The sequence below is a fragment of the Duganella aquatilis genome, from assembly GCF_009674565.1.
In the GTDB taxonomy this organism is placed as follows: domain Bacteria; phylum Pseudomonadota; class Gammaproteobacteria; order Burkholderiales; family Burkholderiaceae_D; genus Rugamonas; species Rugamonas aquatilis.
The window spans coordinates 57,672-112,977 of record NZ_WKJL01000018.1; the positions used below are offsets into that span (position 1 = coordinate 57,672).

Annotated in this window: 53 protein-coding genes and 6 tRNA genes (2 of these 59 only partly in view); 35 read left to right on the top strand and 24 right to left on the bottom strand. The window is 63.6% G+C overall.

The window, feature by feature from the left end; all coding sequences use genetic code 11:
• The 9 genes from ftsH to GJ698_RS21460 all read left to right on the top strand — a co-directional run.
• Positions 1-254: the final stretch of an ATP-dependent zinc metalloprotease FtsH gene (ftsH, locus tag GJ698_RS21420; RefSeq protein ID WP_371865405.1), read on the top strand. Its footprint begins 1,630 nt before the window's first position; the window shows 254 of its 1,884 coding nt (coding positions 1,631-1,884); its start codon lies off the left edge, out of view; the stop codon is at positions 252-254.
• Positions 255-329: 75 nt separating this feature from the next.
• Positions 330-1,169 carry a dihydropteroate synthase gene (gene folP / locus GJ698_RS21425; protein ID WP_154359896.1) on the top strand — a complete coding sequence of 280 codons (840 nt, stop codon included), beginning with the start codon at positions 330-332 and terminating at the stop codon, positions 1,167-1,169.
• Between the two features lie 26 nt (positions 1,170-1,195).
• Complete coding sequence (gene glmM, locus GJ698_RS21430) at positions 1,196-2,545, top strand: phosphoglucosamine mutase (RefSeq protein ID WP_154359897.1); 1,350 nt, start codon at positions 1,196-1,198, stop codon at positions 2,543-2,545.
• A 60-nt stretch (positions 2,546-2,605) separates the two neighbouring features.
• Positions 2,606-2,682, top strand: a tRNA-Pro gene (locus GJ698_RS21435).
• Between the two features lie 70 nt (positions 2,683-2,752).
• Positions 2,753-2,829, top strand: a tRNA-Arg gene (locus GJ698_RS21440).
• Between the two features lie 151 nt (positions 2,830-2,980).
• Positions 2,981-3,190 (top strand): hypothetical protein, encoded by a 210-nt coding sequence (locus tag GJ698_RS21445; RefSeq protein ID WP_154359898.1) that lies wholly within the window; start codon positions 2,981-2,983, stop codon positions 3,188-3,190.
• A 217-nt stretch (positions 3,191-3,407) separates the two neighbouring features.
• A complete protein-coding gene (locus tag GJ698_RS21450; protein ID WP_154359899.1) occupies positions 3,408-5,045 on the top strand; it encodes a methyl-accepting chemotaxis protein in 1,638 nt (545 codons plus the stop codon).
• Positions 5,046-5,168: 123 nt separating this feature from the next.
• The gene (locus GJ698_RS21455; protein ID WP_154359900.1) at positions 5,169-5,594 is read left to right on the top strand and encodes a YeeE/YedE family protein; all 426 of its coding nucleotides are present in this window, start codon (positions 5,169-5,171) and stop codon (positions 5,592-5,594) included.
• Entirely contained in the window at positions 5,594-6,007 is a 414-nt protein-coding gene (locus GJ698_RS21460; RefSeq protein ID WP_154359962.1) for a DUF6691 family protein, read from the top strand. Before GJ698_RS21455 ends, GJ698_RS21460 begins: the two co-directional genes overlap by 1 nt.
• A gap of 102 nt (positions 6,008-6,109) precedes the next feature.
• Here GJ698_RS21460 and GJ698_RS21465 read toward each other — a convergent pair whose 3' ends face one another.
• Complete coding sequence (locus tag GJ698_RS21465) at positions 6,110-7,009, bottom strand: LysR family transcriptional regulator (protein WP_154359901.1); 900 nt, start codon at positions 7,007-7,009, stop codon at positions 6,110-6,112.
• 97 nt (positions 7,010-7,106) lie between these two features.
• On the opposite strand from GJ698_RS21465, the gene GJ698_RS21470 reads away from it, so the two are divergent.
• Positions 7,107-7,952 (top strand): type 1 glutamine amidotransferase domain-containing protein, encoded by an 846-nt coding sequence (locus tag GJ698_RS21470; protein ID WP_154359902.1) that lies wholly within the window; start codon positions 7,107-7,109, stop codon positions 7,950-7,952.
• On the opposite strand, the gene GJ698_RS21475 is transcribed toward GJ698_RS21470, so the two are convergent.
• Positions 7,953-8,402 carry a GNAT family N-acetyltransferase gene (locus GJ698_RS21475; protein ID WP_154359903.1) on the bottom strand — a complete coding sequence of 150 codons (450 nt, stop codon included), beginning with the start codon at positions 8,400-8,402 and terminating at the stop codon, positions 7,953-7,955.
• Positions 8,403-8,509: 107 nt separating this feature from the next.
• Between GJ698_RS21475 and GJ698_RS21480 the strand changes: the two genes are divergently transcribed.
• Positions 8,510-9,133 carry a flavin reductase family protein gene (locus GJ698_RS21480; protein ID WP_154359904.1) on the top strand — a complete coding sequence of 208 codons (624 nt, stop codon included), beginning with the start codon at positions 8,510-8,512 and terminating at the stop codon, positions 9,131-9,133.
• Positions 9,134-9,139: 6 nt separating this feature from the next.
• Here the strand turns inward: GJ698_RS21480 and GJ698_RS21485 are convergent, their stop codons facing one another.
• On the bottom strand, positions 9,140-10,165 hold the full coding sequence (locus GJ698_RS21485; protein ID WP_371865407.1) for a type II asparaginase: 1,026 nt from the start codon (positions 10,163-10,165) through the stop codon (positions 9,140-9,142).
• A gap of 168 nt (positions 10,166-10,333) precedes the next feature.
• Here GJ698_RS21485 and GJ698_RS21490 point away from each other — a divergent pair, with 168 nt between their 5' ends.
• Together GJ698_RS21490 and GJ698_RS21495 are read left to right on the top strand one after the other, a co-directional pair.
• Positions 10,334-10,663, top strand: a complete 330-nt coding sequence (locus GJ698_RS21490) for a hypothetical protein (RefSeq protein ID WP_154359906.1) — start codon at positions 10,334-10,336, stop codon at positions 10,661-10,663.
• A gap of 83 nt (positions 10,664-10,746) precedes the next feature.
• Entirely contained in the window at positions 10,747-12,447 is a 1,701-nt protein-coding gene (locus GJ698_RS21495; RefSeq protein ID WP_154359907.1) for an FAD-dependent oxidoreductase, read from the top strand.
• Here GJ698_RS21495 and GJ698_RS21500 read toward each other — a convergent pair.
• Positions 12,444-13,469: a hypothetical protein gene (locus tag GJ698_RS21500; RefSeq protein ID WP_229260108.1), complete on the bottom strand. Its 1,026-nt coding sequence runs from the start codon at positions 13,467-13,469 to the stop codon at positions 12,444-12,446. The genes GJ698_RS21495 and GJ698_RS21500 overlap by 4 nt on opposite strands.
• A 43-nt stretch (positions 13,470-13,512) precedes the next feature.
• On the opposite strand from GJ698_RS21500, the gene GJ698_RS21505 reads away from it, so the two are divergent.
• Entirely contained in the window at positions 13,513-13,980 is a 468-nt protein-coding gene (locus tag GJ698_RS21505) for a hypothetical protein (protein ID WP_166454922.1), read from the top strand.
• Here the strand turns inward: GJ698_RS21505 and GJ698_RS21510 are convergent, their stop codons facing one another.
• The 3 genes from GJ698_RS21510 to GJ698_RS21520 are packed head-to-tail and all read right to left on the bottom strand — an operon-like array spanning position 13,981 to position 18,080.
• A complete protein-coding gene (locus GJ698_RS21510; RefSeq protein WP_154359910.1) occupies positions 13,981-16,104 on the bottom strand; it encodes a TonB-dependent receptor plug domain-containing protein in 2,124 nt (707 codons plus the stop codon).
• A 3-nt stretch (positions 16,105-16,107) separates the two neighbouring features.
• On the bottom strand, positions 16,108-17,700 hold the full coding sequence (locus tag GJ698_RS21515; RefSeq protein ID WP_154359911.1) for a M23/M56 family metallopeptidase: 1,593 nt from the start codon (positions 17,698-17,700) through the stop codon (positions 16,108-16,110).
• A complete protein-coding gene (locus GJ698_RS21520; RefSeq protein WP_208023861.1) occupies positions 17,700-18,080 on the bottom strand; it encodes a BlaI/MecI/CopY family transcriptional regulator in 381 nt (126 codons plus the stop codon). The genes GJ698_RS21515 and GJ698_RS21520 overlap by 1 nt, the downstream gene beginning before the upstream one ends.
• 295 nt (positions 18,081-18,375) lie before the next feature.
• Here GJ698_RS21520 and trhA point away from each other — a divergent pair, with 295 nt between their 5' ends.
• The 8 genes from trhA (at position 18,376) to GJ698_RS21555 (ending at position 23,485) form a co-directional block, all read left to right on the top strand.
• Positions 18,376-18,993 carry a PAQR family membrane homeostasis protein TrhA gene (gene trhA / locus GJ698_RS21525; RefSeq protein ID WP_154359913.1) on the top strand — a complete coding sequence of 206 codons (618 nt, stop codon included), beginning with the start codon at positions 18,376-18,378 and terminating at the stop codon, positions 18,991-18,993.
• A 13-nt stretch (positions 18,994-19,006) separates the two neighbouring features.
• On the top strand, positions 19,007-19,888 hold the full coding sequence (locus tag GJ698_RS21530) for a LysR substrate-binding domain-containing protein (protein WP_371865406.1): 882 nt from the start codon (positions 19,007-19,009) through the stop codon (positions 19,886-19,888).
• Positions 19,889-20,055: 167 nt separating this feature from the next.
• The gene (locus tag GJ698_RS30530) at positions 20,056-20,214 is read left to right on the top strand and encodes a hypothetical protein (RefSeq protein WP_166454923.1); all 159 of its coding nucleotides are present in this window, start codon (positions 20,056-20,058) and stop codon (positions 20,212-20,214) included.
• Between the two features lie 140 nt (positions 20,215-20,354).
• Positions 20,355-20,735, top strand: a complete 381-nt coding sequence (locus tag GJ698_RS21535) for a LiaF transmembrane domain-containing protein (protein ID WP_154359915.1) — start codon at positions 20,355-20,357, stop codon at positions 20,733-20,735.
• Positions 20,732-21,445, top strand: a complete 714-nt coding sequence (locus tag GJ698_RS21540; RefSeq protein ID WP_229260109.1) for a LiaI-LiaF-like domain-containing protein — start codon at positions 20,732-20,734, stop codon at positions 21,443-21,445. The genes GJ698_RS21535 and GJ698_RS21540 overlap by 4 nt, the downstream gene beginning before the upstream one ends.
• Positions 21,445-22,524: a sensor histidine kinase gene (locus GJ698_RS21545; RefSeq protein WP_154359916.1), complete on the top strand. Its 1,080-nt coding sequence runs from the start codon at positions 21,445-21,447 to the stop codon at positions 22,522-22,524. The genes GJ698_RS21540 and GJ698_RS21545 overlap by 1 nt, the downstream gene beginning before the upstream one ends.
• Before the next feature lie 4 nt (positions 22,525-22,528).
• Positions 22,529-23,260 carry a LytR/AlgR family response regulator transcription factor gene (locus GJ698_RS21550; protein ID WP_154359917.1) on the top strand — a complete coding sequence of 244 codons (732 nt, stop codon included), beginning with the start codon at positions 22,529-22,531 and terminating at the stop codon, positions 23,258-23,260.
• 30 nt (positions 23,261-23,290) lie between these two features.
• Complete coding sequence (locus GJ698_RS21555) at positions 23,291-23,485, top strand: hypothetical protein (RefSeq protein WP_154359918.1); 195 nt, start codon at positions 23,291-23,293, stop codon at positions 23,483-23,485.
• Positions 23,486-23,510: 25 nt separating this feature from the next.
• Here the strand turns inward: GJ698_RS21555 and GJ698_RS21560 are convergent, their stop codons facing one another.
• From GJ698_RS21560 to GJ698_RS21595, 8 genes are all read right to left on the bottom strand, one after another.
• The gene (locus GJ698_RS21560; RefSeq protein ID WP_154359919.1) at positions 23,511-23,969 is read right to left on the bottom strand and encodes a nuclear transport factor 2 family protein; all 459 of its coding nucleotides are present in this window, start codon (positions 23,967-23,969) and stop codon (positions 23,511-23,513) included.
• 50 nt (positions 23,970-24,019) lie between these two features.
• Positions 24,020-26,368: an ATP-dependent DNA helicase gene (locus tag GJ698_RS21565; RefSeq protein ID WP_154359920.1), complete on the bottom strand. Its 2,349-nt coding sequence runs from the start codon at positions 26,366-26,368 to the stop codon at positions 24,020-24,022.
• Positions 26,365-28,005, bottom strand: coding sequence for a VRR-NUC domain-containing protein (locus GJ698_RS21570; protein WP_154359921.1), 1,641 nt, complete (start codon positions 28,003-28,005; stop codon positions 26,365-26,367). Before GJ698_RS21570 ends, GJ698_RS21565 begins: the two co-directional genes overlap by 4 nt.
• A gap of 173 nt (positions 28,006-28,178) precedes the next feature.
• Positions 28,179-28,712: a phasin family protein gene (locus GJ698_RS21575; RefSeq protein ID WP_154359922.1), complete on the bottom strand. Its 534-nt coding sequence runs from the start codon at positions 28,710-28,712 to the stop codon at positions 28,179-28,181.
• 65 nt (positions 28,713-28,777) lie between these two features.
• Positions 28,778-28,981, bottom strand: a complete 204-nt coding sequence (locus GJ698_RS21580) for a hypothetical protein (protein WP_154359923.1) — start codon at positions 28,979-28,981, stop codon at positions 28,778-28,780.
• A 3-nt stretch (positions 28,982-28,984) separates the two neighbouring features.
• On the bottom strand, positions 28,985-30,055 hold the full coding sequence (locus GJ698_RS21585; protein WP_229260110.1) for a GGDEF domain-containing protein: 1,071 nt from the start codon (positions 30,053-30,055) through the stop codon (positions 28,985-28,987).
• 183 nt (positions 30,056-30,238) lie between these two features.
• A complete protein-coding gene (locus GJ698_RS21590; RefSeq protein WP_154359925.1) occupies positions 30,239-32,443 on the bottom strand; it encodes an ATP-binding protein in 2,205 nt (734 codons plus the stop codon).
• 72 nt (positions 32,444-32,515) lie between these two features.
• Positions 32,516-32,926 (bottom strand): winged helix-turn-helix transcriptional regulator, encoded by a 411-nt coding sequence (locus GJ698_RS21595; RefSeq protein ID WP_154359926.1) that lies wholly within the window; start codon positions 32,924-32,926, stop codon positions 32,516-32,518.
• 95 nt (positions 32,927-33,021) lie between these two features.
• Here GJ698_RS21595 and GJ698_RS21600 point away from each other — a divergent pair, with 95 nt between their 5' ends.
• Entirely contained in the window at positions 33,022-33,870 is an 849-nt protein-coding gene (locus GJ698_RS21600; protein WP_154359927.1) for an SDR family oxidoreductase, read from the top strand.
• A gap of 53 nt (positions 33,871-33,923) precedes the next feature.
• On the opposite strand, the gene GJ698_RS21605 is transcribed toward GJ698_RS21600, so the two are convergent.
• Both GJ698_RS21605 and GJ698_RS21610 read right to left on the bottom strand, forming a co-directional pair.
• Positions 33,924-34,008, bottom strand: a tRNA-Leu gene (locus GJ698_RS21605).
• 27 nt (positions 34,009-34,035) lie between these two features.
• A tRNA-Leu gene (locus GJ698_RS21610) sits at positions 34,036-34,120 on the bottom strand.
• 176 nt (positions 34,121-34,296) lie between these two features.
• Between GJ698_RS21610 and GJ698_RS21615 the strand changes: the two genes are divergently transcribed.
• Positions 34,297-35,043, top strand: coding sequence for a substrate-binding periplasmic protein (locus GJ698_RS21615; RefSeq protein ID WP_154359928.1), 747 nt, complete (start codon positions 34,297-34,299; stop codon positions 35,041-35,043).
• A gap of 37 nt (positions 35,044-35,080) precedes the next feature.
• Here the strand turns inward: GJ698_RS21615 and GJ698_RS21620 are convergent.
• Positions 35,081-35,165: transfer RNA gene (locus GJ698_RS21620), tRNA-Leu, on the bottom strand.
• Between the two features lie 150 nt (positions 35,166-35,315).
• Here GJ698_RS21620 and GJ698_RS21625 point away from each other — a divergent pair.
• Positions 35,316-36,911, top strand: coding sequence for an ATP-binding protein (locus GJ698_RS21625; protein WP_154359929.1), 1,596 nt, complete (start codon positions 35,316-35,318; stop codon positions 36,909-36,911).
• Positions 36,912-36,950: 39 nt separating this feature from the next.
• Here the strand turns inward: GJ698_RS21625 and GJ698_RS21630 are convergent.
• Positions 36,951-37,035 (bottom strand) — tRNA-Leu (locus GJ698_RS21630).
• 318 nt (positions 37,036-37,353) lie between these two features.
• On the opposite strand from GJ698_RS21630, the gene rnr reads away from it, so the two are divergent.
• The 4 genes from rnr to GJ698_RS21650 all read left to right on the top strand — a co-directional run bounded on the left by rnr (position 37,354) and on the right by GJ698_RS21650 (position 42,130).
• On the top strand, positions 37,354-39,825 hold the full coding sequence (rnr, locus tag GJ698_RS21635; protein ID WP_154359930.1) for a ribonuclease R: 2,472 nt from the start codon (positions 37,354-37,356) through the stop codon (positions 39,823-39,825).
• A gap of 15 nt (positions 39,826-39,840) precedes the next feature.
• Positions 39,841-40,572, top strand: coding sequence for a 23S rRNA (guanosine(2251)-2'-O)-methyltransferase RlmB (gene rlmB / locus GJ698_RS21640; RefSeq protein WP_208023863.1), 732 nt, complete (start codon positions 39,841-39,843; stop codon positions 40,570-40,572).
• 149 nt (positions 40,573-40,721) lie between these two features.
• Positions 40,722-41,459 (top strand): serine O-acetyltransferase, encoded by a 738-nt coding sequence (gene cysE, locus GJ698_RS21645; RefSeq protein WP_154359932.1) that lies wholly within the window; start codon positions 40,722-40,724, stop codon positions 41,457-41,459.
• An 11-nt stretch (positions 41,460-41,470) separates the two neighbouring features.
• Positions 41,471-42,130: a YceH family protein gene (locus GJ698_RS21650; RefSeq protein ID WP_154359933.1), complete on the top strand. Its 660-nt coding sequence runs from the start codon at positions 41,471-41,473 to the stop codon at positions 42,128-42,130.
• 123 nt (positions 42,131-42,253) lie between these two features.
• Here GJ698_RS21650 and GJ698_RS21655 read toward each other — a convergent pair whose 3' ends face one another.
• Together GJ698_RS21655 and GJ698_RS21660 are read right to left on the bottom strand one after the other, a co-directional pair.
• Positions 42,254-44,650, bottom strand: coding sequence for an MtrB/PioB family decaheme-associated outer membrane protein (locus tag GJ698_RS21655; protein WP_166454924.1), 2,397 nt, complete (start codon positions 44,648-44,650; stop codon positions 42,254-42,256).
• Positions 44,651-44,662: 12 nt separating this feature from the next.
• Positions 44,663-45,634, bottom strand: a complete 972-nt coding sequence (locus tag GJ698_RS21660; RefSeq protein WP_154359935.1) for a DmsE family decaheme c-type cytochrome — start codon at positions 45,632-45,634, stop codon at positions 44,663-44,665.
• A gap of 127 nt (positions 45,635-45,761) precedes the next feature.
• Here GJ698_RS21660 and GJ698_RS21665 point away from each other — a divergent pair, with 127 nt between their 5' ends.
• From GJ698_RS21665 to GJ698_RS21675, 3 genes are read left to right on the top strand one after another with little or no spacing between them, the layout of a single operon-like run.
• Positions 45,762-46,091 carry a hypothetical protein gene (locus GJ698_RS21665; RefSeq protein ID WP_154359936.1) on the top strand — a complete coding sequence of 110 codons (330 nt, stop codon included), beginning with the start codon at positions 45,762-45,764 and terminating at the stop codon, positions 46,089-46,091.
• Positions 46,091-47,131 carry a DmsE family decaheme c-type cytochrome gene (locus tag GJ698_RS21670; protein WP_154359937.1) on the top strand — a complete coding sequence of 347 codons (1,041 nt, stop codon included), beginning with the start codon at positions 46,091-46,093 and terminating at the stop codon, positions 47,129-47,131. Before GJ698_RS21665 ends, GJ698_RS21670 begins: the two co-directional genes overlap by 1 nt.
• 21 nt (positions 47,132-47,152) lie before the next feature.
• A complete protein-coding gene (locus GJ698_RS21675) occupies positions 47,153-49,621 on the top strand; it encodes an MtrB/PioB family decaheme-associated outer membrane protein (protein ID WP_166454925.1) in 2,469 nt (822 codons plus the stop codon).
• Between the two features lie 90 nt (positions 49,622-49,711).
• Here the strand turns inward: GJ698_RS21675 and GJ698_RS21680 are convergent, their stop codons facing one another.
• Positions 49,712-50,050: an alpha/beta hydrolase family protein gene (locus GJ698_RS21680; RefSeq protein WP_154359939.1), complete on the bottom strand. Its 339-nt coding sequence runs from the start codon at positions 50,048-50,050 to the stop codon at positions 49,712-49,714.
• Here GJ698_RS21680 and GJ698_RS21685 point away from each other — a divergent pair.
• Positions 50,040-50,399 carry a hypothetical protein gene (locus tag GJ698_RS21685; RefSeq protein WP_154359940.1) on the top strand — a complete coding sequence of 120 codons (360 nt, stop codon included), beginning with the start codon at positions 50,040-50,042 and terminating at the stop codon, positions 50,397-50,399. The genes GJ698_RS21680 and GJ698_RS21685 overlap by 11 nt on opposite strands.
• Before the next feature lie 72 nt (positions 50,400-50,471).
• On the opposite strand, the gene GJ698_RS21690 is transcribed toward GJ698_RS21685, so the two are convergent.
• Positions 50,472-52,466, bottom strand: a complete 1,995-nt coding sequence (locus GJ698_RS21690; RefSeq protein ID WP_154359941.1) for a cytochrome C — start codon at positions 52,464-52,466, stop codon at positions 50,472-50,474.
• A gap of 67 nt (positions 52,467-52,533) precedes the next feature.
• A complete protein-coding gene (locus tag GJ698_RS21695; protein ID WP_154359942.1) occupies positions 52,534-52,872 on the bottom strand; it encodes a c-type cytochrome in 339 nt (112 codons plus the stop codon).
• A 258-nt stretch (positions 52,873-53,130) separates the two neighbouring features.
• Between GJ698_RS21695 and GJ698_RS21700 the strand changes: the two genes are divergently transcribed.
• Together GJ698_RS21700 and GJ698_RS21705 are read left to right on the top strand one after the other, a co-directional pair.
• Positions 53,131-54,654, top strand: coding sequence for a sensor histidine kinase (locus tag GJ698_RS21700; protein WP_166454926.1), 1,524 nt, complete (start codon positions 53,131-53,133; stop codon positions 54,652-54,654).
• On the top strand, positions 54,651-55,306 hold the beginning of the coding sequence (locus tag GJ698_RS21705) for a sigma-54-dependent transcriptional regulator (RefSeq protein WP_154359944.1). Its footprint extends 748 nt past the window's final position; only the first 656 of its 1,404 coding nucleotides appear in the window; the start codon lies at positions 54,651-54,653; its stop codon lies beyond the right edge, outside the window. Before GJ698_RS21700 ends, GJ698_RS21705 begins: the two co-directional genes overlap by 4 nt.

Genomic DNA, 55,306 nt, shown 5'->3' on the forward strand with positions numbered 1-55,306 from the left:
AGGTGGATGCGGAAATCCGCAACATCCTGGACACGCAATACGCGCTGGCCCGCAAGCTGCTGTCGGAGAACCGTGACAAGGTCGAAGTCATGACCAAGGCGCTGCTGGAATGGGAAACCATCGATGCGGACCAGATCAACGACATCATGGCCGGCCTGGAGCCGCGTCCGCCGAAAGCCGGCGTGACAATCCGCAAACAGCCTCCTGGCGATGGCGGCAGCGGCGTATCGCCTAGCGTGACCGCACCGGCCTAAGCGGCACGCGCGTATCAATCAGCGTATCAATCAAGGGTGAGGAGCAATCCTCGCCCTTTTTCATTTCAGTTTCACATGCAATCTACCTTACAGTTCGGCCGTTTTAACTACCCGTGGCGGGGGCAGGGCGTGCGCGCCCGCGTGATGGGCATCCTCAACGTGACGCCCGATTCGTTTTCCGACGGCGGCAACTACCAGTCGCTGGAGTTCGCGCTGTCGCACGCCGAGCAGATGATCCAGGATGGCGTCGACATCATCGACGTCGGCGGCGAATCGACCCGTCCCGGCTCGCCGGCGGTATCGCTGGAAGACGAGCTGCAGCGCGTGATGCCGGTGCTGTACGCCGTGCGCGACATGGGCCCGGCAATCTCGGTCGACACCTACAAACCGCAGGTGATGCGCGAAGCCATCATCGCCGGCGTCGACATGATCAACGACATCAACGGTTTTCGCGCGCCCGGCGCGATCGACGCGGTGCGCGATAGCGACTGCGCGCTGTGCATCATGCACATGCAGAGCGACCCGCAGCACATGCAGCTGGCGCCGGCCTACACCGACGTGGTCGGCGAGGTGATCGCCTTCCTGCGCGAGCGCGCCGAGGCGCTGCTGGCGGCCGGGATTGATCCACGTCGACTTTGCATCGATCCCGGCTTTGGCTTTGGCAAGACTGTGGAGCATAATTACGCCTTGCTGAAAGCGACCGCGCGCCTGATCGACGAGCTGAACCTGCCGCTGCTGGCGGGACTGTCGCGCAAATCGATGGTGGGCGCGGTGACCGGCAAGCCGGTCGAGCAGCGCATGGCCGGCAGCGTCGGCGGCGCCCTGGCGGCAGTGGCGCAAGGCGCGCTGATCGTGCGCGTGCACGACGTGGCGGAAACGGTCGACGCACTCAAGGTTTGGCAAGCGGCACAATAAAATAACGACTTAAAAGAGCACACACAATGGCACGTAAATATTTTGGCACCGACGGCATCCGCGGTCTGGTCGGCGAAGCACCCATCACGCCTGACTTCGTCATGCGCCTCGGCTATGCGGCCGGCAAAGTCCTGGCCAGCAAACGCTCCGGCGCCGGCCGCCCGACGGTCCTGATCGGCAAGGACACCCGCATTTCCGGCTACATGCTGGAAGCCGCGCTGGAAGCCGGCTTCTCGGCCGCCGGCGTCGACGTCATGCTGGCCGGCCCGATGCCGACGCCGGCCATCGCCTACCTGACGCGCGCGCTGCGCCTGTCGGCTGGCGTGGTGATCTCGGCCTCGCACAACCCGTTCCAGGACAACGGCATCAAGTTCTTTTCGGCGCAGGGCGCCAAGCTGCCGGACGCGGTCGAGCTCGACATCGAAGCCGAGCTGGACCAGCCCATGAACTGCGTGCCGTCGGAAAAACTGGGCCGCGCCAAGCGCCTGGACGACGCCCAGGGCCGCTACATCGAATTCTGCAAGAGCACCTTCCCGAACGAGCTGGACCTGCGCGGCCTGAAAGTGGTGGTCGACTGCGCCCACGGCGCCGCCTACAACATCGCGCCGCACGTGTTCCATGAATTGGGCGCGGAAGTGATCGCCATCGGCAACAAGCCGGACGGCTTCAACATCAACCTGGAACACGGCGCCACCGCGCCGGCCGCCATGGCCGCCGCCGTGCGCGCCCACGGCGCCGACCTCGGCATCGCGCTGGACGGCGACGCCGACCGCCTCATCATGTGCGACGCCAACGGCCGCCTGTACAACGGCGACGAGCTGCTGTACCTGATGGTGATGGACCGCCTGGCCACCGGCCCGGTGGCCGGCGCCGTCGGCACGCTGATGACCAATATGGCGGTCGAAGTGGCGCTGAAAGAGAAAGGCATCGGCTTCGCCCGCGCCAAGGTGGGCGACCGCTACGTGCTGGAAGTGATGCAGGAGAAGGGCTGGAACCTGGGCGGCGAAGGCTCGGGTCACCTGCTGGCGCTGGACAAGCACACCACCGGCGACGGCATCATCTCCGCGCTGCAAGTGCTGTCGGCGCTGAAGCGCGCCGGCAAGTCGCTGGAAGAGTGCTGCGCCGACCTGACCATCTTCCCGCAGACGCTGATCAACGTGCGCGTGGCGCCGGGCTTCGACTGGACCAAAAACGCCGCCATGGTGGCTGAAAAGGAAAAGGTCGAGGCCGAGCTGGGTGACAGCGGCCGCGTGCTGATCCGCGCCTCGGGCACCGAACCGTTGATCCGCGTCATGGTCGAAGCGCGCGACGCCAATGCCGCCCAGTCGATGGCGCGCCGCATCGCCGACAAGGTGGAAAGCCAGCTGGCGGCATAAAAATTTAAATCGCCTGCTTTGATTGACGGAATGGGCGACAACGACTAGAATACTGGTCTTCGGAGTGTAGCGCAGCCCGGTAGCGCACCTGGTTTGGGACCAGGGGGTCCAAGGTTCGAATCCTTGTACTCCGACCAAGAACTTTTAAACGGGTTGTCGAAAGACAGCCCGTTTTTCATTTCCGCCGCAGATTCCTGCGGCCATCCTCTGCCCATAGCTCAGTTGGATAGAGCACAAGCCTTCTAAGCTTGGGGTCGCTGGTTCGAACCCAGCTGGGCAGGCCATCCGTTGCACGATACATTAAATCAATCACCGTCCGCCCGTAAAGTTGTTATAGTAATGATAGCTGCAGGCGCCCAGACAGCGCGCCAACGCGGCTGGCGTTCTCACCTAATCCCGTGAGTATTTAATTTTTAAATACCGAGAGGTGAGGACATGCAACCGAGAACCAACCACCAATTTGCCGATGCGCTCGAACAGGGCGTTGTGATTGACGCGCTCTGTGGCGCGGCAACCGCATGGGCTTTCCTCGAAGCGCACGACGTGCCCAAGGAAATGATCTTCCGCGTGCTGTCGTCGGCCAGCGTGCGACGACGAAGCGATACGCCATCCCCCGACACCATTGAAAAGTGTCGCGCGCGGTGATCGCCATGGTGGTATTAGTTTAATTTATGTTGATATACGGCATTTTTTAAGGCATAGTAAGGCTCATGCATTCTGGTGCATCGAACCGCCGTCCATGCCTTAGACGGCCAGTTCATCACCTGGTTTTCCGTCCCCGCCCCGACTTCCGTGTATTTCATCGCTCCTAGCCCGCGAGCCTGGTTGTTAATCCAACTTTGCCCACACACAGGAGCGTCCCATGGATTCGTTCAAGAAATTAAAAATTGGTACCCAGCTGACGTTGGGGTTTGGCATGCTGACGGCGCTGATGCTGGTACTGGCGGTGTTTTCCGTGGTGCGCGTATCGTCGCTGTCGAAGGCTTTTAACGACGACAACCGCATCGCCTCGGAGAAGCTGGAGCCGCTGTACATGGCGCGCGAGGCGCTTGCCCAGACCGGCCTGGCGGCGCGTAACGCTTATATCTTCACCGACGCTGCCGAAGCCAACAGGGAACTGGACATCGTCGACGCACAAAAGGCGATTTACCTGAAAGCCGTGGAGCGCATGGCGCCGGCTTACGCCAACGATCCCCAGTTTGCCAAGGTCAAGGAGGGCTTGCTGGCGATGGCGAACGAGCTCAAGCGGCCGCGCCAGTATCGCGACGCCGGCAAGATGGAGGAGTATGGCCGTTTCCTGGTGAATGAATGCAGCCCCTTGCGCCGCCGCATCGTGCAGGACATGGCGGTGCTGGTCACCTCGGCCCAGAAGGAATCGGAAACCGCCACCGAGACGGTGGAAGCCTACGCCAGCGGCGCCCAGCGCATGGTGACGGTGCTGGCGGTGGTGGCCTTCATCCTGAGCGTGGTGATTGCCGGCCTGATCAAGCGCGTGCTGCTGAAACAACTGGGCGGCGAGCCGCTGTATGCGGCCGAGATCGCCAGCCGCATCGCCAAGGGCGACCTGTCCGTCAACGTGCGGGTGGCGGCATCCGACAAGGACAGCCTGCTGTTTGCCATCAAGAGCATGCGCGACAGCCTGGCCGGCATCGTCAGCGAGGTGCGCCATGGCACCGAATCCATTACCCACGCATCAAACGAGATCGCGGTCGGCAATCTGGACTTGTCGCAGCGGACCGAACAGCAGGCGCAGTCGCTGGAGCGCGTGGCGACCGCCATGGAAGAGCTGACCTCGACCGTCAAGCAAAACGCCAGCAATGCGCAGCAGGCGAATCAATTGTCGCAATCGGCGTCCGAGGTCTCGGAGCAGGGCGGTGAAGTGATGCGCCAGGTAACCACGACGATGGAATCGATTAATGATTCGTCGAAAAAAATCGTCGATATTATTTCTGTTATCGATGGCATCGCATTCCAGACGAATATTCTGGCCTTGAATGCCGCAGTGGAAGCGGCACGCGCCGGCGAACAAGGCCGTGGTTTTGCCGTGGTGGCCAGCGAGGTGCGCGTTTTAGCCCAGCGCGCTGCGCAGGCGGCCAAGGAAATTAAAGTCCTGATTGATGATTCGGTAGTAAAAGTCGGCAGCGGTTCGGATCTGGTGGAAAAAGCCGGTGTCACCATGCATGAGGTGGTTGCCAGCGTGCGCCGCGTGACGGAGATTATGGCCGAGATTAGTAATGCCAGCCAGGAGCAGAGTATTGGTATTCAAGATGTCAGCCAGGCACTCGGCCAAATGGATGGCATGACTCAACAGAATACTGCATTGGTGGAAGAGGCAAGTGCGGCGGCGGAAGAGTTAAAAGAACAGGCTGTGCATTTAAGTGAAGTGGTCGGCCAGTTTAAATTGGACGCATCGACTGCAACAATTGCCGATTTACCGAAGAAGCCTGGGGCACATAATATGCCGCGCATTCGTCCTAACCTGCGGGTGGCAAACGGCTGATTAAAACAGGGCGCAAGGGCAGCCTGTCCGTGTTCCTTTTTGCCGAGCCGCCATGCCAAAAATTAGCGCGATGACACTGATATCTGGCATACTCTGAGAGACTTTTCCCAGAGGAGCGCCGCAATGACCATCGATAGCATCGCCTTCACGCCCGTCACCGCCCTGGTCGGCGGGGTGCTGATCGGTTTGGCTGCCGCCTTATTCGTCGTATTCAATGGCCGTATTGCCGGCATCAGCGGCATACTCGGCGGCCTGATTAAACCGCGTCGTGGCGATATAGGCTGGCGTGTCGCATTTATTGCCGGCCTGGTTGTGGCGCCTGGTGTATATGCCTTGGCCTGGATGCGTCCGGATATTCAAGTTGATGCGGATCCGTTTATTTTAATTATTGCCGGATTAATCGTTGGATTTGGTACCAGAATGGGTTCCGGCTGCACCAGCGGACATGGTGTCTGTGGAATAGCGCGGCTTTCGCCTCGCTCGCTGATTGCCACGCTGACTTTCATGGCGCTGGTATTTCTAACCGTATTCCTGGTACGCCATTTATGATGATTATTTCATTTCTGGCTGGCCTGATATTCGGTATCGGCCTTATTATTTCCGGCATGGCGAATCCGGCCAAGGTATTGGCGTTTCTGGATTTGGCGGGCAATTGGAACCCGTCGCTGATATTCGTTATGGCAGGCGCGGTTGGCGTTGGTTTCTTTGCTTTTCTTTGGGCCAGGTCCCGTAAAACCACGCTGTTGGGCGGTGCAATGAAATTACCCGTCGCCGCACGCATTGATCGCCGCCTTATAATCGGCGCCGTCATGTTCGGCATAGGCTGGGGACTGGCGGGATTCTGTCCCGGACCGGCCTTGGTCGGCCTGGGAATGGGTGTGCCGAAAGCCATCCTGTTCGTTCTGGCCATGGTGGCCGGCATGGGGCTGTACGAATTGTTCGAGCGCCGTCGCGGTGGATAACTTTTCACTGCGCGAAAATTACGCAGCAAACTTTTGTCCTTTGAAAACAAGCACTTGTTTGCCGGTGCGCCAGCTTGTTAACAGCCTTATCCACAGAATTTGTTAACAACCGCCTGGCAGGGCGTCGATCAGCGCCCGCACGGCCGCCGAGATGCGCCGGTGCGGTGGATAAATCAGCGAAAACGGCTTGCTGCGTCCCCGCAGCGCCGGTAGCACTTCCACCAGTTGGCCATTGCGCAACCGCTCCTCCGCCACGAAGTGGTAGGTCTGGCAGATGCCCAGCCCTTGCTGCGCCAGCGACACCACGCCCAGCACGTCGTCCGCGACCTGCATGCGCGGGATGGGCAGCCAATTGACGTCTTCGCCATTCACCCGGAACAGCCACGGCGCCAGACGGCCGGTGCTCGGCATGATGAAGGGTAGGCAGGTGTGGCCCGCCAGCTCGTGCAGCGTTTGCGGAATGCCGGCGCGGTGCAGGTAGTCGGGTGAGGCCACCAGGCAGACCGCCTCGTCGCCGAGCCGCTTGGCGGCAAGGCCGCTGTCGGCCAGCTCCCCCAGCCGGATTGCCATGTCGTAGCCCTCGGCGACCAGATCGACATTCCGGTTATTGATGCTCAGCTCGATGTCAACCTGCGGGTGCCGCTCCATGAACCCCCGCAGCATGGCCGGCAGGCGGTAGTGGCCATAGGTAGTCGGTACACTGATGCGCACCTTGCCGGACAGCGCGCCGCCCTGGCCCTGGATGGCGCGCTCGGCGTCGGCGATCAGACCGAAAGCGCTGCGCGCCTGCTCCAGATACAGATTGCCCGCTTCCGTCACGCTGAGCCGGCGCGTGGTGCGCCGCATCAGCTGCACGCCCAGCCGCGCCTCCAGCCGGGCCACGGCGCGGCTCAACACCGACGGCGTGGTGCCGAGCGCCACCGCCGCTGCGCTGATCGTGCCTTTGTCGACGATGGTGACAAACGCTTCCAGGTCCGCCATATGATCGAATTGCCGTGCCATTCACACCTTTCAAGAACAAATGATTTGATTTTCAGCATATTTAAACATGGCTAAGGCATGAATACACTGGCGGGACTGAAAAACAAAGGAACTTATCATGGAAAACATTCTTCGCAACGCCATTGCCACCGCCGTGCTGGGCCTAGGTGCGGTTGCCGCCCACAGCGCCAACGTGCTGGTCGTGCTGTCCGATGAGTCGCAGTTGGCCCTGCGAGACAACCGCTCATTCGACACCGGCTTTTACGCAAACGAGCTGATGCAGCCGGTCAAAAAGTTGCTGGACGCCGGCCATACCGTCACCTTCGCCACGCCGCTGGGCAAGGCGCCTACCGTCGACCGCGGTTCGATCGACAAAATGTACTTCGGCAATGACGAAGCCGCCATGCAGCAGCATCTGGCGCTGCTCGACAAGCTGCAACTGACGTCGGCCACCCATTCGCCGGTGATCAGCCTGGCGCGCGTGGAGCAGGGCGGCTACGACCGCTACGGCGCCATCTACGTCCCCGGCGGCCACGCACCGATGCAGGATTTGCTCTACAGCGCGCCGCTGGGGCGTCTGCTGGCGGCCTTTCACCAGAAAGGCAAGCCAACCGCGTTGGTCTGCCACGGTCCTATCGCGCTGCTGTCCACGCTGGATGCACCACGGCAGCTGACCCTGCCGCTGGAAAGCGGTGGCCAGGCCGGCAGGGCGCCCGCCTGGATCTACGCCGGCTACAAGATGACTGTGATCAGCAATAACGAAGAAGAGGCGGCAAAGGGGATGTTGAAGGGCGGCGCCATGAAGTTCACGCCGCAAACCGCGCTGGAAAGTGCCGGCGGCATCTACAGCAGTGGCGCCAACTGGCAATCCTATGTGGTGAAGGACCGCGAACTGATCACGGGCCAGAATCCGGCGTCGGCCAATGCGGTGGCCGACGAGCTGCTGGCGCGCCTGAAGCGCTGATCAGCCGAATGCCGGTGTGAATATCTTCCGTTGCAGTGGGCTGATTTCCTTGCGCCACAGCCGTGGCGCCAGCGGATCGGGCACGAAAGCCTGCGATTGGTAGAACTTGTCGGTGCCTTCGGCCGCTTCCAGCATCAGGCGCTGGGTGCCACGGCCGAGACAGTATTGTTCAATGCGCTGAATCAGCCAGTGGCCGATGCCGCGGCCCCGGTACTGGCTCAACACCATCAGATCCGACACAAAACAGAACATCGGCGGCGCAATCTCCAGCCGGGCGATGCCGACCTGCTTGTTTTTCAGCTCCACCGACACCCACTGCACCACGCCGCGCGCGTCGTGCGCAGCCTTCTGTGGCACCGCACCCTTCAGGCCAGCATCTTTCCGGAAAGTCAACAGGGCCTTCGGAGTTGGCGGCGCTTTCATCGGGCGGAATTGCAGGTCGAGATTCATATACGTGTTTCAATTAGGTGATGCTCTTAGATTAATGCCTGCACGCTTGCCGCGCAATACCCGATTTGTATAAATTGTTTCGCTGGAGACATGTGCGACAATGTGGCATGAGCGACCGATACTTTTATGAACCGGCACAAGGCCACGGCCTGCCGCATGATCCCTTCAACGCCATCGTCGGCCCGCGCCCGATCGGCTGGATCTCGACCCGCGCCGCCAGCGGCAATCTGAACCTGGCGCCGTACAGCTTCTTCAACGCCTTCAACTACACGCCGCCGCTGATCGGCTTTGCCAGCATTGGCCGCAAGGACACGCTGCGCAACATCGAGGAAACCGGGGAATTCGTCTGGAACCTGGCGACGCGGCCGCTGGCCGACGCGATGAACGCCAGCTGCGCCGCCGCGCCGCCGGACATCGACGAGTTTCAGCTGGCCGGCCTGACGCCGGCCGCGTCCACCATCGTGGCGGTGCCGCGCGTGGCGGAAAGTCCGGTGTCGTTTGAATGCAAGGTGAGCCAGATCATTCGCCTGCAGGGTGCATCCGGTGCGGAAACCAACACCTGGCTGACCATCGGGGAAGTGGTGGGAGTGCACATCGCGCGCGAATTGCTGCGCGACGGCATCTATGACACGGCCGGTTCGCGCGCCATCCTGCGTGGCGGCGGCCCGGCCGACTACTTTGAAATCACGCCGGACAGCCTGTTCCACATGAAGCGGCCCAGCTATCCGTAAGCGCGATCAGTAGGTGTAGAACATGCGCTGAATCTGCTTGCTGTCGCTGGTCCTGGTCAGCGCCAGCATCAGCAGGATGCGCGCTTTCTGCGGATTCAGCGTGTCGGAAGCAACGAAGTCCAGTTCATCGTCGTTGGCTTCGCCGTTGCGCGCCACGATGCCCTGGCCGACGCGGCTGGAACGCACGATCAGCACGCCTTGCTTGCGCGCCGCCACCAGGCCGGTCTTGACCGAGGCCGCCAGGCTGCCGTCGCCGACGCCGGCGTGGATGATGCCCTTGGCGCCAGCGGCCACCAGCGCGTTCAGTGCAACTGGGTTAACATTGGCGTAGCCGTACACGATGTCGACCTGCGGCAGGGTGTCGAGCTGGCTGATGTCGAACTCGGTGTCGGCCGTGTTTTTGCGGGACGACACGTGGTAGAAGTACGGCTTGTTGCCCTGGATGTAGCCCAGCATGCCCAGTTCCGGCGTCTTGAAGCTGTCCGGCGTCGAGGTATTGGTCTTGGTGACGTCGCGCGCGGCGTGGATCTGGTCGTTCATGGCGACCAGCACGCCCTTGCCGACGGCTTCCTGGCTGGCGGCCAGCAGCACGGCGTTGTACAGGTTGATCGGACCGTCGGCTGACAGCGCGGTGCCCGGACGCATGGCGCCCACCAGCACCACCGGTTTTTTGCTCTTGACGGTCAGGTCCAGGAAGTAGGCGGTTTCTTCCAGCGTGTCGGTGCCGTGGGTGATGACGATGCCATCCACGTCCGGCTGCGCCAGCAGGGTGTTGACGCGCTTGGCCAGTTTCAGCCAGTGCTCGTTGCTCATGTTTTCGCTGGCGATCTGGAATACCTGCTCGCCCTTGACCTCGGCGACCTTGGCCAGTTCCGGCACGGCAGCGATCAGGCTGTTCACGCCGACGGTGGCGGCGGTGTAGCCGACGGTGGTGGTGCTGGAAGCGCCGCTGCCGGCAATGGTGCCGCCGGTGGCCAGAATGGTCACATGGGCCAGCTTTTCAGCTGCCTCGGCATATGAAGTGAGCAACATTGCACAGGCCAGCACGGCGTTTAGCCAGCGGGCGGAAGGTTGGTAGGACATGAAGACTCCTGATCTCGCAGTAAAGCTTGGGATAGTAACAAAACCCCTGCATGTCAACAACGTGGGGTGTTGCTGCGTTAAGGCAGGATGGCAGGAACAATATAAAAGAGAAAATATATGAGATTGGCTATCACGATGGCATTGATGCTGGTGCTGGCGGCTTGTGGCAAGACGGCGGCGCAAAAGCAGCAGGAAGAAGCGGCAACGCTGACCACGCTGGGTGAAAAGTATGTGAAGGAAAAAATCCTGGAGCCGAACCAGGCCCAGTTCCGCAACCAGTTCATCGGCAAGGGCGGCGCGCCGTGCGGCGAAGTCAACGCCAAGGACGCGTTTGGCGGCTATATCGGCTATCAGCGCTACATTTCGGTGGCGCGCGACCTGACCTTGCTGGCGCAGGATGTGTCGCCCGCCGAGTTCGAGGCGCAGTGGCAGCAGCTATGCAAATAAGGCATGGCGGCCTTGCTGAAGGGGAGGCAACCAGCCCGCCCAATTAGCGCTATCATTGCCGTACTTTATCGCGAGGATACGGCATGGAACAGCAATCCGGGGCGGGCTACGACACCGCCCCCCACTTGGCGTCGTCCGACATCGGCAACCGCCGCCACCAGATTTTTCCGACCCTGAGCGAAGACCAGTTCGACGTGCTGCTGCGCTACGGCGAACGCCAGCGCTTCGCCGCCGGCGACGTGCTGTTCCGCCAGGGCGACCGTCATATCCCGATGTACGTCATCATCTCCGGCTCGATCGAGATCGAGCGCGGCTCGGCGCTTGGTTCGACCATCATCGGCACCCACGGCCCCGGCATGTTCACCGGCGAGATGGGCGCCCTGGCCGGCCGCGCCGCCGTCGCCACCGCGCGCGTGGTGGCCGACAGTGAGCTGATCGTCATCGACGAAGAGGCGTTGCGCACGCTGGTGATTTCGGAAGCGGCGCTGAGCGAAACCATCATGCGCGCCTTCATCCTGCGGCGCGTGGCCTATATGCAGGACCAGACCGGCGGCGTGGTGGTGTTCGGCGCGCGCGATTCACAGCAGACGCTGGTGATGCGCCACTTCCTCAACCGCAATGGCCAGCCGGCCGCCTATTTCGACACCAACATCGCGGCCGACGACGAGGCGCACAAGCTGATGGCGCGCTTCGGCGTCACGGCCGACGATATTCCGGCGGTGGTCATGCTCAACGGCGAAGTGCTGCGCCGGCCGACGCTGCGCCAGCTGGCCGACGGCATCGGCATCAGCCCGGACCGCATCGACGGCCGCCTGTTCGACGTGGTGGTGGTCGGCGCCGGTCCGGCCGGCCTGGCTGCCGCGGTGTATGCGGCGTCGGAAGGCCTGAGCGTGGCGGTGCTGGATGCGAAGGCGCCGGGCGGCCAGGCCGGTTCCAGCTCCAAGATCGAAAACTATTTTGGTTTCCCGACCGGGATCACCGGCCAGGCGCTGGCGGGGCGCGGCCTGTCGCAGGCGCGCAAGTTCGGCGCCGAGGTGGCGGTGCCGGTCGCGGTCAGCGCGGTCAAGTGCGACAGCGCGGACTACGACATCGAGATCGACAGCGGCGAAAAGCTGCGCGCCCGGTCGATTGTCATCGCCAGCGGCGCGCGCTACCGCAAGCCCAACCTGCCGGAGCTGGAGCGCTTTGAGGGACGCGGCGTCTACTACAGCGCCTCGTTCATGGAAGCGAACTTCTGCGCCGATGAAGAAGTGGTGGTGGTCGGCGGCGGCAATTCGGCGGGGCAGGCGGCGGTGTTCCTGTCGGCGCACGCCAAGCATGTGCACATCGTGGTGCGCTCGGGCGGCCTGGCGGCCAGCATGTCGCGCTATCTGATCCAGCGCATCGAAGCGTCGTCGAAGATCACGCTGCACACGCACAAGCAGATCGTCGAATTGCGTGGCACGGACAGGCTGGAAAGCATCTGCTGGCAAAGCGCCGGCGGCGAGCCGCGCGAGGCGCCGGCGCGCCATCTGTTCCTGTTCCTCGGCGCGGAACCCAGCACCGCGTGGCTGAACGACTGCGTGCTGTTGGACGACAAGAACTTCGTGCTCACCGGCCCTGACGTGCCGGCCGAACGCTGGCCGCTGGAACGCCAGCGCCACTTTCTGGAGACCAGCCGTCCGCGCATCTTCGCGGTAGGCGATGTGCGCAGCGGCTCGGTCAAGCGGGTGGCGGCGGCGGTGGGCGAAGGCTCGGCGGCGGTGGCGTCGCTGCACCAGGCCTTGGCGTCGGACCTGCTTTAAGGCTCGATGCTGCTCAGCGGCTTGCTGTGGCGGTTGGCGCGCCGCACCGCCGGCTGCTGGCGTAGCGGCCGTGCCAGCGCTTCCCTGGCGCGGTCGTAGCCGTACTGCCACTGGTCGTTCATGTGCTGCATGAAGATGTCGTGACTTGGCGGCATCTGCAGTTCGATGCGGTTGCGCAGCCAGTCCAGCTTTTGCTGCATCTGCTGCTTTTCCAACACCACCGACACGTCCGACGAGTCGATGCGCATGTCGGCCAGGTGGGTATTGGCGTAGCGCAGGCGCGCGTTGCCGTCCACGCCCAGCACCGAGCGCCAGGCGGGAATCGAAAACACCTGGTCGAACGCTTCCTTGAATTCCATGATCACTTCCTGGCCCAGCGCGCGGGCGATTTCGACCGGGAACAGGTCGACCACGCCGCCGATGTATTCCTCGCCGCGATACTGCGCGCAGCGGAAGTAGATCATGTCGGCGATGGAGATGCGGGCGGCGTCGGTGACCGGCACGCTGGCATCGACCAGCAGTTCGCGGGCGACGGCGTGCTCGCCCCAGCGCGGATCGCTGAGCGGCGAGTCCATGTCTTTCAGCGCCGCTGCGGCGCGTTCGTTGCAGAACACCGTTTCCGCAAACAGCTTGCGCTGGCCGCGCGGCTGGCCGACATCAGCAGGCGTGAACAGCAGCTTGCCGCCGAGGATGGCAACATCCACGTCCGGCGCGCCGCTGGCGGGCGGGAAGGGCAGTTGCGACGGAATCTCGAACAGGTAGTCGTTGAACAGGTCCGGTATCACCGGTGCGCTGGCGCTGGACAGCTTGCGCCTGGCGGCGCGCGCCAAAGTGCCGAGCAGCGCGGCGTGTTCGGTGGCGCGCAGGCTGCACCAGAAGCGGTACATCTCCTCGGACGCCAGCCAGGCGCGCTGCGCGGCGGGATCGGGCAGGTTATGAATGATGGCTGCGGCAATGGCGCCGCCGCAGCTGGCCAGCAGCATGTCCGGCCCCTTGCCGGCCTGCCGCAGGGCGGCATACATGCCGATGTAGATCCCGAAACGGAAACCCCCACCTCCCAGTACCATGCAGCGTTTATATGGTTTATACGATTCATGCGTCATAACCCGCAACCATACCACAGCAAAGTTTGATCTATTCGATATTGCACAGTCGTTTGGCTTGACGCGCCACAGTGCGAGGATAATCATTAACCTTATGGACGCCGCCAATACATCTACGGAAGACCTGCTGCGAATCTTGCTGGTTCGCACGGCTGTCATGCAAGCTAACAACGAAGCAATATTAGGGGAGCTGAAAGCTTTGCGGGAAGGGCAGACCGTGTTGCAGGAAGCGGTAGCCGCTTTGCAAATTGATGTTGCCGGCATTAAAGGTACAATGGCGCATTTTGCTACGCAAGCTGATGTCGAGAAGGTTCGGACCGAACTCTACAAGGCAATGGAAGCCCAAACATGGCGCTTGCTGGTCTGGATGACGGCGGTATGTTCCGGGCTTACCGCCGCCGTGTATTACATCGCCCGCAACGTCCACTGATTACAACTGGTGCTCCAGCATGATGCGCAGGGTGGCCTGGGTTGGCGTCAGGCGCAGGCGGCGCATGGTGCCGGTGTTGTCGGTGTAGCTGTAGGTTTCACTCGCCTGCTGGTGCAGCAGATTGGTGGCGGAGAAGCGCAACTGCGTCTTCGCGTTCCACTTCCACAAGGCGTACAGGTCCAGTTCCCGTTTCGGACTGGTGCCGGTCAGCACCTGCACGGACTGGCGCGCCGGGCCGGCGGCCTGGTAGTTCAGGCTGCCGCCGACGGTCAGCTGGGACCAGCGAAAGTCCGCGCCAACGTTGGCGGTGGCCGGCGTTTGCGATTCCAGACGATTGTCCGGCCCCGGCACATTGTCCACGCGCGACCAGTTGCGCGCCACGTTGGCGCGCACGTCCAGCGCCTTGGTCAGCGCCATCTTGGCTTCCAGCTCGATGCCATGGGCACTGGCGTTGCCGTCGTTGAACGGCGCTTCCACCCACACGCCATCCTGCTGGAACAGCCGTGATTGCGTCACGTCGCGGATGCGGCGCAGGTAGGTGCTGACGCTGACCAGCGCACCGCCGCCCAGGTAGTGCTCATACGCCGCGTCCAGTCCCCACGCCAGCTCCGGCCGCAGGTTCGGATTGCCCTGTTCATCCGGGTTGGTCGGATTGTTGTTGTTATCGTTCGTATAGCGGCGCGGCACCAGCTTCACCAGCTCCGGCGCCTTGTAGGTGCGGCTGACAGCCACGCGCACCACATCCTTGCTGGCCAGTTCGTAGCGAGACTGCAGCGAAGGACTCCATACCGCCGACGACCTGTCCAGCGCATCCGGCGCATTCGCCGCCACCGCTCGGCTGGCGGTGTCCAGCCGCTCGTGGCGCAGGCCGAGATACAGCGAATAGCGCTTGGTGAGCTGCCACTCATCCTGCACAAACACTGCCAGGCGATTGACGTTGGCGGTGTAGTCCGCGTTGTTGGCGCCGGTCTGCACGCCGTCGCCGTTGAACAACGTCTCGTTGCGGTCCTCGCTGCGCACCGCGTGGCTGGCGTCCCAGCCCAGCGCAATCGCATGGTTGTCGCCGACCGGATGACGATAAGTGCCGGTGCTGGTGACGCTGTTCTCCACCGGCCCGGAATCGACGTGGTGTCGTCCCAGTGGCTTGCCATCCGCATCCATGCCGTGGAAGTCGAAGGTGCCGGTGCGGCGGTTGCTGCTGGCGCCCAGCTTCATTTCCAGCTTGTCGCCGTTAGACAGCGGGTGCGTCCAGTTCACATCGCTGCGCAGCATGACGAAGTTGGCGACGAAGTTGGCCGAGTTGTGCGGATACTCGCTATGCTCGCCCAGCAGCGCTGTCTCGTCGGCGCGCGCCAGGTTGTCGACGCGGCGGACGTAGGCGAAGCTTTGCCAACTGAGCGTGTCGCCGTCGGCCAGCTTCCAGTTCAGGCGCGGCGTCAGCGTCAGCGCGTCGGTGCGGCCGGATTCGGTTTGCAGCGTGTAGCGCAGCAGCGTGGCGACGCCTGCGGGATCGTGTTGTTCCTGCCATTCGGCGAACGGCTTCTCGCTGCGTTTGCGCGTCAGCGTGGCGGCGAGGCTGTAGGAATAAGCGTCGCTTTGATCCGACAGCTGCGCGCTCAAGGCCGGCGTGTTGACGCCATGCTGGCGCGCGACGCTGGCGCTGATCGCGCGCTGGCCGCGTGTCGCTGCTTTTTTCAGGATGATGTTGATGGCGCCGGCCACCGCCTGGTTGCTTGTCTCCGCCGTGGCGCTGCGCAGGATCTCGATGCGTTCGATGGTCTCGGGCGCGATGGCGTCCAACGAAAAGCCGGCGGGCACCGGCTCGCCGTTGAGCAGGATCTGCGTGTAGCCGTTGCCCAGGCCGCGCATCTGGATGGCGCCGCCTTGTCCCGGCGTGCCGGTGATGCTGACGCCGGGCAGGCGCTTGAGCACATCGGCCAGCGTCTGGTCGCCCTGGCGAATGATGTCCGCGTGGTTGATGACGATGGCGGTGGTGGTCTCGCGCTGTCGGTGGTCGGCGCGCGAACCGCTGATCTGGACCTGTTGCGGCTCCGGCGTTTCAGCCGCGCAGGCGCAAGCGGAGACCGCCAGCAGCAGGCTGCCGGTGATGCGTGGTACGGACATGGTTTATCCCTTCGAGGGTAGTTGCTGGCGGCGGACCTTGAGGGCGCGCGGTGTGGCGTAGGCGTCCAGGTTGGTGAGCATGGTGGCCGGGTCAATGAGTAGGCCGTTCTGCCGCACTTCGAGGTGCAGGTGCGGGCCGGTGGCGAAGCCGCTCTGGCCGACGGCGCCGATCAGTTGGCCGGCTTGCACGTGCTGCCCTGGTTGGACGCTGACGCTGTTCAGGTGTGCGTACAGCGAGCGTTGCGCGCCATGGTCGATGATGACGGCATTGCCGTAGCGGCCGTCGTTTTCGGCCAGCGGGCCGGCGGAGATGATGGTGCCGCTGGCGGTGGCGTGGACTGGCGTGCCTTTGGCGGCGGCGAAGTCGATGCCTTTGTGCGGCGTCGGCAGAATGTTGCGAGTGACGCCGAAAAAGCCGGTGACGCGGACTTTGTCGAGCGGTGCGCGCCAGGTTTCGGCGATTGGCGTCGCTGTGGCAGTTGGTGCGACTGGTGCTGGCACGCTAAAGGCCAATGCTGGTTGCAGCAGTGCGCCGATGGCCAGGATGGCTGACAATGCGGCGGCGGTGATCCATGCGGCGGCGGTGCTAAGTGCCGGCAGGCTGTCCCTCTGCATCTGGCGGATGCGCGCGGTGATGGTGGCGCCGTTGAAGGCCGCCACGCCGGTTGGGGTCATCGAGGTCCATTGCTGGAGCAGGGAGGCGGCGTATTGCTTGCGCTGATGTTGCGGACGGCCGGCGAGGACGTGCTGGTCGCAGCTGAGTTCCAGCGCCCATTCCATTTGTCGGGCCATCCAGCGCAGGGTGGGATTGAACCAGAAGATCGTCTGCAGGGTGGCGGCGATGCCGAGGCAGAGTGGATCGCGGACGCGCCAGTGGTGCAGTTCGTGGGCGATGATCATTTGCTGCTGCGTGGTGCTGAGCGCGCCCAGATGGGCGGGCAGCAGCAGGTACGGGCGGCGGATGCCGATCAGCATGGGCGAGACGGCTGCGTCGGTGCGCAGGACGGTCAGTTTGTGCCGGGCGATTTCGCGTAGCTGGCTGGCGGTGAATGCGTTGTGGGCGTGCAGTTCGGCGGGTGTCAGGCGTTGGGCGGAGGCCAGCAGGCCGCGCCACAGGCGATGTGTGCACAGTTGCCTGGTGACGGCACGGGCCAGGCCGGCGGCGTAAAACAGCAGCCAGAGAGCGGCGAGGACCGGCAGTGCGCCGCCGGCGGAATCGGCGTGGCCAGTGGCCTGTGGCGCGACGGCCGGCGCGGCGTTGGCGGGGGGCACGGCGCGTGCGGCGGCGATCTCGTTCGCGCGGGGAACGGCGACCGCGTCGGCTGCATCGGCCTCCGTGCTGGCCGTAGCAATGGCGGCGGCGGGGCCGAGGTCAATTTGTGGTGTGAGGTTTATCTGGGCGCGATGCGGCAGGAAGGGCAGGGCGGCGGTGGCGGCGACTACGCATTGCGCTGCAAGCCATACCGCCCGGCGCGTCCGCAAGGCCGGCCACAGGCGCGCGGCGCCGTTCAGCAGCAGCCACGCGGCGATGCCGGCGGCCACACAGCCAACGCAGGCCAGCAGCCACTGGAGCGCCAACAGGTAAGCGCCCGCCATTATTCGCCGTCTGCCGGCCAGTCTTGCAGCATCTGCTCCAGCTGCGTCAACTCCTGCTGGTCAACCAGTTTGCTGCCGGTGAACATGGCCACGGGCAGCGGCGCGTCCATCTCCATCACGCGGCGGCCGAAGTCGTGCGCGAAGGCGGCCAGGGTGCCGACTTTCTCCAGCCGCGCGCTGTAGACATTGATGCCGTGCACCGCCTGCATGCCGATCATCTGCTTCTCCAGCATCCGGTCCAGCGTCTTGCGGGTGGACGAAAACGACCAGCCCAGTTCGTCGGCCGCGGCATCGTGGATTTCGCGCGCGCTCAACGGTTGCTGCTTCCACAGCACTTTCAGCAACGTCAGCTCGCTGACGGAAGGAATCGTGACAGACATATCTACTCCTATGCGACTAATGGGATGATTATGCGACATATGTCGCAATGCCGTCAACCCATGATGCATATCAAATTAAGATATATCATTTTGTAACATTGCTTTGAATAAATTCTAAATATGTTACGATGAATTTTTTGCTAATTAGCAAGAAAGCACGGTCGTGCGCGGCGACACCAAAGGTAGCGCGACGCGGGTAGCGGCTTGAAACCGGCGGCGAGAAGCTGCATAGCGCTATACAATGCCTGTGGCCGCAGCTATCCCAGCCGCAGCCACCTGTGCATTGGAACCACATATGTATTACGGAGAGCGCTTCAACAGCATCACGCACACCGTCGGCGCTGCGCTGGCCGCCATCGGCGGCACACTGCTGATCGTCCAGGCCGCCCGCAGCGGCGACGCCTGGAAGGTCGTCAGTTGCAGCATCTACGCCGCCACCTTGCTGGCGCTGTACCTGACGTCGACGCTGTACCACAGCCTGCGCGGCCGCGCCAAGGACGTACTGCGGCAGATGGACTATTGCGCCATCTACCTGCTGATCGCCGGCAGCTACACGCCGTTCACGCTGGTCAGCCTGCGCGGCGCGTGGGGCTGGTCGCTGTTCGGCGTGGTGTGGGGGCTGGCGCTGATCGGCATCGTGCAGGAGCTACTGTTCGCCAAAGGCGCGCGCGTGCTTTCGCTATTGATCTACGTGGCGATGGGCTGGGTGGGCGTGATCGGCGCCAGTCCGCTGATCGATGCGCTGGGCTGGAACGGTTTTATGTGGCTGGCGGTAGGTGGCCTGGTGTACACCGTGGGCATCGCCTTCTTTGTCACCGACCACAAATGGCGCTACGGGCACGGCGTCTGGCATTTGTTTGTACTGGGCGGCAGCGCATGCCACTTCGGCGCTGTCATGCTCTATGTGGCGTAAGGATGGAACACCCGTGGAAATCAATTCGGACGATTTAAAAACCTTCATCACCGTCATCGACAGCGGCACCTTGAGCGCGGCGTCGGTGCATCTCGGGCAGACCACGTCCGGCGTCAGCCGCGCGTTGTCGCGGCTGGAGGACAAGCTGGCCACCTCGCTGCTGACGCGCACCACGCGCCGCATGGAGCTGACCGAAGAAGGCCACCTGTTCCTGGAAAAGGCCCGCGCCATCCTCGGCGCGATGGAGGAGGCCGAAGAAACCATCCGCATCCGCCGCCAGAAGCCGGCCGGCCGCCTGTGCATCGACGCCGCCTCGCCGTTCATGCTGCATTGCGTGGTGCCGCACATGGCCGAATTCCGCGCCATGTATCCGGACATCCGCCTGGAGTTGAGCAGCAACGACCAGATCGCCGACCTGATCGAGCACCGTACCGACATCGCCATCCGCATCGGCGCGCTGAATGATTCGACGCTGCACGCGCGCGCCCTCACTTCCAGTCCGCTGTACGTGCTGGCCAGCCCGGAATACCTGGCGCGCCACGGCACGCCGCAAACGCCGGAAGATCTGGCGCAGCACTCGCTGCTAGGCTTTGTGCAGTATGAACTGGGCAACCAGTGGCCGTTGCGTCACGCCAGCGGCAACAGCCTGCCGGTGACGCCGTCGCTGTCGGCGTCCAGCGGCGAAACGCTGCGCCAGCTGGCGCTGGCGGGCCAGGGCATCGTCTGCCTGGCGGACTTCATGACCCGCGACGACATCGCGGCCGGCCGCCTGGTCAAGGTGCTGGAAGCCGACTACACCGGCTATCGTCAGCAGATCCACGCGGTCTACTACCGCAACACGCTGCTGGCGCAGCGCATCAGCTGCTTCCTGGAGTTTTTGCAGCAAAAACTCTGAGCAGTAGTAGTGTGCGGGCCCGTACAGAGCGAAATCGGGCGCGTGGCTACACTGGCCTTGCGTGCCTGGAGCGCATCTCCCAAGGATGAGCAGCTCGGCAGCAGGTAAGCCGGTAGCCTCAAGTACCGGCACCAGATCAACGATGTTGCCGCCGCATGGAGGTCATCATGACGCAGACTACTCACCCTTCGAAGCACGTGGTACGTGCCTATCTTGAGCGCCGTTCGCACGAGGTGAAACCGCCGCCAACGCCGGAAGAAATCCGCCGCCAGCTCGGCTGGGGCCTGATGGCCTTCGAACAAAAAGTCGGCAACGGCCGCAACTGACCGTCCCCAAAACGCACCCGGCCGACGGCGTGCGTTTTTTTTCGCCGTTCACCGGCGCTTTTCCGCCGTTCGCCGAATAGCGGTTTCCCCGCCAGCCGTTCCCCGGTATTGTTCCATTCATACCGACTTGGGGGACTAACATGAACGTAGAAACTGCTTACCGCTGGCGCAAACAGCTGGTCTGGGGCCTGGCACTGATTATCGCCGGGACCGTCATCCTGCTGGCGCAATTCGACATCCTGGACATCGACCTGAACCCGGCGCACTTCTGGCGCTGGTGGCCCTGGCTGGTCGTGGTCAGCGGCATCACCAAGATCATCCCGCCAACCACCTCGCGCCACTTCACCGAAGGCTGGTGGGAGATCTTCTTCGCCGGCTGGTGGTACGTCTCCTTCAACCACATCTGGGGCCTGGGCTTCGGCCAGACCTGGCCGGCGCTGCTGGTGGCCTGGGGCGTGGGCATGATGCTGCGCCCACTGCTGGATAATATCTTCCCACCATCGGTCAAGGAGCAAGCATGAAAAGCCGTCGCCGCGAGCGCAATCCCGCCACGCAGATGATCATCGGCCTGTTCGTCATCGGCGTCGGCATGATGTTCCTGCTCGATAACCTGGGCTGGCTGGACTTCGATTTCCGCATCCACGTCTTCCCGACCATCCTGATCGTGGCCGGCATCCTCAAAGTGCTGCAGACCCGCACCCAGTCCGGCGTCGTGGTGGGCGGCATGCTGATACTGGCGGGCTGTCTGTTCATGCTGAAGGAAATGGGCTGGCTGGACATCGACTGGCGCACCTTGTGGCCGGTGTTCATGATCATTGCCGGCGTGGCGGTGGTATTCAAATCCAGCCGGCGCGCCGAGGCCTCGTCCACCGCCATCTTCTCGGACAACCACAAGGACAGCGACGATACGCTGATCAACGCCACCGCCATCATGGGCAGCTTCAAGCGCCGCATCACCACGCCGGAATTCCGGGGCGGCGAGATCACCGCCATCATGGGCGGCTGCGACCTGGACCTGCGCCAGTCGTCGATCAACGGCGAGGCTGTGCTGAATGTCTACGCGCTGTTCGGCGGCATCACCATCAAGGTGCCGGTCGACTGGACCGTGGTGCTGGACGGTACGCCGATCATGGGCGGCTTTGAAGAGAAGACCGTGCCGCCCACCAGCACCGGCAAGCAGCTGATCGTGCGCGGCTACGTGATCATGGGCGGACTGGAAGTGCGTAACTGATGCTGGAGATTTCCTCCACCCGGCGCGGCTTGGTCATCTACCTGCTGGTGTGGCTGTTCCTCGGCTGCGCGCTTGGCGGCGTGATCTCCGTGGCCAGCGACACGCCGCTGGCCAACGCCATGCTGTTCGCCATTCCGCTGAACCTGGTGTACGCCTTCGCGGCGGGCTATTCGGCCTACTACCTGTGCCGCGCCTATCCGCTCGGCGGACACCGGCCGGGGCAGATCGCGCTGGTACTGACGTTTGCGGCGGTGGTGTCGGGCTTTCTGTGGCTGGTGATCGGCAATCTGTGGAACGGGCTTTGCCTGCTGCTCGGGACACGCTGGAGCGGCATCGAGATTACGCCGCACCTGTCGATGCTGATTGTTGCACTGGGCGTGCTGCTGTATGGCTTTGCGGCGGCGCTGCATTATCTGGTGATCGAGTTCGTGCGCGCCAAGAACGCCGAGCAGCGCGAGCTGGAATCGCTGCTGATGGCGCAGGAGGCCGAGCTACGCATGCTGCGCACGCAGATCGATCCGCACTTTCTGTTCAACAGCCTGAATTCGATCAGTGCGCTGACGTCGCAAGATCCCAAGGCGGCGCGGCGCATGACGCTGGAGCTGGCCAGCTTCTTCCGTCAGAGCCTGGGGATGGAAGCGCACAAGAAAGTCACGCTGGGCGAGGAGATGATTTTAATCCGCCACTTCCTGGCGATCGAGCAGGTGCGCTTCGGCGAACGCTTGCGGGTGGAGGAAGTGATGGGGGAAGGCGCGGCCGAATGCCTGGTGCCGCCGATGATCATCCAGCCGCTGGTGGAGAACGCCGTCAAGCACGGCATCTGCAATATGCCGGAAGGCGGCACGGTGCGCATCACCGCGCGGCGCGCCGGATCGATACTGCATATCGGCGTCGCCAATCCGGTGGACGAGGATATGGCGTCGATCCGCAGCGAAGGCCACGGCATCGGCTTGACCAATGTGCGCCAGCGCCTGTCGGGCGCCTACAAACACGAAGCCGGCATCCATTGGGGCCGGAAGGACAACAGCTTTGGCGTGGACATCACAATGCCCGCGCAAACGAGCGAAGAAGGGGAGTAGGGCAATGCGTATCATCATTGTGGACGACGAAATGCTGGCGCGCGGCGTGGTGCGCGAATATCTGTCCGAGCATGCGGACGTGGAGATCGTGGCTGAATGTGCCAACGGCTTCGAGGCGGTGAAAGCGATTACCGAGCTGTCGCCGGACCTGGTGTTCCTGGATATCCAGATGCCGAAGCTGGACGGCTTCGAGGTGGCGGAACTGGCGGGCAGCAAGACGCGCTACATCTTCGCCACGGCGTTCGACCAGTATGCGATCAAGGCGTTTGAATTCCATGCGCTGGATTATCTGCTGAAGCCTTTCAGTCAGCAGCGTTTCGACCAGGCGCTGGCGCATGCGCGCGCCAATCTCGGCGCCGGCGATGGCGCGGTCGAGAAGATGGTGCGCGAAGCCACCGGCCGCAACAAGCCGCTGGGCCGCGTGCTGATACGCGATGGCGCCAAGGTCCACGTCATCAATGCCGACAAGATCGAACATGTCGAGGCGCAGGACGATTATGTGCAGATCCGTTCGGAAGGCAAGTCGTATCTGAAGAACCAGCGCATGTCGGAGCTGGAGGAACAGCTGGATGGCGAGCAGTTCCTGCGCATTCACCGTTCGTACATCGTCAACATCGCGTTTGTGGACCGCATCGAGCAGGCCACCAAGGACAGTTATGCGGCAGTCCTCAAGGATGGCAGCAAACTGCCCATCAGTCGTACCGGCTATCAGAAAATCAAGACCGTGATGCAGTAACGCTGCATCGCTTACCAAAGGAGAAAAAAGATGGATTGGCTTACCACGGTGTCCCCGATATTAATTCCGATTGTTGCGCTGCTGATTCCGATAGTCGGCATCATTGCCGGCGCGGTGCTGAAGGTACAGAAGCTCCAGCTTCTGCACGAGACCATCCGCGCCCTGAGCGCGAATGGGCAGCAGATTCCGCAGGAACTCCTGGATAAAATTCTTGATAAAAAATGATGGCCGGAGCGGCCGGCCAAATTAATTATTTGTTGGAGCGGTGCCCGTAACTGAGCGCGCGGGTGACTTGCCACACGCCGTCACGCAGCCGCCAGATGATGGTGAATTCGGCGATGCCTTCGCACTTGTTGCTGCTGAAGTGACAGAAGATGTGCGAGCCGGTGGCGATGGCGCCAAAGTCCTTCACCGGCACCACCTTCAAGCTGCCCGGCACCAGCTCGCGGCGATAATTGCCGCAGACGTTGTTGCGGGTGTTGGCAATCATGGCGTCGCGCGTCCAGGTGACGCCGCCGTTATCGTGATAGAACTCGATATTGGTGTCGAAGTAGCTGGCGTACTTGTCCAGCTGCCCTGGCTTGTCGCACTGGTTGAAGGCATTGAACATGTCCGTGTCCAGCTGTGCAATCGTGGCGGTGAGGGCGGCGTCGTCGGCCGCGTGCGCCATGCTAGTCAAGGCAAATAACAAGATTCCCAGCTTTTTCATGATCGGCTCCGTGTCGTTGCGATAAACGCAATCTTATCGCACGCCGCTGCTCAGGCGTCGGCGTTTTCCGATGAACCGTTGATTGCGAGGGGCGAATGGCGTTCTACGCGCCACCAACTGGGCATCAGTTCCTGGATTTCCGGCCGGCCGAAGCGGTCGTCGATCAGGTAGACGGTGCCGCGATCGGATTGCGTGCGGATCACGCGGCCGGCGGCCTGCACCACTTTCTGCATGCCGGGATAGGTGTAGGTGTAGTCGTAGCCGGCGCCGAAGATGGTTTCCATGCGCGCCCGTATCTGCTCGTTGACCGGATTAATCTGCGGCAGGCCGAGCGTGGCGACAAACGCGCCGATCAGCCGCGCGCCCGGCAAGTCGACGCCTTCGCCGAACGAGCCGCCCAGCACGGCGAAGCCGATGCCTTCGCTGTCGAGCGTGAAGCGTTCCAGGAACTGCGCGCGCTCCGCCTCGTCCATGCGGCGCGACTGGCGCCACACCGGCACGTCAGGATGCAGCTCGCTGAACTGGTTGGCGGCTTTTTCCATGTAATCGAAGCTGCTGAAGAAGGCCAGGTAGTTGCCACGCTGTTGCGCGTACTGCTTGCCCATCAGCTCCGCGATGGGCCGCAGCGATTGCTGGCGATGGGCGTAGCGCGTCGAGATGTGCGCCGCCACTTGCACCGACAGCTGTTCCGCCACGAACGGCGATTCCACGTCCACCCAGGCGGTAGTCTCCGGCATGCCGAGCATGTCGCCGAAATAATTCCATGGACTGAGCGTGGCCGAGAACAGCGCCGTGGTATGCGTGCTTTCAAAGCGCGGCTTCAGGTACGGCGCCGGCACGATGTTGCGGATGCAGAGCACCGAGTTGCTGTTGCTGGCGCGCGCACCGGCGGCCTTTTCGATATCGAACAGCGCATGGTCGCCGAAGCTTTCGGCCAGCCGCGCAAACATCAGCGCATTGAAGTAGAAGCTTTGCAGGTCCGGCTCCACGTAGCCCGGATGGTCGGCCATGTAGTCGGAGATGGCGGTGGACGCCGTTTGCAAGGCGCCCATGAATTTGTCCGGCAGCTCGGCGTAGGACTGGTACTCGGTCGCCTGGTCTTTCTCCAGCTGGTTCCATTGCTTGTGCACGCGGTCCAGCGGTTTTTTCAACTCGTCGGGGACGATCTTGCGCAGCAGGCGCAGGCTGTCGTGCTCCATGTCGGCCGAATACATCTTGCGCGCGCGGGACACCATATTGTGCGCTTCGTCCACCAGCACGTTGACCTTCCAGTCGTTGAGCTGCGTCAGGCTGTGCAGCATGGCGCTGATGTCGAAGTAGTAGTTGTAGTCGCCGATGACGATGTCGCTCCAGCGCGCCATCTCGCTGCTCAAATAATACGGACAGACGTTGTGGGCGAGGGCGATGGCGCGCAGCGTATCGCGGTCCAGCGCCGGCGGCGCGCTGCCGTTCGCGGACGGCGCCATGATCGCCAGCGCCGATTCGCGCGCGGCCGGCAGGCGGTCGTAAAAGCCCTTGGCCAGCGGGCAGGAATCGCCGTGGCAGGCCTTGTCCGGATTGACGCAGGCGGTGCTCTTGGCGGCCAGCTCCAGCGTGCGCAAGGGCAGCAGTGGCGCGCCTTCGCGGATCAGGTCCACTGCATCGAGCGCCATCTGCCGGCCCGAGGTTTTCGCGGCCAGGAAGAAGATCTTGTCGACGCCATGTTCGGCGCTGGCCTTCAGCATCGGGAACAGGCTGCCGACGGTTTTGCCGATGCCGGTCGGCGCTTGCGCCAGCAGGCACACCTTGCGGTTGCTGGCGCGGTACATGGCTTCGGCGAGCTGGCGCTGGCCGGGACGGAAATCGGCGTAGGGGAAGCGCATCGCCTTCAGCTGCTGGTCGCGTTCCGCGCGGTGCGCCATTTCCTGCTCTGCCCATTGCAGGAACAGGCCGCACTGCTGTTCGAAGTAGGCTTGCAGGCCGGCGGCGCTGTGGTCCTCGTGCAGCACGGTTTCCTTCTGGCTGCCGATGTCGAAATACACCAGCGCCAGGCGCACCTTGTCGAGTCCCTGGTCCTGGCACAGCAGGTGGCCGTAGATTTTTACCTGCGCCCAGTGCAGCGCGCGCTGGTTGTCCGGCATCTTTTTCAGGTCGCCGCGATAGGTCTTGATTTCCTCCAGGCGGTTGGCGCGGATGTCGTAGCCGTCGGCGCGGCCGCGCACGTGCAGCGGGCCGAAGTCGCCGGACAGCGCAATCTCGGTCTGGTAGTCGTCGTCGCGGCGCGCCGTCACCACGCCATGGCCGGCGATGCCTTCCTGCGCGGTGGGCGAGGGCGTGAAGCGCAGATCGAGGTCGCCGGCCTTGGCGGTGAACTCGCACAGCGCGCGCACGGCGACGGTGTAGCGGGCCGGCTGCGTCATGCCGCCCACTGCAGGTAGCAGACCGAGATCGGCATCTGGTGCGCGGCGCAGTATTCGATCCAGCGCAGCTGGTTGTCCTGCAGGCGGTCGCCCGGGCCCTTGACTTCGATCATGTTGTAGCGGCGCTCGGCCGGCCAGAACTGGATCAGGTCCGGGAAGCCGCTGCGGTTGGACTTGATGTCCAGCAGGATGCGCTCGAAGGCGCGCTTCAGGTGCTGCGCGGGGATGCAGTCCAGCGCCAGGTCCAGCAGCTCCTCGTCGATCGCCTCCCAGAACACGAACGGCGACTGGATGCCGTACTTGAAGGCGAAGTTGGCGCGGATGGTGGCGCGGTACTGCTCATCGTCCAGCTGCGACAGCGCGGCGTTGAACTGCTGCGCGCGGCGGCGCTGGAAATCGGCGCTGTGCAGGTCGGCCGGGCCGCGATGGTAGGGATGGAAGAAGGCGCCGGGTATCGGCGAGAACACCGCCTCCCAGCACAGCAGGCCGAACAGCGAATTCATCAGCGAATTCTCGACGTAGTAGACCGGCGCGTCCTCCTTGCTCAGGTGGTCGCGCACGACGAATTCCACGTAGCTGGCTTCCTCCGGCGGCGGCAGGCTGAGGTCGATGCGCCGGGCCTGCGCCAGCGTCACCGGCGGCGGCTTGGCGTGGCCCAGCTTGCGCGCCAGGCGCGGCGCCATGCGCAGCAGCTGCTGGCGTTCGGCTTCGCTCTCCGGCGCCTGCAGCGCGGTTTGCAGCAGGTCGAAGGCTTCACGCGGCTGCTCGTTCTTTTCCAGCACGCGGATGGCGCGGGCGCGGGCGCCGGGATAATCGCAATCCGCATACATCGCGTGCGCGGCGGGCCAGTCGCGCAGCTTTTCCACGTGCTGGGCGATGGCGAACAGCAGCTTGTTGCGGCGGCTGCGCAGCCATTCGTTGTCCGCCGCGCAGGGCGGCAGGTCGCGGATCACGGCGGCCGGTTCCTCGCCTTCGGCAAAGCGTTCGTGACACTGGTGGATGGCGAGGAAGTCGTCGATGTCGCGGCGGCTGCGGAAACCGCGCGCGGCCGGCGAGAACTCCACCTTTTCGTACTGGTAGATGCCAAGGTCGGACAGCACGAAGTCGGTCCAATCCTGGTGGTAGTTGCCGAAGAAGATAAGGCGCAGGCGGTCGCACAGTTGCTGCGTCAGGTTGCGGTAGACGTGGTCGCCGGAGTTGGCGTACCAGCCGGAGAAGCGGTGTGCGCTGTCGTATTCTTCGCGCAGCGCTTCCAGCTGATCGGCCTTGCGCAGGTGCTTGACGTGCGCGCCCAGCTGGAACACTTTGACGATTTCCGGCTTTTGCAGCAGGTCGAACAGCTCGTCCAGGCCCAGCGACGGATCTTCCTCGATCAGGCCGAGTTCGGCCAGCGGCCGGGCCGCTTCGTGGGTGCTGCCGATTTCGGCGTAGACCAGTTTGCTGGCGCGGAAAATCGTCCCCTTGCGCATCACCATGCGCACGAACAGCGCGCGCGAGGCTTGCGGCAGGGCAGGGAAGGCGGCGAGGAACTGGCGTTCGTCGCCGGTCAGCAGATCGTCGTAGCGTTCGCCGATCCAGGTCAATACCTGGTGAAAATTCTCCAGGTAGTAGAACGGATTTTCCAGAACTTTGATCATTGCAGCGAGGAGGAACGAAGGCGATAGACTGTATTTATGTACAGTGTATCCCGTTCCTCCCCGTTTGCACAGCAAAAAAAATCCGGGGTCAGGTCCCTCATTTCTACACGAGCCCGGCCGTAACGCGCGTTACGGCCGGGCTCGTGTAGAAATGAGGGACCTGACCCCGGAGGTTATTTCTTGGCGACGAGGGCGTTGGCCTTGGCGATTTCCGCTTCGACGGCCTGTACCGCCTGCTTGGTGGCCTTGGTCACCTGCTCGTAGCCGGCGAAGGCGTTGTCGATCGCGGTCTTGACGATGTTGACGGCGTTTTCCGAACCGGGACGCACGTTCTTGGTGACGTCGTAGATCAGCGCGCTGAGGTTGCTCTTGGCTTCGGCCACGTGGGCGTCGGCGGCGCGGGTGAATTCTTCACGGATCTCGGCGATGATGTCGCCCAGCTGCTGGTTGTAGGCGGCGGCGCTGGCGACGCCAGGTTGAATCTGGTCGGCGGCAGCCTTGATGGCGGCCTTGGCGTCGGCCGCCTGGCTCATCTCCTTGCCGGTGGCCAGGCCGCCTTCAAGTTGCGACTTGGCGGTGGACAGGTTGAGCGCAATGACTTGCTCCACGCCCTGCACGGTCTTGCTGGTCAGGGTGTTGAAGGTTTCAAGCTGGAATTCAAACAGCGCCTTGGTGGCGTTGGCAAATTGCTCTGGATTCGTAAACATACTGTCTCCTCATAAGAAATGTAGGGATGCAACGCTTCCGGTTCAACCGTGTTTTTATAATTTGATTATCGAATAACAATTAATTTTTCGCAACGGGCATCTTTGAAGGGACCGTAAGCGCGGTCCCAGCCTTCCCCCAGCGGCGTTTGCGAGCAGATCAGTACGCCGTCGATCTTGCTGCGCCACTTCCACCATGGCGCCGGCGCCGCCGTCAGCGTGCCGCAGCACAGCGCCAGGACCATGGCCAGTTTCAGTTTCGATCTCTTCATGCCTTACACCAGTTGTTGGGCGCAGACGCGATTGCGGCCGCTGTTTTTCGCAGCGTACAGCAAATCGTCGGCCGCCGCGATCATATTGAGGTGCGCGGCATGGGTGGAGGTGGCGAAATCCACGCTGGCGACGCCGAAACTGGCCGTCACCGTAATCTGCTGGCCCTGGTGCGCGACCGGCGTGGCGGCCAGCGTCTGGCGCAGGCGCTCGGCCAGCAGTTCGCCGCCGGCCAGGTCGGTTTCCGGCAGGATCAGCAGGAATTCCTCGCCGCCGTAGCGCACCACGCTGTCGATGCTGTCGCGCGTCATCGATTGCAGCAGCGCCGCGAAGCGTTGCAGCACGGCGTCGCCGCCATAATGGCCGTAGGTGTCGTTGACCGCCTTGAAGTGGTCCAGGTCGCTCATGATGACGGTCAGGCTCAGGCGGTAGCGCTGGGCGCGCGAGATTTCCGTTTCCAGCAGCTGTTCGTGCAGGTGGCGCCGGTTGTAGCAGCCGGTCAGCGGATCGCGCACCGACAGGTTTTTCAGCACCATCTGGGCGCTGTATTCCTCGCGCGACAGCATCTGGTAGCGCCGCGCCGCCACATAGCCGAACACATTGCCCAGCACCAGCAGCGCGGCCATGGTGCCCAGCTCCATGCCGTGCACGCCGCCTTGCCACCACGCCAGCCAGATGAAGGCCGCGGTGGCCGCCGCCGCGATCGCCGCCGCGTAGGCCAGCCGGTTCGGAATGTAGATGTAGATGACGATCAGCACGATGGACATCGACATCGCGTGCAGCGAAAACTCGTTCGGCCGCAGCGCCGCGATCAGCAGGAAGCCGGCCGCGCCGGCCACTTCGACGATATTCGCGGCCACGCGCGTGAAGGAGAGGGAGTCCGGCCGCCGCTTCAGCATGGCCAGGCAGGTCAGCACCACGGCGGCCACGGCCACGCGCGCGCCCACCAGCAAGCAGGTTTTCAGTTCATAGCCGACCCAGATCAGGTCGGTGACGGCAAAGCACAGGTAAAACAGCGCGCAGAACAGGAAGGTGACGCGCAACTGGGCCTGCGTGGTGGCCAGGTGATGGCGCAAGAAATCGTTTTCAGTCGCCGCATCGCAGAACTCGCAGCGCAGGGGTGCGACTTTGATTGTCCTGGACGAAACAGGATTCGAGGGCATGGCTGCGAGTCTCCGCTGGTGGCCGGCTGCTTGCCGGTCTGTCATAGTCCATTATACGGCTGCAACAGTTGCGATGCGGAAAAATCTTCACGACGCCTACAACGGCGCCACTTTCGGGATGCGCAGCATGACGCTGGTGCCGCGTCCCGGCGTGCTGGCGGCTTCGATCCGGCCGCCGAGCACGCCGGTGACGATGTTGTGTGTGATATACAAACCGAGTCCCGAGCCGCCCGCTCCCATGCGCGTGGTGAAGAAGGGATCGTAAATGCGCGGCAGGTTGTCCGCCGCGATGCCGGCCCCGGTATCGCTCAGGGTGATGGTGATTTCGCCGTTGCCGCTGTCGTGCGCGGACAGCGTGATGCTGCCCTGGCCGTTGCCGCGGCCGCTGAAGCCGTGCACCAGGCTGTTGTCGATCAGGTGGTGCAGCGCCTGCGTCAGGGGACCCGGATAGCTGTCGAGCTCCAGCCAGTGGTCGACATCCTCGATCAGCTCCAGTTCGCGCTTGCGCACCTCGGTCTGCACCGATTGCAGCAGCGCCGCCACCACGTCGCCCAGCACGAAGCGGCTGCGCTGGCTGCCGGCGCCGTCCACCGCGATGCGCTTGAAGCTGTCGACCAGCGCGGCGGCGCGCTTCAGGTTGCGCAGCACCACTTCGTCGGCGCTGGCGGCCTGTTCCAGATACGCGGCCAGCACCGACTTGCGCAGGCCGCTGTCGAGATCGCGCCGCAGTTCGGCGGTGCGCTCGCTCATGCTGCCGGCCATGGTCAGGCTGTTGCCGATCGGCGTGTTCAGCTCGTGGGCGACGCCGGCCACCAGCGCGCCCAGCGCGGCCAGCTTGTCGCGCCGCACCAGTTCCTCCTGCGTCATGCTGAGGTTGTCCAGCGCGGTGCTGAGTTCCTCGTTGACGTGTTCGGCGTCTTCCTTGGCCTGGCGCAGCTCGGCGGTGCGCGCCGCCACCAGCTCCTCCAGGTGCTCGCGGTGGCGCCGCAACTCTTCCTCGCGCCGGGTGCGGGCGATGGCGATGCCGGCCAGGTGGGTGGCGGTGTGGATCAGGCGGCGGTCATCGTCGTCGGGCGAGCGCACTTCCTGGTAGTACATGGCGAACGAGCCGAGCACGGTGTCCTGGTCCAGCAGGATAGGCATCGACCAGCAGGCGCGCAGCCCGTAATGGGCGGCGGCGTTGCGGTAGGGCGCCCACAGCGGATCGTTGAGGATGTCGCTGACGATCACCGTCTCCTTGCGGAACATGGCGGTGCCGCAGGAGCCGGCCGCCGGGCCGATCGGCAGGCCGTTGAGCGCCGCCAGGTAGTCGCGCGGCATGCTGGGGCCGGCCGCGCTGTGGACGGTGACGCCGTCCGGATTGAGCAACATCACGGTGCAGTGGCCGCCGTCGATCTGGGCTTCGATCAGGCGCACCAGCTTGTCCAGCGTTTCGGACAGCGGCGCGCCGCGCGCGATCATTTCCAGCAGTTCGTTCTTGCCGTCGCGCAGGGCGGCGGCCAGCCTGCGCGGCGTGACGTCGACGATGCGCACGTGCATCAGCCGGTGCTCGGCGGTGGTCAGCGGCACCATCCGCACTTCGCAGGCGATCGGGCGGCCGGTGCTGTGGCGCATTTCCAGCTCGAACACCTGCAGTTCGCCAGCCATGATCTGTTCCACCAGCACCGCCAGCACGTGGTCGCTGGGCTGGCCGTCCGGCTGCAGCGTCGGGCACAGCGCCAGCAGGCTGGTTTGCACCAGTTCGGTTTCGGTCATGCCGAACAGCTGGCGCGTGCCGCGGTTGATGTCGAGAATGCGGTAGCTGCCGCGCTGCATCAACAGGATGGCGTCCGGCGAGCCGGACAGCATGGTGTGGTAGTTGACTTCCAGCGTCGCCATGGTCGGCATGCCGGACAGCACCGGCGCCGGCGCCACCACCTGCAGGTGCAGCAGGATTTTTTCCGCCAGGTCGTCGGCGTTGAAGCTCATCGGCAGGTAGGCGGTGGCGCCGGCTTCCTGGGCGCGCTGGCGCTCCTCGTCGCTGGCCTGGGCGGACAGCAGGAATACCGGCAGCGGATGGGCGCTGGCCTGTTGCAGGCGCGGACACAATTCAAGGGCGGCGCTGCCGGCCAGCGTCACGTCGAGCAGGGCCAGCGCGATCTTGCCGCTGCGGACGGCGGCCAGCGCCTCGTCGCCGCGGCTGACGGCTTGCACTTCGAAATTATGCCGCGCCAGCATGCGCCGCAGCGCGACAGTATCGTAGGCCGTGCTGACGGCTAGCAGGATGGTGTGCGGCTGATCGGCTGAGAACGGCGGCATCATGTGTATCAGGTACGGCTCCGCAGTGCGGCGTGGAGACCAGTGTATTACAAGATCGCTACCCGCGGAGAGGGCTTATGCGGCTTTCAGTGCGGCAGCGTCCTGTGCCTGCTGGATCAGCGGGAAATTGTCCTCGATCCAGTCGACCAGCACTTCCAGCCGCTCGGCGGCCTCGCGGCCCAGCGGCGTCAGGCTGTATTCGACGTGCGGCGGCACCACCTGATGCGCCACGCGCAGCACCATGCCGTCGTAGGCGAGGGCGTCCAGCGTCTGCGCCAGCATCTTTTCGCTGACGCCGCCCACGGCGCGGCGCAGTTCGCTGAAGCGGTGGGTGCGTTCCAGCAGCATCACCAGCACCAGCACGCCCCAGCGGCTGGTGATGTGGCCGAGCACGGCGCGCGATGGGCAGTCGGCCGCCATCACCTGGGCGCGCTGCGGGTCCTGGTTGAGTTGCTGGATGGTCTTGCGCAGGGATTTGCTGGTCATCGGAAGCTCCAAGGGGTACTTACTAAAATGTGCGTACTTACAATTCGTAAGTATAGACTATATGATGGCTTCATCCACTTTTTAGGAGAAACCTCATGATTATCGTTACTGGCGCCACCGGCCAACTGGGCCGCCTGGTTATTTCCCAACTGCTGAAGCGCGTCCCTGCGGCGCAGATCGTCGCCGCCGTGCGCGACCCGGCCAAGGCCGCCGACTTGGCCGCCCAGGGCGTGGCGGTGCGCCGCGCCGACTACACCGATCCGGCCTCGCTGGACGCCGCCTTCCAGGGCGCCACCAAGGTGCTGCTGATTTCATCGAACGAACTGGGCAACCGCGTGCCGCAGCACCGCAATGTGATCGACGCCGCCGCCCGCGCCAAGGTCGGCCTTCTGGCCTACACCAGCGTGCTGCACGCCGACCGCTCGACGCTGGGCCTGGCGCCTGAGCACCGCGAGACCGAGGAGGCGGTGCGCGCCTCGGGCCTGCCGTACACCTTGCTGCGCAACGGCTGGTATGTGGAAAACTACACGGTCAGCCTGGGCGGCGCGATCGCCCACGGCGCGCTGGCCGGCGGCGCCGGCGACGGCCGCATCGCCGCGGCGGCGCGCGCGGACTACGCCGAAGCGGCAGCGGTGGTGCTGGCAAGCGGTGGTGCGGTGGCGCAGGTGTATGAGCTGGCGGGCGATACCGCGTTCACGCTGGCGGAGCTGGCGGCGGAAGTGTCGCGCCAGACCGGCAAGGAGATCCCGTTCCACAACCTGCCGCAGCAGGCCTATGCCGCGCTGCTGCTGAACGTCGGCCTGCCGGCGCCGCTGGCCGAACTGATCGCCGACTCCGACGCCCAGGCCGCCAAAGGCGCACTGTTCGACGACAGCGGCGTGCTGGGCAAACTGATCGGCCACCCGACCATCTCCCTGGCCGCCGCCGTCAAAGCCGCGCTGTAATGAAAAAAGCCTCCATGGCGCGAAACGCTATGGAGGCTTTTTTGCGGAATTCTTGGTGCCCACGGAGGGACTCGAACCCCCACACCTTGCGGCACATGGACCTGAACCATGCGCGTCTACCAATTCCGCCACGTGGGCATTTTGTCATTCAACAGTATCGGTGCTTGGTGCCCACGGAGGGACTCGAACCCCCACACCTTGCGGCACATGGACCTGAACCATGCGCGTCTACCAATTCCGCCACGTGGGCACTGATACTGTCTAGCTACTTTCTGCTGCTTGCTCAGCAACAGAAGGCACGCATCTTAAGGTGTGGCAGCATACCCGTCAATAGCATTCTGCTGCTTTTGTGAAATTATTTCATTTCCGGTTGTACGACAAGTTGAATCATAATGGCGTTTCTTTCAACATCGTATTCACTTCACAATGCAGCTGTTCCGCTTTGCGCTGGCCGCGGCCGGCTTGCTGGTGTCGTTCCCGGAGGCGCGTGCCGGTGAAATCATTACGGTGACGAATAGCGAATGGCTGCCGTACACCTCGGAGTATTTGCCGCATTACGGCCCGCTGTCGCGCATTATCAGCGAGGCGTTCGCGCTGGAAGGCGTGGAGGTGCGCTATGTGTTCCGGCCCTGGAGCCGCGCCTATGCGGAGGCGGCGGCCGACATGGCCAATGGTTCCATCCTGTGGAGCACCTCGGGCCGCGACAGCGACCGCCAGCGCCGCTTCTATTTCAGCGACGTGGTGTTCGACGGCCAGTCGGTGCTGTTCCACCTGAAGAGCTACCCATTCCGCTGGGCCGGCTACGAGCAGCTGGCGGGCGTGCGCATGGGCGGCACGGCGGGCTACGAGTACACCTTCGACAGCTACCCTTACATCCAGATGGACCGCTCCGCCGTTAGCGACGAGCTGAATTTCCGCAAGCTGGCGGCGGGGCGCTTCGACGTGTTTCCGGCGAACCTGGATGTCGGCCGCGAGATCCTGCGCACCGCGCTGCCGCCGGAGCAGGCCGCGCGCATCACCTGGGATCCGAATCCCTACAACATCACGCACTACCACCTGATACTCAACAAGCGCAACAAGAACAGCCGCCGCTATGTGGCGTTGTTCAACAAGGGACTGAAGCGGCTGAAGGAGAGCGGCAAATACGCGGAGTATTTGCAGGTGCTGAAATGAAAAAAGCCTCCCGAAGGAGGCTTTTTGCGGAATTCTGTGGTGCCCACGGAGGGACTCGAACCCCCACACCTTGCGGCACATGGACCTGAACCATGCGCGTCTACCAATTCCGCCACGTGGGCACTGTTGCTGCTTTTCTGCTGCGCTGTTGTCTGCACCAGAGGCCAGTATCTTACGGTAACAGCTTGCTTTTCGCAAGTGCTATTCTTCTTGCGCCGCGTGATGCAGTTTCGTAAGCTAGGCCTGTCAGTTCAATCACCCTGGAGGCCGGCATGGAAATGGTCAGCAACTGGTTCAACAGCCAGGGCTTCATGCCGCATGGGCACTGCTTCCTGTGGATACCGTCCATCCTGTGGACCAGCGTGATTTCCGACGCGCTGATCGCGCTGGCCTACCTGACGATTCCGATCAGCCTGGTCTACTTCATTCGCAAGCGGCGCGACATGCCGTTCGACTGGATGTTCATCGCCTTCGGCGTCTTCATCCTCGCCTGCGGCAGCACGCACCTGGCCGATATCTGGGTGGTGTGGCATCCGGACTACGTGCTGTCGGTGACGCTGAAGGCGGTCACCGCCGCCGCCTCGGTGGTGACCGCGGTTGCGATGATACGTTTGATTCCGATCGCGCTGCGCATTCCCAGTCCGGCGCAGCTGGCGGCCGTCAACGCCGAACTGCAAAAGGCCAACGACGATTTGCGCGCCGCCATGGAGCGCGCCGAAGTGGCCAACCGCGCCAAGAGTGCCTTTCTCACCTCGATGAGCCACGAGCTGCGCACGCCGCTCAACGCCATCCTCGGCTACGCGCAAATCCTCAAGCGCGACAAGAGCCTGACCATGCCGCAGCAAAGCGGCATCAGCACCATCCAGCAGGGCGGCCAGCACCTGCTGGCGCTGATCAACGACGTGCTCGACCTGTCGCGCGTGGACGCCGGCAAGATGGAATTCCATCCGAAGCCGGTGCGGCTGGGCGATCTGCTGGCGGTGGTGGGCGACATCATGCGCGTTCGCGCCGAACAAAAGCACCTGCACTTCGAGCTGGAATTGATGGACGGCTTGCCGCAGGCCGTCAGCGCGGATGAAACGCGGCTGCGCCAGGTGCTGCTGAACCTGCTGGGCAACGCGGTCAAGTTCACCGACCGTGGCGCGGTGCGGCTGCGCGTGTCGCGGCTGGCGGAGCAGCAGGGCGATGCCGCCGACGTGGCGCGCGTGCGGTTCGAAGTGCTCGACCAGGGCATCGGCATCGCCGCTGATCAGCAGGAGGCGATCTTCCGTCCGTTCGAGCAGGTCGGCGATCCTTCGCGGCGCGCCGGCGGCACCGGCCTGGGCCTGGCGATCAGCCGCCAGCTGGTGCAGCTGATGGGCGGCGCGCTGCAGGTCGACAGCACGCCGGGCAAAGGCAGCCGCTTCTGGTTCGACGTGCCGCTCAACGTGGTGGAGGCGCCCGGCGCGCTGGTCAGCGGCGAGCGCATCGCCACCGGCTATGTCGGTCCGCGCAAGACGATTTTGGTGGTGGACGATGTCGCCACCAACCGCGCGCTGCTGCGCGACCTGCTGGGCGCGCTGGGCTTCCGCACCTTCGAGGCGGAAAACGGCATGTCGGCATTGGTGCAGACGCAGGCCGAGCGGCCGGACATGGTGTTGCTGGATATGGTGATGCCGGGCATGGACGGGCTGGAAACCACGCGCCGCCTGCGCGCCGATGCGCGCACGGCCGGCACGCCGGTGCTGATGATTTCCGCCAGCTCGACGCCGGAAGAGGAGGAGCGTTCGCTGGAGGTGGGCGTCAACGCCTTCCTGGCCAAGCCGGTCAACGAACACGACCTGCTGCGGGAAATCGGCGCCCATCTTCATTTGGAATGGACAGAATGAAAAAAGCCTCCCGAAGGAGGCTTTTTTCGCGGAATTCTGTGGTGCCCACGGAGGGACTCGAACCCCCACACCTTGCGGCACATGGACCTGAACCATGCGCGTCTACCAATTCCGCCACGTGGGCACTGATGCTGCTCAACAACTCTGCTATTATATCGACCGGGAGAGTTTTGCGCCAGATGAACTTTTACATTCCTTACTGCACATCAACCCTGTCTAGCAGTTCCCGCCGCTTTCGCCGCGAGAGACCAGAATTATAGAGGAATCCATGGCGATGTCAAATGCCGCCAGTAATTTTTTTGATGCGAACTGCTGAATTAGTCATTCAAGACGATTCCAAGTACACTACGCCTGTCGTCGTGACATATATATGCACCTGACGATTTTGCCAGGCCGGATTTTTTCTGAACACTGTCAATAACATTGCAAAAATAAGAAACTTTTGAACCAATCTACACACACCATTCCCAGCCGGGAGGAAATTCTCGGCATCTTCCGCAGCGCCAACGGCCCGTTGGACCTGCGCGCCTTGTCGAAAACGCTGAAAGTCGGCACCGATGCACAGGCCATCCTGTCGCGCCGGCTGAACGCCATGCAGCGCGACGGCCAGATCCTGATTGACGACGCCGGCCACTACACGCTGGCCACGCAGACCGGCTTCATCGCCGGCCGCGTCAGCAGCCACCGCGACGGCTTCGGCTTTGTGATCCCGGACGAGCCGGGCGAAGACCTGTTCCTGCCCGAGAAGGAAATGCAGAAAGTGCTGCATGGCGACCGCGTGCTGGCCAAGGTTGTCGGCGTCGATCGCCGCGGCCGTCCGGAAGGCACCATCGTCGAGGTCACGCAGCGCGCCAACACCCACATCATCGGCCGCCTGCTGAAGAACGACAACGGCGCCTGGATCGTCGCGCCGGAAGACCAGCGCATCGCCCAGGACGTGCTGATCGAAGGTTCGATCGGCAAGGCCAAGCAAGGCCAGGTGGTCAGCGTCGAACTGACCGAGCAGCCGATGCGCTTCAAGCAGCCGGTCGGCAAGATCGCCGAAGTGCTCGGTTCGCTGGACGATCCCGGCATGGAAATCGAAATCGCCGTGCGCAAGTTCGGCGTGCCGCACATCTTCTCGGACGCCGCGCTGAAGCAGGCCAGCAAGCTGCCGGACCATGTGCGCGAAAGCGACTGGGGCGACCGCGTCGACCTGCGCGACGTGCCGCTGGTGACCATCGACGGCGAAGACGCGCGCGACTTCGACGATGCGGTGTACTGCGAGCCGGTCAAGATCGGCCGCGCCAACGGCTTCCGTCTGATCGTCGCGATTGCCGACGTCAGCGCCTACGTCAAGCCGAACGATGCGCTCGACGCCGACGCGCTGGAACGCAGCACCTCGGTCTACTTCCCGCGCCGCGTGATTCCCATGCTGCCGGAAAAACTGTCCAACGGCCTGTGCTCGCTGAATCCGGCGGTCGACCGCCTGACGCTGGTGTGCGACGCCGTGGTCACCGCCAAGGGCGAGATCAAGGCTTACCAGTTCTATCCGGCCGTGATCCACTCGGCCGCGCGCCTGACCTACACCGAAGTGGCCGACATTCTCGGCAACACCAAGGGCCCGGAAGCCGCGCGCCGTCCAGGCATCGTGCCGCATCTGCTGAACCTGTACGACGTGTTCCAGGCGCTGCTGAAAGCCCGCGCCGAACGCGGCGCCATCGATTTCGAGACCACCGAAACCTATATCGTCTGCAACCCGAACGGCAAGATCGAAAAGATCATCCCGCGCACCCGCAACGATGCGCACCGCCTGATCGAAGAGTGCATGCTGACCGCCAACGTGTGCGCGGCCGATCTGCTGATCCGCCACAAGCACCCCGGCACCTACCGCATCCACGCCACGCCGACCGCTGAAAAGCTGAAGCAGGTGCGCACCTTCCTCAAGCAGGTGGGCCTGAGCCTGAACGGCGGCGACAAGCCGGCCGCCGGCGACTACGCCGCGCTGATGAAGCAGATCAAGGAGCGCCCGGACGCGTCGCTGCTGCAAACCATGCTGCTGCGCTCGATGCAGCAGGCGGTCTACAGCCCGGACAACATCGGCCACTTCGGCCTGGCGTACGAGGCCTATGCCCACTTCACCAGCCCGATCCGCCGCTACCCGGACCTGCTGACGCACCGCGCCATCAAGGCCATCCTGCTGGGCAAAAAGTACGAGCCGAAGATTCCAGGCACCAGCGTGCTGAACACCAATGTCTCGAACGCCACCCGCAAGCAGCAGGCCAAGGACAAGGCCGAAGGCAAGGAACCGAAGTCCGCCGCCGACCTGACCGTGTGGGACGCGCTGGGCGTGCACTGCTCGGCCAACGAGCGCCGCGCCGACGAAGCCTCGCGCGACGTCGAGAACTGGCTGAAGTGCTACTTCATGCAGGACAAACTGGGCGAGGAATACACCGGCATCATCACCGGCGTGACCACCTTCGGCATCTTCGTGCAGCTGGACCAGCTGTTCGTCGAAGGCATGGTGCACATCACCGACCTGGGCCAGGACTACTTCCAGTACGACGACGCCCGCCACGAGCTCAAAGGCGAGCGCAGCGGCAAGACCTTCCAGCTGACCGACCGCGTCAGCGTGCAGGTGGTGCGGGTCGACCTGGAATCGCGCAAGATCGATCTGCGCCTGGCCGGCGCCGATGCGCCGCCGCCACGCGTGGACAAGGCGGGCGCGCAGTCGAAGGACCGCAAGACCAATATCAAGCCTGGCCCGGCCGTTCCGGCCGCCAAACCAGGCAAGCCGGCCCGCAAGAGCGCCGCTGCGGCGCCACCCGCCGCAGCCAAGCCGAAAGCGGCAGCCCGCAAGCCCAAGGCCGCGGCAAAACCCGCGGCAGCACCCCGGGCAGCGAAAGCTGCTCCAAAAAGTAAGAAGAAGCGATAAATGAGTAAGAATAAAATGATTTTCGGTTTTCACGCGGTGACCTCGCGCTTGCGTCACGAGGCCGCCACCGTGGAAGAAATTTTCGTCGACGTCGGCCGTGACGACCGCCGCATGAAGGATCTGATCGCCAACGCGAAAGCGGCCGGCGTGCGCGTGATGCCGGTGGATTCGGCACGCCTGGACAAGATCGTCGGCACCCGCCGTCACCAGGGCGTGATCGCGTTTGCCTCGCAGCTGGCGCTGGCGCGCAACCTGGACGAGCTGCTGGACGCCATCGAAGGCCCGCCGCTGCTGCTGGTCCTCGACGGCATCACCGATCCGCACAACCTGGGCGCCTGCCTGCGCGTGGCCGACGGCGTCGGCGCCCACGCAGTGATCGTGCCGAAGGACCGCGCCGTGGGCCTGAACGCCACCGCCGCCAAGGTCGCCAGCGGCGCCGCCGAGACCGTGCCTTACATCACCGTCACCAACCTGGCGCGCACCTTGCGCGACCTGAAGGACCGCGACATCTGGCTGATCGGCACCTCCGACGACGGCGACAAAGGCCTGTACGAAGCCGACTTCACCGGCCCGACCGCCCTGGTCATGGGCTCGGAAGGCGAGGGCATGCGTCGCCTGACGCGTGAGACCTGCGACATGCTGGTCAGCATCCCGATGTTCGGCTCGGTAGAGAGCCTGAACGTGTCGGTCGCTTCGGGCGTCTGTCTGTACGAAGCCCGCCGCCAGCGTATCGCCAAGGAAGGCTGACAAGGCTTCCGGTCAAGCGATACGCAGTACCCGGCGGCCGATTTCGAGGGCTGCCGGTTTTCACCTCCCCTCCGAACTCAGCCGCTGTTCAGCAACTCCCAGCCGGATACGCTACCATTCAAGCACCGGTTGTCAATTCTGGATACGCCATGTTTCATCGTCTACGCCAAGACATCAACAGCATCATCGAACGCGATCCCGCCGCCCGCAACGCCTGGGAGGTGTTGACCTGCTATCCCGGCCTGCAGGCCATCGTCATGCACCGCTGGGCGCACTGGTACTGGACGCACCACATGAAATGGCTGGGCCGTTTCGTCTCCTACCTGGCGCGCATCGTCACCGGGATTGAAATCCACCCCGGCGCCACCATCGGCCGCCGCGTCTTCATCGACCACGGCTTCGGCGTGGTGATCGGCGAAACCGCCGAGGTCGGCGACGACTGCACCATCTACCAGGGCGTGACGCTGGGCGGCACCTCGCTGCATACCGGCGCCAAGCGCCATCCGACGCTGGGACGCGGCGTCATCATCGGCGCCGGCGCCAAGGTGCTGGGCGGCTTCACGGTGGGCGAATACGCCAAGGTCGGCTCCAACGCCGTGCTGCTGAAACCGGTGCCGCCGGGCGCCACGGCGGTCGGCAATCCGGCCCACATCGTGCAGAAGGATCTGCTCAACGCCGCCGCCGATCCGTTTGCCGCGTATGGCGTCACGCCGAACGGCGACGATCCGCTATCGAAGGCGCTGCGTGGGCTGATCGAGAACGCAGTCAAGCAGGAACAGCGCATCGAACAGCTGGTGGCAACCATGAAGGCGGCGGGGTTGGAGTGTCAAAGCGTACCCGACTGTGATAAATTGAATTCCGACCAACTGAACAAGCTCGTCGAATAAGGAAGCAAGACATGGAAGAAGGCACAGAAGTACTGGACCCGTTTGAAATCCGCGTGCTGGCGGTACTGGCCGAAAAGGAAGCGCTGACGCCGGATAACTATCCGCTGTCGCTGAACGCGCTGGTCAACGGTTGCAACCAGCTGTCCAGCCGCGACCCGGTGATGGCGATCTCGGAAGAGGCCGTCTCCGAAGTATTGCAGCGGCTGATGCAGCGCAAGTACGTCAACGGCATCACGCAGGCCGGCGCGCGCGTGACCAAGTACGAGCACCGCATGCGCATCAAGTGGTCGCTGGAGCAGGACAAGCTGGCCGTGCTGACCATCCTGATGCTGCGCGGCCTGCAAACGGCCGGCGAGATCCGCACCCGCAGCGGCCGTCTGCACGACTTCAAGAGCGTGGCCGACGTCGAGCAGGCGCTGCAATTCCTGATCGACAAATATCCGCCGCTGGTCTCCAAGCTGCCACTGGCGCCCGGCACCAAGGAGCCGCGCTACGGCCAGCTGCTAGGCGGCGAAGAAGCCCTGGCCCGCGAAGAAACCGCCGCGACAATGGGCGGCTCGGTCGCACAAGGCAGCCGCCTGGGCGCCCTGGAACAGGAAGTCCAACAGCTGCGCAGCCAGGTCGAAGACCTGACCGCACAGTTCGCCGAATTCCGCAAGCAGTTCGAATAAAACGGGTTAAGTCCGAAGCACCGTCGCGACCTCGTCCCGCCAGGACATCCTCCAGCCCAAAAACGAAAGGGTCTGACCCCGAACGGGGTCAGACCCTGGCCGCAGCGCCTTGCGGGTTAAAGATCAGAAGCGATAAATATAGCGCACAGCAATATCCGCCACATTCTGACGATTCTGCATATTCACGGTCGTATTATCCGAATACGTGAACGGCACGCCGTTATTACTCCACTGCCACTCATAGAACTTCACGTGCGAGTAGCCGTAGTCGATGCGCAGGTCGGCGTTCGGCTGCAAGGCATACATGCCGGCCAGACGTAGACCGACTTGACGGAAAGTCGCATCCGGCAAACCAATCGCCGCCTGCGCCGTATTCGCCGCGCTAGGCGCCGTCACGGTCGTGCCGCTGACGCCACTGGCCGCTGCCACACCATACTTGTTGCGGTCATTCAGATAAGCCAGCGTCGCCGTCAGATTCAGCTTGGACGTTGCCTTGAACTTCAGGCCCAGTCCTGCCGCATCGTTGAAGTTGTGCAGATCCGCCATATACCCGGTGCTATGGTTGATATGCTGGGTCTGCTCACCATGCGACGCATACGCATTCAGCGAAAACTTCTCCGACAGCGTATAACCCGCATCCAGGCTATACAGCGAGACGCCGCTCTCCCGCCACGCCTTGCCGCCATACAGCGCCGACACCGGCGCCTGGTTGGTGTCCTTGCCATCCTCGGCCACCAGCTGCACGTTCAGCCGTTCGGTCGGATTCCAGTCCAGCGAGAACTTCCACTTGTCGCGCTTGACGTCGGTCAGCGACAGCGGGAACACCGAGTTGCCCGACAGCGCCAGGATCGCCGCGTACGACAGCTTCTGGCCATAGCAGGCCTTGCCGCCGCAATACTGGTTGATCAGCGCCAGGTTGGCGGCGGTGGTGCCGGCGATGGCGGGATCGAGCGTGCTCAGCGTGGTCCAGTCGGAACCGGTGCGCTTGCTTTCCGAGTAGCTCAAGGAGCCGTTCAGCGTTTCCGACATGCTGCGGCGCAGTTCCAGGCGGTAGCCCGATTCCTCGGTCTTGGCGCGCAGCGCGGTCAGGCCGGCCACGTTGTCGTCCGCCGCCGAGGTCGGTACTTCACGCTTGATCTCGTTGTAGTCGCCGCCCAAGGTGGCGCGCCAGGCCGGCGACAGGCGGTAGCTGGCCTCGACCTTGGCCACGGTCTTGGTGTTGCTGGTGCGGTTGTTGAACCAGGCGGCGCCGTTGTTGGTGTAGCTGGCCGGCGAGGTGGCCGGCGTGACCGCTTCGGCCTCCAGGTTGTAGCGGTACAGCGGCGTCTTGTCCTCGCGGTGGTCGTACTTGACGTTGGCCAGCAGCGACAGGTTGCTGGTCGGCCGCGCCGTCAGGCCGAACTGCGTCAGCAGCGTGTCGACCTTGGCGCCCAGGCTGTCGACGCCGGCCGGCGCGCCGGTCAGGCCGTTGGCGGCGAAGTTGTCGTTCTGGCTGGCGTGGGTGTAGGCGATCTTGAAGTTGGCCTTGACCGTGCGGCTGAAACCGTAGCTGCCGTCCAGATACAGCTGGTGCGCCTGGTTGTCCGGCGGCAGCGCCATCGCCGATTGCAGCACGTTTTGCAGGCTCATGCCGCCGCCGGCGATGATGTTGTTGCCCACCGCAGGGTAGCCGGGCAGCGCCACGCCGAGACCGCTGTTGAAGGCGTTCGGCACGATCGGATTCAGGCTGCCGTTGGCGTTGTTGTACATCGAGCCGTAGTAGCCGAAACTGAGCAGCAGCTTGTCGTCATGGTAGTTCAGGCGCATGTCGATCTGTTTGGTCGATGAGTCGATCGGCTCCGGCACCAGCAGCAGCGCGCCGGCGGCGAAGTTGGCCTGGTTCATGGCGGTGGTGGTCGACGTGCCGCAGACATAGGCCGCGCAGGCGTAGCCGCGGCCCCACAGGCGGGCGCCGCTCTTGTCCTCGTTCTTGAAGTTGGCTTCGAACTGCAGCTGCGGCGTCAGCCACTGTTCGTAGCCGAGTCCTGCGGCCTTGCGTTCGGTGCCGATGTTGACATTGGCGCCGGTGCCGGCCTTGGCCAGGCGCGAAATCACCGGCGAGGTGGTGCCGACGCCGGTCATGCCGGTGTTGATGGTGCGCGGGTATTCGCGATTCAGTTCGCTGTACTCGGCGCTGTATTTCCACGCGCCTTGCTTCTCGCGCGAGAAGCTGACCTCGCGGTCGTCGAGTCCGCCGTCGGCGACCTTGATCCGCATCCAGGTGCCGGTGGCGTCGTCGCGCGTGACCCAGTCGATGTCGACGATGGCGTAGGCGTCGCTGTTGCGCTTGCCGTTGTACTGGCCGTAGATGGCGCGGTCGTCCTTGCCGCCGCTGAGCGCGCCGAGACCGACGATGACCACGCTGTCAGGCTTGATCAGCTGGACCACTTCGTCTTCGGCGCTGGCGGTAGAAAAGATCGCCATCAGTGCCAGCGCCAGCGCGGTATGGCGCAGGGCGGGCTGTTTCAGATTGCTGTTCATTTTCATTCCTCCTCAACGGAACATGAATTGCGGTGTTGGATTGGTGACGGTCGGATTGTTCGAACCGTGGACTTGGGTGTGGCAGTTGTTGCAGGCACGACCCTGGGTCACCCAGGCGCCGGACTTGCCGGGCGTGCTGGCCGTCGGCGCGGTGGCCTGGGCGCCGGTCACTTGCGGGATGAAGCCGCCGTGCGGGGTGTGGCACTGGTGGCACAGGAATGGCGGCCGCGCTTTCAGCATGTTTTCCGCCGTGGTGCCGTGCGGGTTGTGGCACAGCGTGCAGTCTTCGCTGACGGGCTCGTGGTTGTGCACGAACGGGCCGCGTTTTTCCATGTGGCAGGTGTAGCAGGTGTCGTTGACGCTGTCGCGTTTCAACAGTTTCGGACCGACCGAACCGTGCGGGTTGTGGCAATCCGAGCAGGCCATCTTGCCTTCAGGGATAGGGTGGTGCGAAGGACGGTTGACCTGGCCGCGTTGCTCCTTGTGGCAGGCGTAGCAGACTTCGGGTTGGGTGCGCTTGTCGCGGACCTTGTCGTGGCCGGTGTGGACCTGGTGGCAGGAAGTGCAGGCAACGTCGCGCGCATCGTGGATGCTGCCGGCCCAGTGCGAACGCTTGGCGTCCTTGTCGTGGCAGCTCAGACAGGCGTCGTTGCGGTCGGCGACCGGGGTCTTCGAGTTCTTGGTGAACGTGCGGTCGGGGGCCGGCCGCTGCTGGGTCTTGCTGTCGGCGTGGGCGTCGCTGGCGCCGTGGCAGCTGGTGCAGGTCGGCGTGCGGCCATCGGCGCGGGTGCCGTGTTTGCTTTTGCCGATTTGCAGCAGTTGCGGGTTGTCGCTTTCATCGTGACAAGCGGTGCATTTCGCGTCGCCTTTCAGGACCAGGTCGTTACCCTGGTCCGCTGTCAGCGTTTCCGCAGCTGCCGCCGGGAAGGAAGTCACCATGCCGGCAGCAAAGGCCAGGATGGAAACGAGTCGCAGTATCTTCATTATTTTTCTCCGAGATGTTCGACAGCCTGAATCGCTGCCACCCTCTTCTATGCAAAATCAGGGCCTGCCAAAAAAAGCGGCAAAATCTCCGGTTTTAAATTTCTAAGTCGTTGTTTTAAAACGAGAAGTGGAATCGTTCCGAGAACGGAAAGGCATTCCCGAAGCTGAGAAAAACGGCCGCGTTTTTGCCACTTCCGGTAAAGCGCGGCGGCGCTTTTCGCAGCGCCGGATTTCCCGCAAGCGGGACCGCGCCGGCGCTTTTCCCAAGGTTGGCAAACGCCGCGCGGCGCACAGCATTTTGTTCGGCGCCGCTTGCCGCGCGCCGTCGTTTCGCGCCGCCGCGGCGCGCTGCCTTTTACTAAAAATTCTATATTTTAGGAATGAAGTAATAGGCACCGTTTTTGCTGACAGCACCCTCTGGGCGACATCTGGTCGCCGTTACTTCAAGGGGAAATAATGAAACTACGAAAACTCATCAGCTTGCTGGCGTTGGTGGCCGGTACGGCGACGGTGTCGGCGGCATTTGCTGCCGACAATCCCGCCTTGCCCGACCTGCCGAATCGCGCCAACACGGTCAGCGCGGCGTTGAAGAAGGACGCCATCTGCACCGCCTGTCACGACGAGTCGGAAGAGCGGCCCATCCTGGCCATGTACAAGACGCGCCACGGCGTGAAGGCCGACGCGCGCACGCCCAACTGCCAGTCCTGTCACGGCGAGAGCGAGGCGCACGTCAAGAATCCTGAAGGCAAATCGAAACGTCCGCTGCCGGACCGCCGCTTTGTCGGCAAGAACAAGTCGGACGCCGACGCCATCAACGACAGCTGTCTGAGCTGCCACAAGGCCGGCAAGCGCAACCTGTGGCAAGGCAGCAAGCACCAGAGTCAGGACTTGTCCTGCGTTTCCTGCCACCAGGTGCACACCCAGGGCAAGGACCGCATGTTGGACCGCACGGCCCAGCCGGACGCCTGCTTCTCCTGCCACAAGACCGAACGCTCGGAAACCCTGCGCCACTCGACCCATCCGATCCAGGCCGGCAAGGTGGTGTGCTCGGACTGCCACAACCCGCACGGCTCAGAAGGTCCGAAGCTGATGAAGGACATTTCGGTGCGCGACACCTGCTTCAGCTGCCACGCCGAGAAACGCGGCCCGTTCCTGTGGGAGCACCCATCGGCCATGGATGACTGCATGAACTGCCACACGCCGCACGGCTCGTCGAATGCGCCGCTGCTGAAAGCCCGCAGTCCATGGCTGTGCCAGAGCTGCCACGCCGACGGCGCGCCGCACCCAGGCACCGTCTACAGCGCGGCCAATCTGCCGGGCGGCGCGGTCGCCAACGCCTCGTCGCAAAGCGCGCTGGCCGGCACCACCAATCCGCTGACCGGCCAGGGCGTGGCGATGAACAACCCATCGGCCCAACTGGCGTTCCGCGGTTGCACCAACTGCCACACCCAGGTGCACGGTTCCAACAGTCCCGGCGGCAAACGTTTTGTGCGCTAACCGACAACCATGGAGAACGCTATGAAACACACATCCACTCCACTGACGCTGCGCGCAGGCGCGCTGGCGGTACGCGGCGCGCTGGCTTTGCTGGTGGTTATGCCGCTGGCCCATGCGGCCGATGAGGAAAACGACGAGGTCAAGCGCCTGACCACGCCGGCCAGCTCGATCGAGATCGGCGTCGGCAACGTCAACCACGCGTCCGACAAGTTCGGCGAATATAACGGCCTCGACAAAAAAGGCAGCTATGCGGTCGGCGGCTTCCTGCTGCAGGGCGGCGGCGCCTACGACAGCGACAGCGCGCTGCGCTGGTATCTAAAGGGCGCCAACCTGGGCCTGGACACGCGCAGCCTGGATGCCGAGATCGGCGTGCAGGGCCTGTTCCGCGTCAACTACAACTACGACGAGCTGTCGCGCGTGTATTCGACGCAGTTCCAGACCTTTTACGACGGCGCCGGCACCACCACCCTGAGCCTGCCCGCATCGTTTGCCGCCACGCCGGCCGCGTCGCGCGTCAGCAGCACCACCACCGCCAACGGCGCGCTGTCGAACTGGCAGAACATGCAGTCGCCATACGCCACCGCCGCCTGCGCAGCGGTGGGCGGCGTGCCGACCGCGGCCTGCCGCGGTCCCGGCTACCTGATCGCGGCGGCCATGCATCACTTCGACGTCGGCACCGAGCGCAAGAAGCATGCGGGCAGCGTCACCGTCGAGCTGAGTCCGCAATGGCAGTTCAGCGCCTCGGCCCAGCGCGAGAGCAAGGAAGGCACCAAGGTCACCGGCCTGGCCTTCGGCGGCCCGGCGCGCGGCGTCACCGTGCCGGAGCTGATCGACAGCACCACCGACCAGTTCAAGGCGGCGCTGGCCTATGTGGGCGAGCAGGGCAATGTCACGTTCGGCTACTACGGTTCGCTGTACAAGAACGCGGTCAACAAGTGGACCGTGGAAAGCCCGTTCAACGGCGCCTTGCTGAATCCGGAACTGAACAACCGCGCGGTGATGAGCGGCGCGCCGGACAACGAGATGCACCGGCTGTCGGTTTCGGGCGGCTACAACTTCACGCACACCACGCGCCTGACGATGGCCGCCAACTACCAGCGCATGACGCAGAACGAAGCGCTGGTCGACGGCCTGCCGACCACCTGGGTGATTCCGACCACCTCGGCGCACGGCAAGGTCATCAACACGTCGCTGAACGCCACGCTGACCAGCCGGCCGCTCCGGGATCTGGCCCTGTCGGCGGTCGTGAAGTATGAAAACCGCGACGACCAGTCGCCGGTCTACCGCTTCATGACGGCCGGCGGCGACGCGGCCGGCGCGCCCAGCCTGTTTGTCACCGAGCCGCTGAACCGGCGCATGGAGCAGGTCAGCCTGGACGCCGACTATGCCTTCGCACGCCGCCAGTCGATCCGCTTCGGCGTCGACACGCAGGAAATCCGCCGCACCGCCGATGGCGAGGAAACGCCGTTCAAGGCCGAGACCAACAGGGAAAACACGCTGCGCATCGACTACCGCAACAACCTGTCGGAACTGCTCACCGGCCGTCTGGGTTACAGCCATGCCAAGCGCACCCAGTCCGAGTACGAAACCAGCGAACTGCTGCCGGTGCCGACGGTGGCGCCGCTGCCGGCCGCCGATCCCTTGCTGCCGGGTCTGGTGCAGTTCTACCTGGCCGACCGCACGCGCGACCAGTTGCGCAGTTCGGTCAACATCCAGGCCACCGAGCGTTTGAGTCTGCAAACCGGCGTCGACTACAACCGCGACCAGTACAAGAACTCCCTGTACGGCCTGAAGCAGATGGAATCGCAGGTGTTCAAGCTGGATGCGGCGTTTACCGCCACCGACCGCCTGAGCTACGACGCCTTCTACACCTTCGAGCACAAAAAGTCGGAGATGGGCAGCCTGTCGATCGGCCGCGGTTACTCGACCACCATCCTCGATGCGCCAGCCTACAATCCGGCCACCGGTTGCACCGGCTACTGGGCTGACAGCGGCCACCTGCCGTCCGACGAGGGAACGGATCCATGCCGCAAATGGACCCAGACCCAGACCGACCGCATCCATACCGTCGGCTGGGGCGTCAAGGCGACGCAGCTGATGGGCGGCAAGCTGGACCTGGGCGCCGACCTGGCGCTGTCGTACAGCCGCACGCCGATCGAGGTGACCGGCGGCTATTACGTCAGCAACGGCAATACGGTCAAGACGGCGGCGCGTCCGTACAACAACGTCTGGGTGGCGGCGGAGTCGTTCCCGGACGTGACCAGCAAGATGGTGGATATCCGCTTGCATGGCCTGTATCGCATCAACAATGTGTCGTCGTTGCGGGCCAACTACCAGTTCCGCCGCCTGCAGTCGTCCGACTGGCAATACGATGCCTACGCCAATGCGGCGCAGGGCGTGACGGCGCTGCAAGTCTATCCAGGCAACGCCATCGTGTCGCCCAACTACGCGGTGCAGGTGGTGTCACTGTCCTACGTCCACTCGTTCTGATCCGTTAAGTAGCAAGCAAGCCCGCCACCGTTGAGGTGGCGGGTTTTTTTATGCGCGAAGAAGCGCCACGCCGCCTCGGGCGTGTCGACATCATGATTCATCCTGCCGATCAGTGCGCTCAGTAAGCAGCCCAGGTTTCTCGCAGCGTGACGAACCGGTGTGGCCGCCGCCGTCGATGCGCAACAGCTCAATCTGCAGCTGTGCCGGGGCTGCGCCCCAGGTCATTCGCGTGGCGCTGGTCGGATCGCGGGCTTGCAGATGTGGGTAGAGGTGGGTGGCGGGCGGCGCCGTCAGGCCCGCCAGTTCGCGCCATATCGCCACCGATGCATCGATCGAGATGCCGCTGCCCCGGCCGCTCAGGCTGAAAGCCTTCACTTCGCCGCCGTCGTAGGGCGCGATCCTGTCGGCCGTTCCGTGCGTGAAAAACACCGACAACGGATGCGTCGGTGATCGGCAGTTGCTGCGCGCCGCCATTGGACTGGCCGAACAGATAGATGCGTTGCGGATCGGCGCCCAGCCCCGCAACCGCGCGGTCTATCAGGGCGGCCAGGAAACCGACGTCATCGGTCTGGGCGTTGGCGGTGGCTTCGGCGCGGCAATCGTTCCAGGCCTGCTTGCCGTTGCTGGCCTTCGTGCCGTCTGGCGCGACCAACATGATGTTTTCGCGCTGGGCCAGATTGACCCAGTCCAGCGAGCGGTGGCCGCCTATTGTGTCCTTTCCCAGCATCCATGCCGCACTGGGGCCATGGCCACAGACATGGCCGTCATGTATAGATAATTTGATAACCTGGCAACCCCAAAAAAAAGGCCACGGCAAACGCCGTGGCCCAACAGGCACTACATTTAATGGTTAATGGCCGCCGGTGAAGAAGCCGATGGTCACCAGCGTCAGCAGGATCAGGCCGAAGGCGATCAGCACCAGGCCCAGCACCTTGGAGCCGATGCGCATCGGTTTCGATGGCGCATCCACCAGGTACTTCTGCAACTCGCCCGAGGCCAGCAGGCGTTCATACTGCGCTGGGTGCTCGTCGCGGAACTCTTCCAGCGACTGCGTGCCGGTGAACATGACGATGTCCGGTGGCGGCAGCTTGTTCGGCCGGAAGTGGTTGTTGAAGAAGTGCACGGTGAACAGGAACACCGCCGCCAGGAACGCTTCCTCGCCGTGGATCACCGTCGCCACATTGAAGATCCAGCCCGGCAGGAACTTGGCCGCCACCGTCGGCAGCGCCAGCGTCAGGCCGCTGAAACCGATGATGTTGACGCCCCAGAAGACGGCCCAGTAGTCGAACTTCTCGAAGTAGGTCCAGCGGTCGAACTTCGGTTTCGGACCTTTGCCGAAGAACCATTTGAACATGCCGATGCAATCCTGCAGGTCTTTCCAGTTCGGGATCAGCGAATCCGGACCGAACCAGCGGAAGCTGCGGTCGCGCAGCAGTTTCTGCATCACGTACACGAAGTGGATGAAGAAGATGCCGACAAAGGCCATCGCCGCACAGCGGTGGATGAAGCCCATCGGTTTCGAACCGCCAAACACCTTGGCCACGTGCGGCGCCCACGAAGCATGCGAGAACAGCACGGCGGTCCCGGTCAGCACCAGGGTCATGGTCACCAGCGCGAAGCACAGGTGGGCGATGCGCCAGCCGACAGGGAAGCGGCGGAAATGCTTGTGCTGCAGCGGTTCCGCCAGACCTTCGAGGCGGATATGGGTTTCGACCTTGTGCTTGGCCGATTCCTTCCATTCGCGGAACAGCCACAGGCCCGAGTGCGACCAGAAGAACAGGAACACGCCGATCAGCAGCGCCACCATGAAGTTGGTGACGATCCACATTTCAGGATACTTGGCGAAATCGTGGCTATTGGCGTGCGGTTCGAACGAGGCGAAGCCGGCGGTGGCCAGCGGACGCTTCTTGCCGTCGTGGCAGGCCTGGCAGGTTTTCAGGCGGTTGTCAGGATGCACCTTGGAGGCCGGATCCTTCGGTCCCAGGATGTCGTGGCTGCCGTGGCAGTTGTAGCACTTGGCGGTTTCGGCCGTGCCCAGGTTGGTGGCCTGGCCGTGGTAGGTGCCGCCATAGGTCTTGCGCTGTTCCTGGTGGCAGTTGCCGCATTCTTCCACGTTCAGCAGCTTGAACGAGGTCAGCGAGGTGCTGGTGATCTCGTGCGTGGTGTGGCAGTCGATGCAGACCGCCGCCTTGCTGTTGTGTTTTTCCAGCACTTCCTTGCCGTGCGCCGATTCCGTGTAGGTGTCGAGCTGGTCGGTATGGCAGCTGGCGCCGCACAGGGCAGGCACGCCGGCGCGCCAGGCGGCGTATTCCGGGCTGCTGCGGTCGGCGGGCACATTGAAGGTGTGGGTGTCGTGGCACTGGGTGCAGGATGCCTTGGGCACGTTCGGATTGTCGTCATCCGGCTTGGCGTGGAAGGACTTTTTGTAGGCGGCGATGTTGGAGACCACCTTGCCCATGCGCGGACGGGAGCTGGCGCTGCCGTTCTTCTGCGCCTCATCCCACAGGCGCTGGTGGCAAGTGGCGCAATCGGGCGCGGCCTGGCCGTTCTTCTTGTGCGGCGCCTTGGCGTCGCCGGTCACGGTCAGGTCGCTGTGGCAGCTGACGCAGGACAGGCCACGGTGGACGCTGGCGCCGTGTTTGGCCGGATCGACGCCGCGCAACGCGCGCTCGTCGCCGTCTTCGTTACTGACTTTGATGGTTTTTTTTGCGTCATGGCAGGCGAGACAGGCGGCGTCGCCGCTGGCGGGCGGACTGTCGGCTGCCGTGGCCGGCACGCTCGATAGCGCGCCGGCCAGGCAGAAGACCGCGCCCAGTATCGCCTTCAGAAACTGTTTGGGGTACATGATGTTTTCCTGATGCTGAAAGTGGCGGTGCGAGAGAGCGCACCGCCGGTACGGCGAGGGAGGGGGACTAGCGGGTCAGAATCCACTGCGCCACGCTTTTCAGCGTTGCCGGATCCTTGGTTTCGATGATTTTGTGTTCTTCCTCGGTGCCGTCTTCCAGCTTCACCTTCGGACCGGTAGTGATCTGCTTGATGATGTGTTCTTCACCGTCGGCCTTGCCCTTGTACTTGGCGGCGACTTTCTTGTAGGCCGGACCTTTCTTGGTTTTGTCGACGGCGTGGCATTTGAAGCAGCCATTTTTGCGCAGCAGGGCTTCGGTGTCGGCATCGTCTGCATAGGCGTTCATGCTGGCCAGGGCAGTGCTGGCCAACAGCAGCAGGGCGCTCAGTTTGATTGTCGATTTCATGGTTTCCTCAATGGTTGTTTCACATGTCGGCCGCAATGGACCACGGCTCGTCGTACCACTAAGCAAAATCAAGGCCATGCAGGAAATCCCGTAGGTAAAGGCGCTATGGGAAGATGGTCATTCCCGAAAGCGGGAAAACGGCGGATTTTTTCCCGAATGCGGGAGCGGCGGGAGAATCCACGCCACTTGATCTGGGCGCATGTTCGGCCGCCGGAACGTCTTGTAGGATGGTGGGAAAACAAGGGGAGCAGAAACACCATGATGGGGCAAGCGCATTTCGGCAGTCAGCCATTGCCGCTGACGGCCGGCGGCCACGCAGCGGTACGGCGCGCGCTGTCTATCCGTAGCAAGGGACTGATCGTCATCGGCGCGCTGCTGCTGTATGCGATCGCCATTTCGCTGTTCGCCTTCGACCAGAAGAACCAGCTGCTGCGCGAGTTCGAGGACATCCAGGGCACGCTGCAAACGGAAGCGCTGCTCAAGCAGGCCGATCTGTCGGCCTTCCACGGCGTGATCGCCATCTTTGCCGCCATCGACGCCACCGATCCGGCGCTGGCCATGCAGCACGCGGAAATGCACCACCAGTCGCTGCTGGAAGCGCAGCGCGAGCTGGGCCACCGCTTCGACAACGGCCTGCTGGCGCCCGGCGCGCTGGACGCCGACTGGCAGCGCGCCAACCAGCATCCGGACAAGCTCAACCTGAATCGCCTGCTGAGCGGCGTGGTCAAGGTCAAGAGCGAGCTGGCGGCGCTGACCGAGGCCGTACAGCGCCGCCGTCAGGCGCTGTCGTCCAGCTATCTCGAACGTACCAGTTCGGTGGCCAGCACGATTTTCCTGGCCGGCATGCTGGGACTGGCGCTGCTGGGCGCCTGCATCGTGCTGTTCTTCCGCCGCCTGACCGAAGACCTGGCCATCCTGCAAAAACGCGCGCTGGAAATCCTGCACGGCCTGCATGGCGGCCCGATCGTGGTGACGCGCCAGGACGAGGTCGGCCAGCTGATGATCGCCGTAAACAATATGTCCGACACGCTGGACGCCCGCAACAAGGAACTGATGCTCGAACGCCAGAAGTATTTTCACCAGGAGAAGATGGCCGCCATCGGCACGCTGGCAGCCGGCATCTCGCACGAGATCGGCAACCCGATCGCCGCCATTTCCGGCATCGCACAGGACATGCTGGAGCGCCGCTCCTGTATGGACGAACACGGCAATGCCAACTGCATCGACTGCCGACCGGACATGATCTTCGAACAGACCGCGCGCCTGGCCGCCATCACCCGCGAAATCGCCGACTTCGCCTCGCCGCGCGCGGTGGAGGCGCAATTGCTGGACCTGAACCAGCAACTGCGCAGCACCAGCAGCCTGGTGCGCTATGACAAGCGCCTCGGCGGCGTCGAACTGCAACTGGCACTCGATCCGCAACTGCCGGCCATCCACGGCGTCGCCGACCAGCTGACCCAGCTGATCATGAACCTGCTGATCAACGCCATGGATGCGCTGGAAGGCGTCAGCGGCCGCCAGCCGACCATCGTCGTCACCACCAGCAGGCAGGAGCAGGGCGCCGTCATGTGCGTGGAAGACAACGGCAGCGGCATGGACGCCGCCACCGTGCAGCGCGTGTTCGAAGCCTTCTTCACCACCAAGCCGGCCGGCAAGGGCACCGGCCTGGGCCTTTCGCTGTGCTACGCCATCGCCCAGAACCACGGCGGCGCCATCGACATCGAATCCGCGCCCGGCAGCGGCACGCGGGTGCGCGTGGTCTTTCCATTGGTGACACCATGAAATCACTCGACGTGATGGTGATCGACGACGAGCCGGTGATCTGCCAGATGCTGGCCGCCCACCTGCTCAAGGCCGGCTGCAACGTGGTCCAGGCCGGCAACGGCGAAGAAGCCTTCGAGCGCCTGTCGAAAGGCGATATCGAAGTCGCCATCTGCGATATCAAGATGCCCGGCATCAGCGGCATCGAACTGGTGCGCCAGGCGCGCGCGGCCGGCATCGACACCAGCTTCATCATGATGACCGCGTTTGCCTCGGTCGACACCGCCATTGAGGCGATGCAGGCCGGCGCCGCCGACTACATCGTCAAGCCGGTGCGCAACGAGGAGTTACAACACCGCCTGCTGAAGATCAACGACATGCGCGGCCTGCGCGCGGAAAACCGCGTGCTGCGCAGCCTGGTGCAGGGCCGCCGCGAAGACCAGTTCGAATTCAACTCGGCCGCCATGCGCGAGCTGGGGCGGCTGGTCGACAAGGTGTCGCCGACCGCCAGCACGGTGCTGGTGACGGGCGAGAGCGGCACCGGCAAGGGCGTGGTGGCGCGCCGCATTCACCAGCAAAGTCCGCGCGCGAATGCGCCGTTCATCCCGGTCAACTGCGGCGCGCTGCCGGACAACCTGATCGAGAGCGAACTGTTCGGCCACGTCAAGGGCGC

What these genes read in the sequence shown, in the direction of transcription:
- GJ698_RS21450 (WP_154359899.1), top strand. Translation starts at nt 3,408, where the DNA reads ATGGATTCGTTCAAGAAATTAAAAATTGGTACCCAGCTGACGTTGGGG.
- GJ698_RS21540 (WP_229260109.1), top strand. Translation starts at nt 20,732, where the DNA reads ATGAAAAGCCGTCGCCGCGAGCGCAATCCCGCCACGCAGATGATCATC.
- GJ698_RS21550 (WP_154359917.1), top strand. Translation starts at nt 22,529, where the DNA reads ATGCGTATCATCATTGTGGACGACGAAATGCTGGCGCGCGGCGTGGTG.
- GJ698_RS21650 (WP_154359933.1), top strand. Translation starts at nt 41,471, where the DNA reads ATGGAAGAAGGCACAGAAGTACTGGACCCGTTTGAAATCCGCGTGCTG.
- GJ698_RS21535 (WP_154359915.1), top strand. Translation starts at nt 20,355, where the DNA reads ATGAACGTAGAAACTGCTTACCGCTGGCGCAAACAGCTGGTCTGGGGC.
- GJ698_RS21690 (WP_154359941.1), bottom strand. Translation starts at nt 52,466, where the DNA reads ATGTACCCCAAACAGTTTCTGAAGGCGATACTGGGCGCGGTCTTCTGC.
- GJ698_RS21590 (WP_154359925.1), bottom strand. Translation starts at nt 32,443, where the DNA reads ATGATGCCGCCGTTCTCAGCCGATCAGCCGCACACCATCCTGCTAGCC.
- GJ698_RS21600 (WP_154359927.1), top strand. Translation starts at nt 33,022, where the DNA reads ATGATTATCGTTACTGGCGCCACCGGCCAACTGGGCCGCCTGGTTATT.
- cysE (WP_154359932.1), top strand. Translation starts at nt 40,722, where the DNA reads ATGTTTCATCGTCTACGCCAAGACATCAACAGCATCATCGAACGCGAT.
- GJ698_RS21500 (WP_229260108.1), bottom strand. Translation starts at nt 13,469, where the DNA reads ATGTATGCCGCCCTGCGGCAGGCCGGCAAGGGGCCGGACATGCTGCTG.
- GJ698_RS21660 (WP_154359935.1), bottom strand. Translation starts at nt 45,634, where the DNA reads ATGAAGATACTGCGACTCGTTTCCATCCTGGCCTTTGCTGCCGGCATG.
- GJ698_RS21615 (WP_154359928.1), top strand. Translation starts at nt 34,297, where the DNA reads ATGCAGCTGTTCCGCTTTGCGCTGGCCGCGGCCGGCTTGCTGGTGTCG.
- GJ698_RS21595 (WP_154359926.1), bottom strand. Translation starts at nt 32,926, where the DNA reads ATGACCAGCAAATCCCTGCGCAAGACCATCCAGCAACTCAACCAGGAC.
- GJ698_RS21510 (WP_154359910.1), bottom strand. Translation starts at nt 16,104, where the DNA reads ATGTCCGTACCACGCATCACCGGCAGCCTGCTGCTGGCGGTCTCCGCT.
- GJ698_RS21570 (WP_154359921.1), bottom strand. Translation starts at nt 28,005, where the DNA reads ATGATCAAAGTTCTGGAAAATCCGTTCTACTACCTGGAGAATTTTCAC.
- GJ698_RS30530 (WP_166454923.1), top strand. Translation starts at nt 20,056, where the DNA reads ATGACGCAGACTACTCACCCTTCGAAGCACGTGGTACGTGCCTATCTT.
- GJ698_RS21655 (WP_166454924.1), bottom strand. Translation starts at nt 44,650, where the DNA reads ATGAACAGCAATCTGAAACAGCCCGCCCTGCGCCATACCGCGCTGGCG.
- glmM (WP_154359897.1), top strand. Translation starts at nt 1,196, where the DNA reads ATGGCACGTAAATATTTTGGCACCGACGGCATCCGCGGTCTGGTCGGC.
- GJ698_RS21475 (WP_154359903.1), bottom strand. Translation starts at nt 8,402, where the DNA reads ATGAATCTCGACCTGCAATTCCGCCCGATGAAAGCGCCGCCAACTCCG.
- GJ698_RS21460 (WP_154359962.1), top strand. Translation starts at nt 5,594, where the DNA reads ATGATTATTTCATTTCTGGCTGGCCTGATATTCGGTATCGGCCTTATT.
- folP (WP_154359896.1), top strand. Translation starts at nt 330, where the DNA reads ATGCAATCTACCTTACAGTTCGGCCGTTTTAACTACCCGTGGCGGGGG.
- GJ698_RS21480 (WP_154359904.1), top strand. Translation starts at nt 8,510, where the DNA reads ATGAGCGACCGATACTTTTATGAACCGGCACAAGGCCACGGCCTGCCG.
- GJ698_RS21485 (WP_371865407.1), bottom strand. Translation starts at nt 10,165, where the DNA reads ATGTTGCTCACTTCATATGCCGAGGCAGCTGAAAAGCTGGCCCATGTG.
- GJ698_RS21565 (WP_154359920.1), bottom strand. Translation starts at nt 26,368, where the DNA reads ATGACGCAGCCGGCCCGCTACACCGTCGCCGTGCGCGCGCTGTGCGAG.
- GJ698_RS21445 (WP_154359898.1), top strand. Translation starts at nt 2,981, where the DNA reads ATGCAACCGAGAACCAACCACCAATTTGCCGATGCGCTCGAACAGGGC.
- GJ698_RS21465 (WP_154359901.1), bottom strand. Translation starts at nt 7,009, where the DNA reads ATGGCACGGCAATTCGATCATATGGCGGACCTGGAAGCGTTTGTCACC.
- GJ698_RS21495 (WP_154359907.1), top strand. Translation starts at nt 10,747, where the DNA reads ATGGAACAGCAATCCGGGGCGGGCTACGACACCGCCCCCCACTTGGCG.
- GJ698_RS21455 (WP_154359900.1), top strand. Translation starts at nt 5,169, where the DNA reads ATGACCATCGATAGCATCGCCTTCACGCCCGTCACCGCCCTGGTCGGC.
- GJ698_RS21545 (WP_154359916.1), top strand. Translation starts at nt 21,445, where the DNA reads ATGCTGGAGATTTCCTCCACCCGGCGCGGCTTGGTCATCTACCTGCTG.
- GJ698_RS21695 (WP_154359942.1), bottom strand. Translation starts at nt 52,872, where the DNA reads ATGAAATCGACAATCAAACTGAGCGCCCTGCTGCTGTTGGCCAGCACT.
- trhA (WP_154359913.1), top strand. Translation starts at nt 18,376, where the DNA reads ATGTATTACGGAGAGCGCTTCAACAGCATCACGCACACCGTCGGCGCT.
- GJ698_RS21520 (WP_208023861.1), bottom strand. Translation starts at nt 18,080, where the DNA reads ATGTCTGTCACGATTCCTTCCGTCAGCGAGCTGACGTTGCTGAAAGTG.
- GJ698_RS21515 (WP_154359911.1), bottom strand. Translation starts at nt 17,700, where the DNA reads ATGGCGGGCGCTTACCTGTTGGCGCTCCAGTGGCTGCTGGCCTGCGTT.
- GJ698_RS21555 (WP_154359918.1), top strand. Translation starts at nt 23,291, where the DNA reads ATGGATTGGCTTACCACGGTGTCCCCGATATTAATTCCGATTGTTGCG.
- rlmB (WP_208023863.1), top strand. Translation starts at nt 39,841, where the DNA reads ATGATTTTCGGTTTTCACGCGGTGACCTCGCGCTTGCGTCACGAGGCC.
- GJ698_RS21675 (WP_166454925.1), top strand. Translation starts at nt 47,153, where the DNA reads ATGAAACACACATCCACTCCACTGACGCTGCGCGCAGGCGCGCTGGCG.
- GJ698_RS21505 (WP_166454922.1), top strand. Translation starts at nt 13,513, where the DNA reads ATGCAGCGTTTATATGGTTTATACGATTCATGCGTCATAACCCGCAAC.
- GJ698_RS21625 (WP_154359929.1), top strand. Translation starts at nt 35,316, where the DNA reads ATGGAAATGGTCAGCAACTGGTTCAACAGCCAGGGCTTCATGCCGCAT.
- GJ698_RS21560 (WP_154359919.1), bottom strand. Translation starts at nt 23,969, where the DNA reads ATGAAAAAGCTGGGAATCTTGTTATTTGCCTTGACTAGCATGGCGCAC.
- GJ698_RS21490 (WP_154359906.1), top strand. Translation starts at nt 10,334, where the DNA reads ATGAGATTGGCTATCACGATGGCATTGATGCTGGTGCTGGCGGCTTGT.
- GJ698_RS21700 (WP_166454926.1), top strand. Translation starts at nt 53,131, where the DNA reads ATGATGGGGCAAGCGCATTTCGGCAGTCAGCCATTGCCGCTGACGGCC.
- GJ698_RS21670 (WP_154359937.1), top strand. Translation starts at nt 46,091, where the DNA reads ATGAAACTACGAAAACTCATCAGCTTGCTGGCGTTGGTGGCCGGTACG.
- GJ698_RS21580 (WP_154359923.1), bottom strand. Translation starts at nt 28,981, where the DNA reads ATGAAGAGATCGAAACTGAAACTGGCCATGGTCCTGGCGCTGTGCTGC.
- GJ698_RS21470 (WP_154359902.1), top strand. Translation starts at nt 7,107, where the DNA reads ATGGAAAACATTCTTCGCAACGCCATTGCCACCGCCGTGCTGGGCCTA.
- GJ698_RS21575 (WP_154359922.1), bottom strand. Translation starts at nt 28,712, where the DNA reads ATGTTTACGAATCCAGAGCAATTTGCCAACGCCACCAAGGCGCTGTTT.